56 protein-coding genes (2 of these 56 cut by a window edge) are annotated in these 57671 nt (G+C 41.0%); 35 read left to right on the top strand and 21 right to left on the bottom strand.

Annotated elements, in window-relative coordinates:
• The 6 genes in view from fliP to UNSWCS_RS01335 are tightly spaced (each overlapping or abutting the next) and all read left to right on the top strand, a layout consistent with a single transcriptional unit that may run on beyond the window.
• A protein-coding gene (gene fliP / locus UNSWCS_RS01360; protein WP_196779718.1) for a flagellar type III secretion system pore protein FliP crosses the window boundary here: on the top strand, positions 1–189 show its final stretch. It extends 534 nt beyond the left edge of the window; 189 of the gene's 723 nt are visible here — the last part of the coding sequence; its start codon lies beyond the left edge, outside the window; the stop codon is at positions 187–189.
• Entirely contained in the window at positions 189–1454 is a 1266-nt protein-coding gene (locus UNSWCS_RS01355) for a TolC family protein (RefSeq protein WP_021086947.1), read from the top strand. Before fliP ends, UNSWCS_RS01355 begins: the two co-directional genes overlap by 1 nt.
• A complete protein-coding gene (locus tag UNSWCS_RS01350) occupies positions 1451–2194 on the top strand; it encodes an efflux RND transporter periplasmic adaptor subunit (protein WP_021086975.1) in 744 nt (247 codons plus the stop codon). The genes UNSWCS_RS01355 and UNSWCS_RS01350 overlap by 4 nt, the downstream gene beginning before the upstream one ends.
• Positions 2191–5217 (top strand): efflux RND transporter permease subunit, encoded by a 3027-nt coding sequence (locus UNSWCS_RS01345; RefSeq protein ID WP_021086899.1) that lies wholly within the window; start codon positions 2191–2193, stop codon positions 5215–5217. Before UNSWCS_RS01350 ends, UNSWCS_RS01345 begins: the two co-directional genes overlap by 4 nt.
• Entirely contained in the window at positions 5214–6449 is a 1236-nt protein-coding gene (locus UNSWCS_RS01340; protein WP_021086985.1) for a TolC family protein, read from the top strand. The genes UNSWCS_RS01345 and UNSWCS_RS01340 overlap by 4 nt, the downstream gene beginning before the upstream one ends.
• Entirely contained in the window at positions 6446–7309 is an 864-nt protein-coding gene (locus UNSWCS_RS01335; RefSeq protein ID WP_021086955.1) for an EamA family transporter, read from the top strand. The genes UNSWCS_RS01340 and UNSWCS_RS01335 overlap by 4 nt, the downstream gene beginning before the upstream one ends.
• 29 nt (positions 7310–7338) lie before the next feature.
• Here the strand turns inward: UNSWCS_RS01335 and UNSWCS_RS01330 are convergent, their stop codons facing one another.
• The 8 genes from UNSWCS_RS01330 to UNSWCS_RS01295 all read right to left on the bottom strand — a co-directional run bounded on the left by UNSWCS_RS01330 (position 7339) and on the right by UNSWCS_RS01295 (position 14903).
• A complete protein-coding gene (locus tag UNSWCS_RS01330) occupies positions 7339–7707 on the bottom strand; it encodes a hypothetical protein (protein WP_021086889.1) in 369 nt (122 codons plus the stop codon).
• 52 nt (positions 7708–7759) lie between these two features.
• Positions 7760–9007, bottom strand: coding sequence for a ComEC/Rec2 family competence protein (locus tag UNSWCS_RS01325; RefSeq protein WP_021086940.1), 1248 nt, complete (start codon positions 9005–9007; stop codon positions 7760–7762).
• A gap of 2 nt (positions 9008–9009) precedes the next feature.
• Positions 9010–10422, bottom strand: coding sequence for a replicative DNA helicase (locus UNSWCS_RS01320; RefSeq protein ID WP_021086979.1), 1413 nt, complete (start codon positions 10420–10422; stop codon positions 9010–9012).
• A 4-nt stretch (positions 10423–10426) separates the two neighbouring features.
• A complete protein-coding gene (gene ispG, locus UNSWCS_RS01315; RefSeq protein ID WP_021086965.1) occupies positions 10427–11485 on the bottom strand; it encodes a flavodoxin-dependent (E)-4-hydroxy-3-methylbut-2-enyl-diphosphate synthase in 1059 nt (352 codons plus the stop codon).
• Positions 11486–12152: 667 nt separating this feature from the next.
• On the bottom strand, positions 12153–14003 hold the full coding sequence (locus tag UNSWCS_RS01310) for a primosomal protein N' (RefSeq protein WP_021086948.1): 1851 nt from the start codon (positions 14001–14003) through the stop codon (positions 12153–12155).
• Positions 14003–14413 carry a type II secretion system protein gene (locus tag UNSWCS_RS01305; RefSeq protein ID WP_021086901.1) on the bottom strand — a complete coding sequence of 137 codons (411 nt, stop codon included), beginning with the start codon at positions 14411–14413 and terminating at the stop codon, positions 14003–14005. Before UNSWCS_RS01305 ends, UNSWCS_RS01310 begins: the two co-directional genes overlap by 1 nt.
• On the bottom strand, positions 14410–14646 hold the full coding sequence (locus tag UNSWCS_RS01300; protein ID WP_009293636.1) for a hypothetical protein: 237 nt from the start codon (positions 14644–14646) through the stop codon (positions 14410–14412). The genes UNSWCS_RS01305 and UNSWCS_RS01300 overlap by 4 nt, the downstream gene beginning before the upstream one ends.
• Positions 14647–14669: 23 nt before the next feature.
• The gene (locus UNSWCS_RS01295; RefSeq protein WP_002940382.1) at positions 14670–14903 is read right to left on the bottom strand and encodes a hypothetical protein; all 234 of its coding nucleotides are present in this window, start codon (positions 14901–14903) and stop codon (positions 14670–14672) included.
• Positions 14904–15028: 125 nt separating this feature from the next.
• On the opposite strand from UNSWCS_RS01295, the gene uvrB reads away from it, so the two are divergent.
• Positions 15029–17005, top strand: a complete 1977-nt coding sequence (gene uvrB / locus UNSWCS_RS01290) for an excinuclease ABC subunit UvrB (RefSeq protein ID WP_021086912.1) — start codon at positions 15029–15031, stop codon at positions 17003–17005.
• 486 nt (positions 17006–17491) lie between these two features.
• On the opposite strand, the gene UNSWCS_RS01285 is transcribed toward uvrB, so the two are convergent.
• Positions 17492–18652 (bottom strand): MFS transporter, encoded by a 1161-nt coding sequence (locus UNSWCS_RS01285; protein ID WP_021086911.1) that lies wholly within the window; start codon positions 18650–18652, stop codon positions 17492–17494.
• On the bottom strand, positions 18653–21196 hold the full coding sequence (locus tag UNSWCS_RS01280) for a hypothetical protein (RefSeq protein ID WP_021086978.1): 2544 nt from the start codon (positions 21194–21196) through the stop codon (positions 18653–18655).
• Between the two features lie 168 nt (positions 21197–21364).
• Between UNSWCS_RS01280 and groES the strand changes: the two genes are divergently transcribed.
• The 3 genes from groES to UNSWCS_RS01265 all read left to right on the top strand — a co-directional run bounded on the left by groES (position 21365) and on the right by UNSWCS_RS01265 (position 24775).
• Positions 21365–21625 (top strand): co-chaperone GroES, encoded by a 261-nt coding sequence (gene groES / locus UNSWCS_RS01275; RefSeq protein ID WP_009293641.1) that lies wholly within the window; start codon positions 21365–21367, stop codon positions 21623–21625.
• Between the two features lie 17 nt (positions 21626–21642).
• Complete coding sequence (gene groL / locus UNSWCS_RS01270) at positions 21643–23277, top strand: chaperonin GroEL (RefSeq protein WP_002940160.1); 1635 nt, start codon at positions 21643–21645, stop codon at positions 23275–23277.
• A 130-nt stretch (positions 23278–23407) separates the two neighbouring features.
• Complete coding sequence (locus UNSWCS_RS01265; protein ID WP_021086987.1) at positions 23408–24775, top strand: phosphomannomutase/phosphoglucomutase; 1368 nt, start codon at positions 23408–23410, stop codon at positions 24773–24775.
• Between the two features lie 67 nt (positions 24776–24842).
• Here UNSWCS_RS01265 and UNSWCS_RS01260 read toward each other — a convergent pair whose 3' ends face one another.
• The 5 genes from UNSWCS_RS01260 to UNSWCS_RS01240 form a co-directional block, all read right to left on the bottom strand.
• Positions 24843–25157: a TfoX/Sxy family protein gene (locus UNSWCS_RS01260; protein ID WP_035142669.1), complete on the bottom strand. Its 315-nt coding sequence runs from the start codon at positions 25155–25157 to the stop codon at positions 24843–24845.
• Positions 25158–25177: 20 nt separating this feature from the next.
• Positions 25178–26035 (bottom strand): cysteine ABC transporter substrate-binding protein, encoded by an 858-nt coding sequence (locus tag UNSWCS_RS01255; RefSeq protein ID WP_009293645.1) that lies wholly within the window; start codon positions 26033–26035, stop codon positions 25178–25180.
• A gap of 91 nt (positions 26036–26126) precedes the next feature.
• Positions 26127–26864, bottom strand: coding sequence for an amino acid ABC transporter ATP-binding protein (locus tag UNSWCS_RS01250; protein WP_021086964.1), 738 nt, complete (start codon positions 26862–26864; stop codon positions 26127–26129).
• 1 nt (position 26865) lies between these two features.
• Positions 26866–27534, bottom strand: coding sequence for an amino acid ABC transporter permease (locus tag UNSWCS_RS01245; RefSeq protein ID WP_021086936.1), 669 nt, complete (start codon positions 27532–27534; stop codon positions 26866–26868).
• A complete protein-coding gene (locus UNSWCS_RS01240) occupies positions 27521–28174 on the bottom strand; it encodes an amino acid ABC transporter permease (protein ID WP_021086986.1) in 654 nt (217 codons plus the stop codon). Before UNSWCS_RS01240 ends, UNSWCS_RS01245 begins: the two co-directional genes overlap by 14 nt.
• Before the next feature lie 109 nt (positions 28175–28283).
• On the opposite strand from UNSWCS_RS01240, the gene UNSWCS_RS01235 reads away from it, so the two are divergent.
• The 6 genes from UNSWCS_RS01235 to UNSWCS_RS01210 all read left to right on the top strand — a co-directional run bounded on the left by UNSWCS_RS01235 (position 28284) and on the right by UNSWCS_RS01210 (position 34598).
• Positions 28284–28529 (top strand): CBU_0592 family membrane protein, encoded by a 246-nt coding sequence (locus UNSWCS_RS01235; RefSeq protein WP_002940350.1) that lies wholly within the window; start codon positions 28284–28286, stop codon positions 28527–28529.
• On the top strand, positions 28526–29494 hold the full coding sequence (locus UNSWCS_RS01230; RefSeq protein ID WP_021086927.1) for an agmatine deiminase family protein: 969 nt from the start codon (positions 28526–28528) through the stop codon (positions 29492–29494). The genes UNSWCS_RS01235 and UNSWCS_RS01230 overlap by 4 nt, the downstream gene beginning before the upstream one ends.
• A gap of 2 nt (positions 29495–29496) precedes the next feature.
• Positions 29497–30423, top strand: a complete 927-nt coding sequence (locus UNSWCS_RS01225) for a cation diffusion facilitator family transporter (RefSeq protein WP_021086949.1) — start codon at positions 29497–29499, stop codon at positions 30421–30423.
• Position 30424: 1 nt separating this feature from the next.
• The gene (locus tag UNSWCS_RS01220; RefSeq protein WP_021086956.1) at positions 30425–31297 is read left to right on the top strand and encodes a carbon-nitrogen hydrolase; all 873 of its coding nucleotides are present in this window, start codon (positions 30425–30427) and stop codon (positions 31295–31297) included.
• Positions 31298–31501: 204 nt separating this feature from the next.
• On the top strand, positions 31502–32443 hold the full coding sequence (locus UNSWCS_RS01215) for a TAXI family TRAP transporter solute-binding subunit (protein ID WP_021086898.1): 942 nt from the start codon (positions 31502–31504) through the stop codon (positions 32441–32443).
• Between the two features lie 88 nt (positions 32444–32531).
• A complete protein-coding gene (locus tag UNSWCS_RS01210; protein ID WP_021086929.1) occupies positions 32532–34598 on the top strand; it encodes a TRAP transporter permease in 2067 nt (688 codons plus the stop codon).
• Positions 34599–34696: 98 nt separating this feature from the next.
• Here the strand turns inward: UNSWCS_RS01210 and UNSWCS_RS01205 are convergent, their stop codons facing one another.
• From UNSWCS_RS01205 to UNSWCS_RS01195, 3 genes are all read right to left on the bottom strand, one after another.
• The gene (locus UNSWCS_RS01205; protein ID WP_021086902.1) at positions 34697–35182 is read right to left on the bottom strand and encodes a tetratricopeptide repeat protein; all 486 of its coding nucleotides are present in this window, start codon (positions 35180–35182) and stop codon (positions 34697–34699) included.
• A gap of 70 nt (positions 35183–35252) precedes the next feature.
• A complete protein-coding gene (locus UNSWCS_RS01200; protein ID WP_021086934.1) occupies positions 35253–35915 on the bottom strand; it encodes a M48 family metallopeptidase in 663 nt (220 codons plus the stop codon).
• On the bottom strand, positions 35891–37210 hold the full coding sequence (locus UNSWCS_RS01195; RefSeq protein ID WP_021086938.1) for an MATE family efflux transporter: 1320 nt from the start codon (positions 37208–37210) through the stop codon (positions 35891–35893). Before UNSWCS_RS01195 ends, UNSWCS_RS01200 begins: the two co-directional genes overlap by 25 nt.
• Positions 37211–37306: 96 nt before the next feature.
• Between UNSWCS_RS01195 and abc-f the strand changes: the two genes are divergently transcribed.
• The 5 genes from abc-f (at position 37307) to UNSWCS_RS01170 (ending at position 44774) form a co-directional block, all read left to right on the top strand.
• On the top strand, positions 37307–39238 hold the full coding sequence (abc-f, locus tag UNSWCS_RS01190; RefSeq protein ID WP_021086984.1) for a ribosomal protection-like ABC-F family protein: 1932 nt from the start codon (positions 37307–37309) through the stop codon (positions 39236–39238).
• A 1-nt stretch (position 39239) separates the two neighbouring features.
• A complete protein-coding gene (locus UNSWCS_RS01185; protein WP_021086937.1) occupies positions 39240–39674 on the top strand; it encodes a hypothetical protein in 435 nt (144 codons plus the stop codon).
• 76 nt (positions 39675–39750) lie between these two features.
• Complete coding sequence (locus UNSWCS_RS01180; RefSeq protein ID WP_021086972.1) at positions 39751–41139, top strand: DKNYY domain-containing protein; 1389 nt, start codon at positions 39751–39753, stop codon at positions 41137–41139.
• Between the two features lie 122 nt (positions 41140–41261).
• On the top strand, positions 41262–42707 hold the full coding sequence (locus UNSWCS_RS01175) for a DKNYY domain-containing protein (RefSeq protein WP_021086939.1): 1446 nt from the start codon (positions 41262–41264) through the stop codon (positions 42705–42707).
• A 126-nt stretch (positions 42708–42833) separates the two neighbouring features.
• Positions 42834–44774 (top strand): BCCT family transporter, encoded by a 1941-nt coding sequence (locus tag UNSWCS_RS01170; RefSeq protein ID WP_021086917.1) that lies wholly within the window; start codon positions 42834–42836, stop codon positions 44772–44774.
• 90 nt (positions 44775–44864) lie between these two features.
• Here the strand turns inward: UNSWCS_RS01170 and UNSWCS_RS12610 are convergent, their stop codons facing one another.
• Entirely contained in the window at positions 44865–44999 is a 135-nt protein-coding gene (locus UNSWCS_RS12610) for a hypothetical protein (RefSeq protein WP_021086913.1), read from the bottom strand.
• Between the two features lie 688 nt (positions 45000–45687).
• Here UNSWCS_RS12610 and UNSWCS_RS01165 point away from each other — a divergent pair.
• The 9 genes from UNSWCS_RS01165 to UNSWCS_RS01125 all read left to right on the top strand — a co-directional run bounded on the left by UNSWCS_RS01165 (position 45688) and on the right by UNSWCS_RS01125 (position 52968).
• Complete coding sequence (locus UNSWCS_RS01165) at positions 45688–46140, top strand: hypothetical protein (protein WP_021086962.1); 453 nt, start codon at positions 45688–45690, stop codon at positions 46138–46140.
• A gap of 151 nt (positions 46141–46291) precedes the next feature.
• Positions 46292–47665, top strand: a complete 1374-nt coding sequence (locus UNSWCS_RS01160) for a sodium-dependent transporter (RefSeq protein ID WP_035143324.1) — start codon at positions 46292–46294, stop codon at positions 47663–47665.
• A 3-nt stretch (positions 47666–47668) separates the two neighbouring features.
• Entirely contained in the window at positions 47669–48781 is a 1113-nt protein-coding gene (locus tag UNSWCS_RS01155) for a hypothetical protein (protein WP_021086959.1), read from the top strand.
• Between the two features lie 8 nt (positions 48782–48789).
• Complete coding sequence (locus UNSWCS_RS01150) at positions 48790–49992, top strand: M48 family metallopeptidase (RefSeq protein WP_021086919.1); 1203 nt, start codon at positions 48790–48792, stop codon at positions 49990–49992.
• Positions 49982–50794, top strand: coding sequence for a peptide chain release factor N(5)-glutamine methyltransferase (gene prmC, locus UNSWCS_RS01145; RefSeq protein ID WP_021086933.1), 813 nt, complete (start codon positions 49982–49984; stop codon positions 50792–50794). The genes UNSWCS_RS01150 and prmC overlap by 11 nt, the downstream gene beginning before the upstream one ends.
• Before the next feature lie 10 nt (positions 50795–50804).
• Positions 50805–51284, top strand: a complete 480-nt coding sequence (locus UNSWCS_RS01140) for a DUF4149 domain-containing protein (RefSeq protein WP_021086893.1) — start codon at positions 50805–50807, stop codon at positions 51282–51284.
• Positions 51268–52050: a threonine/serine exporter family protein gene (locus UNSWCS_RS01135; RefSeq protein WP_021086945.1), complete on the top strand. Its 783-nt coding sequence runs from the start codon at positions 51268–51270 to the stop codon at positions 52048–52050. The genes UNSWCS_RS01140 and UNSWCS_RS01135 overlap by 17 nt, the downstream gene beginning before the upstream one ends.
• On the top strand, positions 52043–52558 hold the full coding sequence (locus tag UNSWCS_RS01130; RefSeq protein WP_002940362.1) for a threonine/serine exporter family protein: 516 nt from the start codon (positions 52043–52045) through the stop codon (positions 52556–52558). Before UNSWCS_RS01135 ends, UNSWCS_RS01130 begins: the two co-directional genes overlap by 8 nt.
• A 20-nt stretch (positions 52559–52578) precedes the next feature.
• Positions 52579–52968 (top strand): YbgC/FadM family acyl-CoA thioesterase, encoded by a 390-nt coding sequence (locus UNSWCS_RS01125; protein WP_021086910.1) that lies wholly within the window; start codon positions 52579–52581, stop codon positions 52966–52968.
• Between the two features lie 12 nt (positions 52969–52980).
• Here the strand turns inward: UNSWCS_RS01125 and UNSWCS_RS01120 are convergent, their stop codons facing one another.
• On the bottom strand, positions 52981–54261 hold the full coding sequence (locus UNSWCS_RS01120) for a hypothetical protein (protein ID WP_021086905.1): 1281 nt from the start codon (positions 54259–54261) through the stop codon (positions 52981–52983).
• Positions 54258–54911, bottom strand: a complete 654-nt coding sequence (locus tag UNSWCS_RS01115) for a uracil-DNA glycosylase family protein (protein ID WP_021086976.1) — start codon at positions 54909–54911, stop codon at positions 54258–54260. Before UNSWCS_RS01115 ends, UNSWCS_RS01120 begins: the two co-directional genes overlap by 4 nt.
• Before the next feature lie 123 nt (positions 54912–55034).
• Here UNSWCS_RS01115 and rpmH point away from each other — a divergent pair, with 123 nt between their 5' ends.
• The 5 genes in view from rpmH to UNSWCS_RS01090 are tightly spaced (each overlapping or abutting the next) and all read left to right on the top strand, a layout consistent with a single transcriptional unit that may run on beyond the window.
• Positions 55035–55169, top strand: coding sequence for a 50S ribosomal protein L34 (gene rpmH, locus UNSWCS_RS01110; RefSeq protein ID WP_002940373.1), 135 nt, complete (start codon positions 55035–55037; stop codon positions 55167–55169).
• A complete protein-coding gene (gene rnpA / locus UNSWCS_RS01105; RefSeq protein ID WP_035143323.1) occupies positions 55157–55492 on the top strand; it encodes a ribonuclease P protein component in 336 nt (111 codons plus the stop codon). Before rpmH ends, rnpA begins: the two co-directional genes overlap by 13 nt.
• Positions 55489–55830 (top strand): membrane protein insertion efficiency factor YidD, encoded by a 342-nt coding sequence (gene yidD, locus UNSWCS_RS01100; RefSeq protein WP_021086961.1) that lies wholly within the window; start codon positions 55489–55491, stop codon positions 55828–55830. The genes rnpA and yidD overlap by 4 nt, the downstream gene beginning before the upstream one ends.
• A complete protein-coding gene (gene yidC / locus UNSWCS_RS01095) occupies positions 55831–57387 on the top strand; it encodes a membrane protein insertase YidC (protein WP_021086908.1) in 1557 nt (518 codons plus the stop codon). It abuts the gene before it with no gap.
• Positions 57384–57671: the 5' portion of a Jag N-terminal domain-containing protein gene (locus UNSWCS_RS01090; RefSeq protein ID WP_021086926.1), read on the top strand. Its footprint extends 795 nt past the window's final position; the window shows 288 of its 1083 coding nt (coding positions 1–288); its start codon is at positions 57384–57386; its stop codon lies off the right edge, out of view. The genes yidC and UNSWCS_RS01090 overlap by 4 nt, the downstream gene beginning before the upstream one ends.

Raw genomic sequence — 57671 nt, 5'->3', positions numbered from 1 at the left:
TTTGAGATAGCATTTTTGCTTTACCTGCCATTTTTGGTTATCGACATGGTCGTAAGCTCCGTTTTGATGGCGATGGGTATGATGATGCTCCCTCCTGTCATGATCTCGCTGCCATTTAAGCTACTCATCTTCGTGCTGGTAGACGGCTGGAATTTGCTAATAGGAAATTTAGTAAAGAGCTTTCACTGATGAAAAAAATTTTATTAGCACTTTTGCCTTTGACGCTATTTGGATCAAATTTAAGCGAGATAGCAAACAAGGCCACTCAAAACGAAATTTCAAAGATCAAAGAGCTTGATCTAAAAAGAGCAAATTTAAATGACGAAGCGACATCAAGCGCCTATTTACCAAGCTTTAGCTTAGAGGGCTCATACGGCAAAAACGCAAGCACCTTCCCAAGCATAGTCGCCAAAGAGTCAGCTGGCGTGCTGGCAAGGATTGATTTTTTACTATATGATGGTGGAGCTAGAGAAGCTAGGCTAAAGATGAGCCAGCTTTTAAAAAATAAAGCCGCCATCGCAAGCGATGAAGCCAAAAACTACCTTACATTTAAGGCTGTAAATTTATACTTTAACGCCTGCGCACTTGAAAATATAATAGCCGCCAAAAAGGCTCAGGCAAATTTCTTAAAAGGCGTTTTAGACAAGCTTGAAAAGGCAAATAAAGCAGGTCTTGCCCCAAAAGATGAGCTAGAAAATGTGCGGGCAAAATACCACTTGGCAAACAGCACGCAGCTTGAATACAAAAACAAAATGGAGCAAATTTTAAATGAGATAAATTTGCTAACAGGCGAGCAAATTTCGCCACTTAGCGGGGCAAAAATGGCTGAGATTAGCTCAAATTTAGCTTCAAAAAATGCCGAGCTTGACAGGCTAAATCAAGATATATCTTTAAACGAAGCTAAGCTTAGCGAGACAAGAGCTGGCTTTTTGCCTCAAATAATGCTTTATGACACCTATGGATTTTACAAAAATAACTACGACATCGACCTTGGCAGGTATAGCGCTTACCGCCCATATCTTGATAAATATCTAAAAGAGGATACGCAGGGCAATAAATTTGGCGTTAGCTTTAGGTGGAAAATTTTTGACTTTTTTGCCACTACCAAGATGAGCCAAGCTAGTAAGATCGCGCTTGATGAAGCGAGGCTAAATTTAGAGTATAAAAAGCGTGAAAATGAGACTAAACTTAAAAATTTACAAAACGAGATCGCAACTCTTAGCTCAAAGATCGCTTCGCTAAATGAGTATGTAAAAGCAAGCGATCTTGCGCTTAGAGCGAGCTATGAAAAATATAACTCTGGGCTTTTAGGATATAGCGACCTGCTTGAAGCACTCTCTCAGAAATTTGATGCCATTAGCCTTTTTGAAGGGGCGAAAGACGAGCTAGAGATAAAAAAGGCGGAGTATTTTTTTGAGAGCGGGGAGAGCATTTTAGAGAGGATTAGGGATTGAAAAAGCTGATAATTTTAATGATATTTTGCATCTTTTCATTTGCAGCAGAAGAGATTTTTGCTGATTTTGAAGTCTATGCTAAGCAAAGCTCAAAGCTTGCATTTGAGAGCAGTGGCAAGGTGGATAAAATTTTTGTAGATGTCTCAAGCCACGTTAAAAAGGGCGACACTTTAGCTAGCCTTGATCAAACAAGCCTTGAGATCGCTCTAAAAAAGGCAAAAAACGACCTAGCGCTTGCCAAAAATGCCAAAGAATTTGCTAAAAGCACCTTTAATAAATTTAGCCAAGTAAAGGATGTCACTTCAAAGCAGGAATTTGATGAGGTAAAGTATAAATTTGACGAGGCAGCTCTTAGGGTGCAAGCGGCTGAGATCGCCATTTTAAATGCAGATGATCATCTTAAAAAGGCTGTTTTAAAAGCTCCTTTTGATGGCGTCATAGCTAGTAAAAATGTCGAGCTTGGCGAGAGTGCTTCGCCGCTTCAGCCAGCCTTTGTCTTAAACTCTGAGGAGGTTAAAATTTTAATAGCGATTGACGAAAAATATGCAAATTTAGTAAAAGTTGGCGACATTTTTAAATTTAGGCTTGATGCAACAAACGAGGAAAAAGAGGTAAAAATCGCGCTAATTTACCCAGAAATTAAACGAGAGACCAGGAAATTTTACGCCGAAGCTTACGATATGGGGATGAAGCCAGGCATGTTTGGTCAAGGAAAAGTGATAATCGGCGAAAATAAATGATAAAAACAGCCATCAACCGCCCTATAACTACGCTTATGATATTTTTAAGCCTCGTTGTCTTTGGCATCTACTCGCTAAAGACGATGAATGTAAATTTATACCCGCAAGTAAATATCCCAATCGTTAAGATCACGACCTACGCAAATGGCGATATGAACTACATCAAGACAAAGATCACGCAAAAGATCGAGGACGAGGTCTCAAGCATCGAGGGGATAAAAAAGCTTTACTCAACCAGCTTTGACAACCTAAGCGTGGTAAGCATCGAATTTGAGCTAAACAAAGACCTAGAGAGCGCTACAAACGACGTCCGCGACAAGATGCAAAAGGCAAGGTTAAACGCAAACTACGAGATAGAAAAGCTAAATGGCCTCTCTTCAGCCGTCTTTAGCCTCTTTATTACAAGGCTTGATGGCAACGAAACTAAGCTCATGCAAGAGATAGATGATGTGGCAAAGCCATTTTTAGAGCGCATTAGCGGCGTCTCAAAGGTCAAGACAAATGGCTTTTTAGAGCCAGCGGTGAAAATTTTGCTAGATAGATTTAAGCTTGATAAGACCGCCCTTAGCGCAAACGAAGTGGCAAATTTGATAAAGGTTGAAAATTTAAAAGCACCGCTTGGCAAGATAGAAAATGAAAAAATCCAAATGGCGATCAAGTCAAATTTCAGTGCCAAAAGTATAGATGAGATAAGAAATTTAACGATCAAACAAGGGGTCTTTTTAAAAGATATCGCAAGTGTTGATCTCGCTTACAAAGACGCAAACGAAGCAGCGATAATGGATAAAAAAAGTGGCGTCTTGCTTGGTCTTGAGCTAGCTCCAGACGCAAATGCTCTAACTGTGATCGCTCTAGCTAAGTCAAAGCTAGATCAGTTTAAAAGCCTACTTGGCAGCGAATACGACGTAAAAGTAGCCTATGATAAGAGCGAAGTGATACAAAAGCACATCGATCAAACCGCCTTTGATATGATCCTAGGCGTCTTGCTGACCATCGTGATCGTCTATCTGTTTTTAAGAAATTTCTCGATCACCATCATCTCAGTCGTAGCGATACCAACTAGCATCGTAGCGACATTTTTCATCATAAATGCCCTAGGCTACGACATAAACCGCCTAAGCCTCATAGCGCTCACACTTGGCATCGGAATTTTCATCGACGATGCGATAGTTGTCACTGAAAATATCGCTAGCAAGCTAAAAGATGAGCCAAATGCCCTAAAAGCAAGCTTTGCAGGTATAAAAGAGATAGCATTTAGCGTCTTTGCGATCTCGCTCGTGCTACTTTGCGTCTTTGTGCCTATTGCCTTTATGAGCGGCATCGTTGGCAAATACTTTAACTCCTTTGCGATGAGCGTAGCAGCTGGCATCGTCATCTCGTTTTTCGTGAGCATTTTTCTTGTGCCAACGCTAAGTGCTAGGTTTGTAAATGCCAAAGAAAGCAGCTTTTTTCTAAAGAGTGAGCCCTTTTTTGAGGCGCTTGAAAATGGCTATGAGAAGCTTTTGTCCTTAGCGCTTAAATTTAAGCTCATATTTTTAGCCATAACGCTTGTGGTCGTTGTTTGCTCGTTTGGGCTGGCTAAATTTGTAGGCGGCGACTTCATGCCAAGCGAGGATAACTCGGAGTTTAACATCTACTTTAAGCTTGATCCTTCACTTAGCCTGCAAGCTAGCAAAGAGAGGTTAAAAGATAAAATTTCACTCATAAATGCCGATCCTCAGGTAGCTTACGCTTACTTCATCCTTGGCTACACAGATGCCAAGCAGCCTTATCTTGTAAAAGCTTACGTTAGGCTAAAGGAGCTAAAAGATAGAGCTAATCACGAGCGGCAAAACGCTATCATGCAGAGGTTTCGCGACAAGCTAAAAAGTGATGATATGAGTGTCATCGTAGCTGATCTTCCGGTGGTTGAAGGTGGCGATGTGCAGCCAGTTAAGCTTACTATCACCTCTGAGAATGGCAAAGAGTTAGAGAAATTTGTGCCAAAGATCAGCAAGATGCTAAAAGAGATAAATGACGCAACGGACGTAAATTCGCCTGAAGAAGATCTGCTAAAACGCGTGCAAATTTCTATCGATGAAGATAAGGCAAAAAGGCTAAATTTAGACAAAGCTAGCGTTGCAAGCGCCGTTTATAGCGCATTTAGCCAGAACGAGGTCTCTGTTTTTGAAAATGAAAATGGCAAAGAGTATGAGCTTTACATGCGCCTTGATGATAAATTTAGAAGCGATACAGATGATATCTTAAAGACCAAGATAAGAAGCAATGAGGGCTTTTTTGTCACACTTGGCGATGTGGCGACGATTAGTTTTGAGCAAAAGCCAGCTAGTATTTCAAGGTTTAATAGAGCCGATGAGATCAAATTTCTAGCAAATACCAAAAACAATGCTCCGCTAAATAGCGTGGCAAATGAAATTTCAAAGAAGCTTGATGAAATTTTGCCAGCAAATTTCAAGTATAAATTTCTTGGATTTGTCGAGCTCATGGATGATACAAACGCTTCGTTTATCTTTACGGTGAGTGCGAGCGCGGTGCTTATTTATATGGTGCTAGCCGCACTTTATGAGAGCTTTTTGCTGCCATTTCTCATCATGCTTGCCATGCCACTTGCCTTTTGTGGCGTGGTGATTGGCCTTTTTATAAGCGGCAATCCATTTAGCTTATTTGTCATGGTTGGCGTCATCTTGCTCTTTGGCATGGTAGGTAAAAACGCCATTTTGGTGGTTGATTTTGCAAACCACTTTGCAAATAGCGGCATGGAGGCAAACGAAGCTGTGAAAATGGCTGCTAAAAAGCGACTAAGGGCTGTTTTGATGACCACTTTTGCCATGATATTTGCTATGCTGCCTCTTGCTCTTAGCAGGGGTGCTGGCTATGAGGCCAACTCGCCTATGGCTATAAGTATCATCTTTGGGCTCATTAGCTCGACTTTGCTAAGCTTGCTTGTCGTGCCAGTGCTTTTTGCATGGGTCTATAATCTTGATAAATTTATAAGAAAATTTTATGAAAGGGAGAGAATTTGAAGAAGATTTTGGCTGTTTTGCTCTTTGCTTTGCCTCTTTGGGCTGGAAATTTACTAGAGATCATCGCTCTGGCGCAAAGTGCGAAGCTTGAAAGTTTGAAAGAATTTAATAAAAATGAATATATAAATAAAAATAAGAGTAACAAGCTAAATTTATCCCTTGATGGCAGATATACCTTTGTGCCTGATGAGCTAAAGGGCGGATATATGACAAAGGCTGGATCGATCACGGCAAAGGTCGAGTATCTCATCTTTGACGGGGGTGCTAGCGAGGCTTCGGATAAGATTTTAGACCACAAGGGCGTGGAGAAAATTTACAAGGACGAAGAGCTGATGAATTTAACCGCTTTTCAGGTCGCAAAGGTCTATTTTAACGCTGTTGCACTAAATTCGCTGATAAATTTAGAGACAAAATTTGTAGATAGCTTTGCCAAGGCTGCGGCTGAAAATGAGTTTTGGCTTGAGTATGGCGAGATAGATAAGAGCGAATTTGATGCGATAAATTTCACTCTTAATAAAAAAAGAGCTGAGTTAGACGAGCTTGGACTTAAGCTAGCGGAGCTAAACTCAAGGATAAATTTACTCTCAAACGGCGAGATCGGCTTTAATGCTGGCTCAAAGATAGTGATGCCTGATTTTAGCAAAGATGATCTAAGTGCCAAGCTTGGGGCGATGGAGCAAGAAAAATATATAAAAGAGCAAGAAAATGAGAAGCAAAAGAGCAAATTTGCCCCAAAAATTTACTTAAAAGATACGCAAAGTGTGAATAATAACAGCTTTAAAAAAGGTGAGAGGACGACTTCGCAGATGGCTGAGGCATACGCTGATGCGAACAGGCCTAGAGTGGAGTTTGAGTGGAAGCTGCCAGATAGCCTAAGCCTTAGCAAGCAAAGCCAAACTAAGCGCATAGAGGAGCAAAAGGCCGCGCTTGATCTAAGCGACGAAGAAAATAGGATAATAGCTAGGCTAAAGGATCTAAGAGGCGTGATAGAGGGCCTAGGCGCTAGGCTAAATTTAGACTCACTTAAGCAAGATAGCCTTGATAGCGACTTTAATGACCTGCTAAATGGCTATCTTAGTGGCAAGGTAAAATTTGAGCAGTTTTTGTTTGTGAGCGAGAAAAATTTTAGCGACAGGGCAAATTTCATCCTAAATGGCGATTTGCTCGAGCTAAACAAGCTTGAATACTTTTTTGAATGCGCAAGAAATATAAATGAGGTGGTGATAGAATGAATAAACTGATCTTTGTGACCATTTTGTGGGCGTTTAGCTTTAGTTTGATAGGCGAGTTTTTGGCGGGCAAAGTTGATAGCTACCTAGCTGTTTTTGTTCGTGTGACGCTTGCAAGTTTGGTCTTTTTACCATTTACGAAATTTCGAGGCGTCAGCCCCAAGCTAGCCCTTGGCATAATGGCGATCGGAGCGGTGCAAATAGGGCTAATGTATCTTTGCTACTACAACTCGTTTTTGTATCTAAGCGTGCCAGAAGTCGCGCTTTTTACCATTTTTACGCCGTTTTACGTCACACTCATATATGACGCATTTAGCTTTAAATTTAGGCCGCTTTATCTCTTTAGCGTTGGCGTAGCGGTCTTTGGCGCGCTTATCATCAAGTATGGTGCGATAAACGAAGGCGCGATAAAGGGCTTTTTGCTAGTGCAAGGGGCAAACATCTGCTTTGGAGCAGGGCAGAGTGCGTATAAGGCGCTTTTGGAGAGGTTTGACGTGGATCAAAAAAAGGTCTTTGGCTACTTTCACTTTGGAGCGTTTTTTGTAGCAGTCATCGCTCTCGTAACACTTGGCAATCCAGCTAAATTTCACGTTGATCTAACCCAAACTTTGGTGCTTTTGTGGCTTGGAGCGGTTGCTAGCGGGGTTGGCTATTTTATGTGGAACAAAGGCGCTTGCGAGGTCGATAGCGGCGTGCTTGCCATCATGAACAACGCCCTCATACCAGCTGCTATCATCGTAAATTTAGTCTTTTGGCAAAAGGACACTAATCTAACAAGGCTTATTTTAGGCGCTGTAATAATGTATATCTCGCTGTTAATTCACAATAGAGTGATGAAATTTTACGGCGTAAAGACCGCATGAGGTTAAATTTAGGGTTAAATTTGATCTTGTTAAGCGCCTTGCATCTTTACAAGCTGGGCGTTTAGCTGCATTATCTGAGCAAAGATAGCTCCCTTTTTGCTCTGGAGAGAAGCGACCAGCTCTTTTGCGTACGGATTTTTACTCGCACTTGCTTGCTTTATCTCAGCTTCAATCTCTTTTAGCTGTTTTTGCAGTTTTTCTAACTGTTTTTTTATGACATCGGCGCTACTCTCGCTCTCGTTATTTGTCTCGCTAACTAAATTTGAAGCGTCATGCAAGATAGCGCTTTTGTCGTTTTGCAAATTTTCGCTCTTTGAATTTGCTTCATCAGCCTTTAAATTTAGCCCACTTTTGGGAGTGCTTTTATTTAAATTTATAAAATTTGAGTTTATCTGCATCGCCTTGCCTTTAAATTTAAAAGCATATCGGCAAATTTAAGTAAAACTTTGACTACGAAAAATTTAGCAAAAAGAGCAAAAACGATGCCACGCCAAAGAGTGGTGGCAAAAGTGCTGCTGGCTTAAATTTAACGCATAAAAGCGTGATGGTGTTATAGAGTAAAAAGGTAAATGTGCTTATGTGAAGGCTGTTTGAGCTTAGTCTAAAGGCTAGCATCTTGCTTAAAATTTCATCAAAAATGCCGCCATATCCAAAAAGATGAAGCAAAAAGCTTAGCGGATAAAATATGCCAAATAGGTAGTTGATAGCTAGCACGCTAAGCTGCAAGAGGCTAATGAGCGGGAAAAAGTAAAGCACCGCAACCTCCATAGCAAAAAAGACATATAAATTTAAAAGTAGTGAGTTTGCTAGCAGGCTAAATTTGGGCGCAAAGTAAAAAAGATAGACGAAGATATAAAAGACACCAAGGCATGAAAAATAAAAGCCAACACTAAAAAGAAGCTGCGGAAATAGGGCGACGCTAAATAAAATAACGCCAAAGAGCGTGTAGAAATTTAAGATTTTTATCTTTTTGCAGATCATGTAAAAGCCAGCCACGCTCATCAAAAATGCCCTCAAAAAGCTTGCGATAAAGCCGATCATATAAAAGTAAAAGCAAAGCACCAAAAATATGACGATAGTAAAGTCAAAAATGTATGAGCGGTAAGGCATATATCTTGCGTAAATGGGCTTAAAAACGAGCCTCAAAAGAAAAAAGCAAACCGCGCTTATGACGCCAAGATGATAGCCGCTAATGGCGATGAGGTGCGCCACGCCCCAGTTTGAGACGTCATCTCTTAACTCGCCAAAGACATTTGTGCCAAGAAATAGCGCTGAGAAGAGCTGCGAAATTTTGGCGTCTTCGTGCTGGGCGGAGATGAAATTTATAGCTCTTTGCCTTAGACTATCATCTCTTTTGATAACGGCTCTATCGTAGCTTGGCATGTAAAATGTGCCAGAAAGATAGTTTTTAAAACTAACGTCTATTGGCTGAACGCTAAGTGCCACGACGTCATAAAGGCCGATCTCATCTTTTTTAGAAGCAACGCTGTAAAAGCTAAAATTTGAAGTGTCGATCCTGATGATTTGGCGCTTTTTGCCGTTTTTTTCTTTGGTAAAATTTACGCTTACTTTGCCTAGGACGTCTTGCTCGCCAAGCTCCATAAAAGCGCTATATTCATGAAGTTTAAGCGCTAAATTTAGACAAAAAAGCAAAATGCAAAGCAGGAGAAAATAAAATACACGCCTGCTTTTTGGCAAATTTACTCTTTAAATTCAGTTGATTGCACTGGTGTGGTGGCGATATCGCAAAAGCGCGAGTACTGCTTTTGAAAGAGCACGTCGATGGATCCCACTTCGCCGTTTCTGTTTTTGCCAACGATGATCTCGGCATTTTCTTGAAGCTTGTTAAAAACGTGCTCGCTTTTATACTCTTTACCCTCGGCTGCTGCCTTGCTCTTTTTCTCATTCTCCTCTTGCTCCAGATAGACCTCGTGCCTATAGACAAAAAGGATGATATCAGCGTCTTGCTCGATCGCTCCTGACTCTCTTAGGTCACTTAGCATAGGGCGCTTGTTCGCACGTGCTTCAAGGCCGCGGTTTAGCTGCGAAAGTGCGATGATAGGCATATCCAGCTCGCGCGCTAGAAGCTTTAAGCCACGAGAAATTTCAGCTATTTGTATGTGGCGGTCAGCGTAGTTGTTTGTGCTCATCATAAGGCCGATGTAGTCGATGACGCAGAGTGAAATTTCAGGGTGAGCTGACTTTAGCTTGCGAAGCTGCGTCCTTACTTGGTGGATATTTACGTAGCCGCTGTCGTGCACGAAGAGCTTGGCATGCGAAAAGTCACTGCATGCGTGGCTAAAGTGAGCGAGCTTCTCGTCGTCCAAGGTCGCTGTCATTATCTCTTGAAGTGGGATCGAGGTCTTGTCTGCTAGCATCCTCATCATGATCTGCTCTGCTGGCATCTCAAGTGAGAAAAAGACGACGCCGGCGCCACTTTTTAAAACGTGCCCCATGAAATTTAGACAAAGCGTCGTTTTACCCATGCCAGGGCGCGCTGCGATGATGATGAGATCGCCATTTTTAAAGCCTTTTATCATCTCATTTAGCTTTTTAAAGCCAGTGTTTAGTCCGATGATATCGCGCTCGTTTAGAGCTGCTTGCTTTTGCATGTGCACGATCAAGCTTTTTATGATATCTTCGCTATCTCTGATGCTACCAGTGCCGCTGCCATCGACTAGCGAGTAAAACTCCTGACTTAGCTCATCGACCATATCGCGGCTAGCTTTGTCCTCATTTACCTTGCTTGGGATGTCGTGGGCGATCTTGACTAGACTGCGTTTGATCGACTTCTCTTTTAGCTCGTTTGCGTATCTTTGGATGTCGATGATCGAGTTTGTGGCCAAAATGCTTGCCATGACGTTGTCATCGTAGTTTTCGCCAAGCTTGTTTTTGATAAATGTCGATGCGATAGGCACGTCACCGTTTAGACAATCAACCATCGCTTTGTAAATTTGCGCGTGAGCCTTTAGGTAAAAGTCCCCAGCCTTTATTGTGTCAAAAATTTCGCCCAAAGCGTCGTTGTTTGCGATGATAGAGCTTAGTATGGCTCGCTCCATATCAAGGTCGTAAAGGTTGCTAAATTCTATCTCGTTAAGTCTCTCTTTTGCCACTATTTTATCCTCTGCTCTTTATCTCGTCGTCGATCTCTTGTAAAAATCTATCCACAAGCTCGCTCTCAGGCAGTCTTGCGACCACTTCGCCGTGGCGCATGATCATGCCATTTCCCTTGCCAAATGCTATGGCGACGTCTGCACCCTTTGCCTCGCCGATAGCATTTACCACACAGCCCATAACTGAGACGTTTAGCGACTCTTTTATCCCTTTTGTCTTTTCTTCTACGAGCTTTACTGCAGCCATGAGGTCAGCCTGCAAACGCCCACAAGTTGGGCATGAGATGATGTTTAGCCCCTCTTTTTGACGGCCGCTATCTTTTAAGATCGCCTTTGCGACTTTGATCTCCTCTTCAAGCTCGCCAGTGATGCTAACTCTCATCGTATCGCCGATGCCTTCAAGCAAAAGCCCGCCAAGTGCGATGGCTGATTTTATGGTAGCGTGAAAAGTAGTACCAGCCTCTGTTACGCCTAGATGAAATGGGTAGTTTGTCTTTGGGCGAAGCGCTCTATAAGCTTGCATCGTGCGCTCTACATCGCTTGATTTAAGCGAAATTTTAATGTCTGTAAAGTCAAAATCCTCAAGAAGCTTGATGTTGTATAAAGCACTCTCCACCATCGCCTCCACCGTGCGGCCGTAGCGGTCCTCAAACTGCTTTTCAAGCGAGCCAGAATTTACGCCTATGCGGATGGGTAAATTTCGCTGCTTGCAGGCATCAACGACTGCTTTTATATTCTTAGCTGAGCCTATGTTGCCTGGATTTATGCGGATAGCATCGACAAATTCGCTAACGATGAGCGCGTAGGTGTGGTTAAAATGTATGTCTGCAACGACTGGGATGGGTGAGCCTGCGACGATTTGCTTTAGCGCGCTGGCGTCCTCTTTGTCAAAAACTGCGCAGCGCACGATGTCACAGCCTGCAAAATATAGCCTTTGTATCTGCTCAAGCGTGCCTTTTACGTCTTTTGTCTTTGAAAATGTCATCGACTGCACGGAGATCGGTGCGTCACCGCCTATTAAAACATCGCGAATTTTTATCTGTTTTGTCGGGTATCGTTGCAAAATTTTGCCTTTAAATTTTATTGGGGATTATAAGAAAAAATGGCTTTTAAAAGGCTTGAAAAATTAGTAAAGTTTTTAAATGCAGGCAGTTTGCAATTTAAGCTCCTGCATCGTAAATACAAATTTTAAAATTTCATTTACTCGCCTTAGCAGCTTACTAAATTTAGGGTTCATGGTCATTCGCCACTAAATTTAAAAGAGTGATATGCCAACTCTAATTTTAAAATTTGCTCGAGTTTCTAACCGCATGCAGTGCCCAGCACAATTGCATGCACCTCTAACGTGCGAGAGGTTTTACTCGGGCTTCGTCTCGTAACTGCGAGCAGACGAGGGATTTAAAAAAGGGGATAAGGGGACGGCTTCGTCATTCAAGTCCCCTTGTCTCTCTTTTGGATAAAAGAGTTTTTAAATTTAAGGTCTATATTTTTAAAAAAATTTACTATTTTTACAAATTTTAAAATTCCACTCACTCGCAAGAATTGACTACTAAAATTTGGCTTTGCTTATCGCTTAGCTCAAATTTTAGAGCCGAAATTACTCGTTCATGAAATTTTAAAATTTACTTGGCGCTCACCTGATTTAACAAAACAAATTTGCAAATTTTAAAATTTTCTCTCTCGCCTTAGCAACTTGCTAAATTTAAAATTTGCTTTATTAAATTCTTCTTCTAGCTAAAATTTACCGGATCTATATCGATATCGCTAAGTTCGCTTTTGCAGAGGTTTGCGGCTTTTAAAAGCATGGTGTGCGAGTTTGAGCGAAGCAAAATTTCATATCTAAATTTACCCACAAGATACTCAGCCTGACACTTGCCGTATCCAACGATCTCTAGCTCATCGCTTTTTAGTGGCTCTAGTCGTTGCACAAATTCGTTCATTGCGCCCTTTGCTGTGCTCTCATCTTTGTGCGAAACGACCACGCGAAGCAGCCTAGTAAATGGCGGATACAGCCCCTCTCGGTAGCTGATCTCCTCCTTTAAAAACGCGTCGTAGTCGCTGATGAAGCCTTCAAAAAACTCCCTTTGCTTGCTTTGTATGATAACCCTGCCAGCTCCGTTTCTGCCGGCTCTGCCAGCTACTTGCATGGCAAGGGCAAGCGTCCGCTCTCTGGCTCTATAATCAGGAAAATTTAAAAGCTCGTCAAAGCCCATGATGACGGCTAGCTCGACGTTGTGATAGTCATGCCCCTTGCTTAGCATCTGCGTGCCAAGCAAGATGTCTATCTTGCCGTCGTTAAATTCTTTCAAAGCCTTTACAAGCTTATTTTGCGTCGTGATCTCGTCTCTGTCAAATTTAGCGATCCTAGCGTTTGCAAACTCAGCTTGCAGCCTCTCAAGAAGCTCACTCGTGCCGATCTTTTTAGCCTCTATCATCTCACTGCCGCACTGGTGGCAGGTCTTTGGCACGGCCATTTTATGCTCGCAGTATTGGCACTTTAGCACGTTTTGCTTTTTATAGTAGCTCATGCCGATGCTACAAAATGGACACTTCACCGTCTCGCCGCAGTTTTTGCAGACAAGATATTTGAAATTTGCCCTTGTTGGTAGGCAGATGACGGCTTGTTTTTTGTTTTCGAGCGTTTTTGCGATCTGCTCTTTTAAAATTTCACTTATGCCAGTCTCGCTCTCGTCAAATATATAGCTCTTTTGCGACGCAAAATATGTCCCCTTTAGGCGAAAAGATTCTTGCTTGTAAAAGCTAGTGAGGCTTGGCGTGGCACTACCCAGAACTACTTGCAGGTCAAATTTGCTAGTTAAAAAGAGGGCTAGGTCTCTTGCGTTGTAGTGGGGTTTTGAGCCTGTGTTTTTGTAGCTGTCGTCGTGCTCTTCGTCTATGATGATGAGTTTTAGCCTCTCAAGTGGCAAAAATAGGGCAGATCTAGCTCCAGCTATAAGCCTTGCTTTGCCGCTTTTGATGTCTTTTAAAATTTGCTCTTTTTTCTTTGGTGTGATCTTTGAGTGCCACACAGCCACAGCCTCGCCAAAGAAGCTCTCTAAGCGCTTTTGCATCTGTGGTGTTAGTGAAATTTCAGGCATCAAAAATAGTGCTTGGCCGTCTGCGTTTAAAATTTCTCTAATTTTAGCGATGTAAATTTCACTTTTACCACTTCCAGTGTCGCCAAAGATGAGCGAGCTTTTTCGCTCATTTATAAAATTTAGCGCTTCAAGCTGTTTTGGGCTTAAATTTGGCGATTTAAAGTCAGTTTCGCCACTATAAATTTCATCATCAGTAAGGCTTTGTGGTTCAAATAAATTTATAGCAACGCCAAGCTCGCAGGTGTAGTAGTAGGTGATAAATTTAGCTAATGTTGCTTGGATATCGTTTAGTTTAATGGGTAAAATTTCATCAATGAGGCTTGTTTTAAAGCTTGGCTCGCCCACTTCGCGCAGGATGAAGCCAGTTAGGCTCTTGCCTCTAAGTTTTGCAGTGACGGCGCGAAATGGCGCAATATCTAGCTCGCTTTTATATGTGAGCGCAGCTAAATTTACTCCGCTAAATACGACCTCGTAGTATCTCATCACTCAAGGGCGCTGCAAAGTCCGTCGCTGCTCTGGCAGTCAAATTCGCCAGTGGTTTTGTTATAAGTGAAATTTGCTGTTTGTCCGTCTAGTTTGAAGGTATAAGTGGTTGCTCCAGTTTTATGCCAGCCGTTTTTTGTGCCGCTGTCTGCGATATTTACGCTTATTACTTTGTTGAAAAGTTTGTTCCCATCATCAAGCGCGTCTGGATATGCTGGAGTGCCTTTTAGGACGCTATCATTGTATTTTAGCGAGATGCCACTTTTTATGGCGGCTATTTGTGTTCTTGCGTTTGCGACTATGGCATCGCCTCTAGTAAAGAAAAGCTTTGGTATGGCGACCGCGCTTAAAATGCCAAGTATGACGATGACAAATATAATTTCTATTAGGGTAAAAGCTCTTTTTTTCATTTATTTTCCGGTTTTAGTATCTCTTCTATCTCTTTTGTGACGTCCTTTACGACGCGTAAATTTGTGTAGCTCTCGTAGCTCTTTTCGACAAAGGCGTTTATAAGCTCACGAGGCTCTATAAATTTCTTTCCCCCCATAAATTTCTGCCAGTCACGCTCAAAAACTTCAGCAAAATCATCATCAAGCGTTATCGTGTAGTCGCGAGATGATACGGTGAGCGTGATCTGTTTCATCTTTTATGCCAAAAATGCCTAGCTTATCTACCAAGGACGGCTTCGATCTTTTTCATTACATCATCGGCTTCGCTATTTTTCTTGTCAAGGTCTTCTTCTAGGCGCATGATCTGGTTGGTTTTTGCCTCATTTTGCGCTTTTAATGTTACGATCTCATTACGTAGCTCTTCATTTACTCTGCAAACTTCATCGTATTTTGTGATGAGGTCATTTACTTTATCGCTTAGTGTGGTTAAGATCGCATTATCTTCAAACATAAAGGTTCCTTTAAAATAATAATTAATGCCGTATTCTAACACGCAGAGGCTAAATTCTTTTTAAAATTCTCATTTGACAAAGCACTATCTTTGCTATAAAATTCGCCCAAATTTAAAGGTAGTTAATGAGTAAATTTGAAATTTCATCTAAATTTAGCCCAAGCAGTGACCAAGTAAGAGCGATAAAAGAGATAGTAAAAAGTATAAAATCAGGCAATAAATACCAAACTCTTCTAGGCGTGACAGGGTCTGGCAAGACCTTTACCATGGCAAACGTCATACGCGAGCTAAATATGCCAACGCTTATAATGACGCATAATAAATCCTTAGCCGCTCAGCTTTATAGCGAATTTAAGGGCTTTTTCCCAAAAAACCATGTCGAGTACTTCATAAGCTACTACGACTACTACCAGCCAGAGGCCTACATCCCAAGAAGCGACCTATATATAGAAAAGGATAGCTCTGTAAATGAGGAGCTTGAGCGCCTGCGCCTCTCTGCGACGGCTAGCTTGCTAAGCTTTGACGACGTCATCTGTGTCGCTTCAGTCTCTGCAAACTACGGCCTTGGTAATCCAAGCGAGTATAAGGGGATGGTGGCATATCTTAGCGTGGGTGAGAAGATAAGCCAAAGAAAGCTTTTAGAGCAGCTTGTGGATATGGGCTATAAGCGCAATGACAACTACTTTGATAGGGGTGACTTTCGCGTAAATGGCGATGTGGTGGATATTTATCCAGCTTATTACAACGACGAAGCCCTGAGAATCGAGTTTTTTGGCGATGAGATCGATGCGATGTATCATTTTGATGTGCTTGATAACAAGAGGCTAAAGGATATCTCTAAATTTACGCTTTATGCGACCAGCCAGTTCATCGTGGGCGCTGATAGGCTAAAGATCGCTATGAAAGAGATCGAAGAAGAGCTTGATGCGCGTTTGAAAGAGTTTAACGAGCAGGGCAAGCTAGTCGAGGCGCAGAGGCTAAAGCAAAGGGTGGAGTTTGACCTTGAGATGATGGCAAGCACTGGCATGTGCAAAGGCATCGAAAACTACGCGCGCCACCTAACTGGACAAAAGCCCGGAGAGACGCCGTACTCGATGTTTGACTACTTTGAGATAAGCGGCAAAGACTATCTGGTCATCGTCGATGAGAGTCACGTGAGTTTGCCACAGTTTAGGGGCATGTATGCAGGTGACAGGAGCCGTAAAGAGGTGCTTGTGGAGTATGGATTTCGTTTGCCATCAGCGCTTGATAACAGGCCGCTTAAATTTGATGAGTTTATAAGCAAAAAGGCGAAATTTCTCTTCGTCTCAGCCACGCCAAACGAATATGAGCTTGGTATCAGTCAGGGGCACGTCTATGAGCAAATTTTGCGTCCTACTGGCTTGCTTGATCCGCTTATCGAGATAAAAGATAGCGATAACCAAGTCGAGGCGCTATTTGACGAGGCAAAGGCGGTGATCGCAAGAGGTGAGCGCGTGCTAGTTACGGTGCTAACTAAAAAGATGGCCGAGGAGCTAAGCCGCTACTACATCGAGCTTGGCATAAAGGTCAAGTATATGCACTCAGACATCGACGCGATCGAGCGAAATGAGATCATTAGAGGGCTTAGAAGCGGCGAATTTGACATGCTAATAGGCATAAATTTACTCCGTGAGGGGCTTGATCTGCCTGAAGTGAGCCTGATAGCCATAATGGATGCTGATAAAGAGGGCTTTTTGCGCTCTACCACGAGCCTTATACAGACGATGGGGCGTGCGGCTAGAAACGTAAATGGCAAGGTGCTAATGTTTGCCAAAAAGATCACGCACTCGATGAAAGAGGCGATCGATACGACGACTGCTAGGCGTAAATTTCAAGATGAATACAACAAAGCTCACGGCATCACACCGCACTCTGCCAGCAGAAATATCGAAGAGAGCCTGCATGTCGAGGATGATGGCGAAATTTATAAACGTGGCAAGAATTTAGAAAAAATGCCAGCTAGCGAGCGAGCTGCGATCGTAAAAGAGCTAAGAAAACAGATGCTTGAAGCGGCGGCGCAGCTGGAGTTTGAGAAGGCGGCGGCGCTACGTGATGAGATAGCAAAGATGAGAAAGTTATAAAAGACAAGCCCTTTTTGTTTTATACTGCGTTGGATATCGCTTCAAACTTCGGTCACGTATGATATATACGCTCCCTTGTTTTTGCTCATCCGCCTTGTCTGAAACAAAAATTTTCTTGTCTTAATTGCTTAAATTTATTTGTTCTATCTTCGGTCGAAAATTTCTTCATAGCATTTAAAATCATCGCAAGATACTTTGCCTTGATGTTTTGTAACTAAAATTTAAATTTATATTTGTCTAGTCTGCGCAAATTTTAAACCGCGCAACATTTAAATCTATCACAAAATACTGCCGTTATATAAATTCAAATTTTTCTATGCTTTTAAATTTAATAAACCATGTTTTGTTGCTTGTTTTTGCTCATCCGCCTTGCTTCCTCGTAGCGAAGTCTCGTTGCGAGTATGGTAAAACAAGTAGGAATTTAAAATTTACTCGCAAATTTCATTACTTAATTTTTTGTATAAAAATGAAGCAGGGGATATAAATTTAAGTTCTACTGACCGGCTTTAAAAAATAGCTAGAAATGGCGCAGATGAGCGAAACTGCGGCGATAAAGTAAAATGAGTGTGTTAGGCTAAAGATGTCAGCGATCTTGCCAATGACTGTTGCGAATATACCGCCGATTGTTATACTAAGTCCAAGCGTTACGCCTGAGGCTAGGCCGATTTGATTTGGTAGATAAAGCTGTGCAAGGGCGATAGAGGGGCTAAAAGATAGGCTGATGCAGGCACTCACACACATGGAGGCCACGAGAAATAGCGCGTAGCTGTCGATAAAGAGCATTAGCACGACTAGCGGCGCGGCGATACTTAGGCTTATTTTGATGAGCCTAACTAGTCCGTATCTATCAGCTAGAGCTCCACCAAATAGCGTAGAGATCGCACCTGCAGCAAAAAAGAGGCTTAAATTTACATTTGCAGCTTCTTTGCTAAGGCCAAAAATTTTGATGAGATAGATGCTAAAAAATGCCGAAAAGCCAAATGCGACGATAGAGCGTGAAAATATACAGACACAAAGCCTTAAAAACGCGCCCAGATCGTCTTTTAGAGCGCTTGTTTTTTGTGAAATTTGCTTTTTGTGATTGCCTTCGAGCGCTTTTATAAATTTGCCCTTTTTAAGGTATAAAAGTGTTAGTAAAATTTGAGGGATTATAAAGACTAGCGTCCCTTTTAGGCCAAAATTTCCCACAAAAACAGCGACTAAAATGGGCCCAACTGCAAAGCCTGCGTTTCCGCCAAATGAAAATATGCTTATACTTTTGGCTCTATTTTTGGCGTTTGAGGCGTAGTTTACGATCCTTGCAGCGCTTGGGTGAAAGAGCGCGGCGCCGATACCACTTATCATCACGCAGAGTAAGATGAAGTAGTAGTTTGTGATAAAGCCAGTGAGGCTCATGCCCCCACCTGCAAGTAGCAGTCCAAGCGGGATGATGTAGGGCAGCTCTTTTTTGTCGCTTAAGCGGCCGATCAGCGGTTGGATGAGCGAGCTTGCTAAATTTGTGGCGGTCACGAGCGAGGCGGCTGTGGCGTAGTCGTAGTGGTAGCTCGCGATGAAAAAGGGCAGCATCGCACCAAGCGCACTTTGGTTTATGTCGCTACAAAAGTGCCCAAGCCCCATTAGATACTTTAAATTTTCCGCCTTTTTCATCTAAAATAGCCCTTTTAAAAGCCCCTTTAAATTTTGCTTGTCACTGCTAGAGTCGCTATCTTTGCCGCCTAGTTTTTTATCTAAAAATCTACCTATCTCTTTTTTGACCTTATTTTCAAGATACTGCGATCTGACGTCGTATTTTAGATTATCTGTTGTGCCTGAAATTTGCACGTTTAGGTCAGTCTTTTCTAGCCTGCAAACAAGCGGCGCATTAAGCATTTTTGTCGCGGTATTGTAAGTGCCGCCTGTAACCTTTATATCGCTCTTTGGCGAGCTTAAATTTACGTTAAAAATGACGTTGTCGCCCTTTATATCGCCGTAAATTTTGCCGTCTTTGTAAATTTCTTTTGTGATGTCCTTGCCGGTGAAAGTTTTTATGTTGTTTGTGAGATTTGTGCTGGCTAGGTGACCCTCTTTTAGCAAGATGTCAAATTTACCGAGCTTTTGCTTTGTCTCGTAGTCAAATTTAGCATCGCCATTGCCATCATAAAGATGCTCTAGCCCCAAAGTCTGCGTTAGCCCCTTGACCTCAAAGTTTTTTAGCACCGCATCAAGCGCGCCGCCTTTGTAGTTTGCCTCGAGTTTGCCCTTGAATAGATCATCTGAAGTGGCTTTTACGCTTAGATCATCCACTTTGCCATTTGCTGTTACTAGGGCTGCAAATTTACCGTGAAGCTCGCGGCCAGCTAAAAACGCAAGCTTGTTTAGCTCTGAAACTACCGCTTGAAGCTTTAAGCTTAGCGTGCTTTTGCCCACGTCAAAGCTACCATCTATGCCCTTTATATCAGCTAGCGAGCTAAGAAAGTCGCCACTAAATTTTACTATGTCGCCTTTATAGTCTAGGCTCAAATTTGAGCTAAATTTCTCATTTTCGGGGAATTTTTTATCAAGCATTTTGCTAAGTGCTGCGGCGTTAAATTTGCCATCATTTAAAGCGATCGTTGCGGCGACGCTTGGACTTTTGCTAAAGATATTTTGCCCCTTTGCTTGGACATTTGTCTTAGCATTTGCCAGCCTGTCGTTGCCGCTAAGTGCTAAAATTTCTCCTAGCTGTGCCTCTTTTAGACTAAGATCAAGATTTTCATTTTTTATGGTGGCGTTTAGCTTGCCAGCAAAGGCATCGCCGCCTAAATTTAGCTCATCTATCTTGCTTGCTTTAACTTTCACATCGCCCGCAAGCGCCATCTTTGAGCCCACCTCAAAGCCACTAACTGCCTTAAATTTCTCAGGGTCGCTAATAAGCAGGGCAAATTTGCTAAAAATTTGGCTGTTTTTTAGGTCAAAAACGCCCTTTACATCCTTTAGTTCGCCAAGGTCGCTAAGCACGTTTGCGTCAAAATTTACAAGCTCACCTTTTGCTGTGGCACCGCCTTTTAGCTCAAATTTCGCCGCTTTTTTAAGTTTTGCAAGACCATTATCTATAAGGCCATTTTTTATCTCAAATTTAGCCTCGCCTGCAAGCTTTTTTAGCTCGTCAAAGCCACTAAAATTTGCGTTTAAATTTATCTGTCCGTCTGCGTAGCTAGGCTGCAAGGCAAGCGCTAGAAGCTCTTTTAACTTGATGCTAGTTGCATTTAGGGCTAAGTTTTTGCTATCAAAATTTGCATTTATCTTGCCACCAAGCCCGTTTATCTCAGCTTTTAGGTTTTTAAGGGCATTTTCTTGCATTGTAATTTCGCCGTTTGCATCCACAGCGCCGCTTAGTTGCTCGCCTAAGAGCTTGCCAAAAAGGGCAAGATCAGGCACATTTAGCAAAAAGTCGCTCTTTAAATTTTTGCTAGCTAGATCATAAGTCGTCTCGTTTGCTTTTAAAGTGGCTTCAGGTGCGATGATAAGGGTTTTTGCGCTCACTTTTTCATTTGCAAATTTAGCATTTACACCGCCTTTAAAGTTTATATCTTTTGCTAAATTTAGCCCAAATTCATTTTTAAGAATTTCTTTGTTTATCGCTGCATCGCTTGCTAAAATTTGAGCGTTTATGATGGGCTCATTTTTCTCATCAACTCCTTGCATATTGCTCGTTAGATCAAGCTTGCCGCTAGCTAAATTTGGCTTTTTAGCCAGAGCTGAGATCTCAGAAAGTTCGATATTTTTAGCGTCAAGATTTAGAGCTTTTGGCAGGTAGTCTTTTAAATTTGCGTTTAAATTTATGTTTGAACCAAGCGCCGTGCCAGTTGCTGTTAGCTTGAAGTCGCTAAATTTGCCAGCCACATTTGCTTTAAGAGCGACATCCTTTTTTAGCCCAAGCTCGCTAGCCTTTGCATTGTTGGCATTTATATCTATATTTAAGTTCATACTTTGAGCAAGCAAGGATAGATCGCCATTTACCTTTAAATTTATGGCGTTCATCACGGTCGCTTCTAAATTTAGGGTGCTAAGCCCAAGATTAAAGTCTTTAAATTTGACATCGAAACCACGAGCTAGCGCCTCTTTTTCTATTTTGCTGGCTATAAATTTGTTGCCAAAAGAGCTAAAGATAAAGCCAAAAATGCAAGCTACTATGAGCACAAGCGCGCCAACTATGTAAGCTACTTTTTTCATAAAATTCCTTTATATTAGTTTTATATATCATAAAACTTTAGTCACTTAGACTAAAGTTTTTAATAAAAATCACTATAAATTATTGACTTTTTCAGAAAAAAATGCTAGCATTTCATCACTCAAAAATAAAGAGTGCTAAAAAAGACAATTAAACTAAAAGGATGAACAATGAACTTTCAACCATTAGGCAAGCGTGTCCTAGTCGAACGCGTAGAAGAGACAAAGACGACAGCTTCGGGCATCATTATACCTGATAACGCAAAAGAAAAACCTTTAAGCGGCGAGGTAAAAGCAGTTGGTGCTGAAGCTGAGGGCGTAAAAGTTGGCGAAAAAGTAGTATTTGCTAAATACGCTGGCACTGAGGTGAATTTAGATGATAAGACATATCTTGTTTTAAACATCGACGACATTTTAGGTGTGATTAAATAATTTAAAAAGGAAAAACAATGGCAAAAGAAATTTTTTACTCTGATGATGCAAGAAATCGCCTATACGAGGGCGTAAAAAAACTAAATGACGCTGTAAAAGTGACAATGGGACCAAGAGGCAGAAATGTCCTTATCCAAAAGAGCTTTGGTGCTCCAAACATCACAAAAGACGGCGTTAGTGTGGCTAAAGAAGTTGAGCTAAAAGATACTATCGAAAACATGGGTGCAAGCCTAGTTAGAGAAGTAGCAAGCAAGACAAATGACCAAGCAGGTGACGGCACTACAACAGCAACTGTGCTAGCTCACGCGATATTTAAAGAGGGTCTTAGAAACGTAACTGCTGGCGCAAATCCTATCGAAGTAAAACGTGGTATGGATAAAGAAGTAGCAGCTCTTATAGATGCACTAAAAAACATCTCTAAAAAAGTTTCTGGCTCAAAAGAGATCGCTCAGATCGCTACTATCTCTGCTAACTCAGATGAGAGCATCGGTAAGCTTATCGCTGATGCGATGGAGAAAGTCGGTAAAGATGGCGTCATAACAGTAGAAGAGGCAAAGTCTATCCAAGATGAGCTAAGTGTTGTTGAGGGTATGCAGTTTGACCGCGGATATCTAAGCCCATACTTCATCACAAACCCTGAAAAGATGCAAGTTGAGCTAAGCAATCCATTTATATTGCTATTTGACAAGAAGATCACAAATTTAAAAGACTTGCTTCCAGTGCTTGAACAAGTACAAAAGAGTGGCAAACCACTTCTAATCATCGCTGAAGATATCGAGGGTGAGGCACTTGCAACGCTTGTTGTAAATAAACTTCGTGGCGTGCTAAACATCTCAGCTGTAAAAGCTCCTGGCTTTGGTGATAGAAGAAAAGCAATGCTTGAAGATATCGCTATCTTAACAGGTGGTGAAGTCATCAGTGAAGAGCTAGGCAGAACACTAGAGAGCGCTACTATAAACGATCTTGGACAAGCTTCAAGCGTAGTTATCGACAAAGACAACACTACTATCGTAAATGGTGCAGGCGAGAAGTCAGCGATCGACGCTAGAATAACTCAAATAAAAGCACAAATCGCTGAGACTACAAGCGACTATGACAAAGAAAAACTTCAAGAGCGCCTTGCAAAACTAAGTGGCGGCGTGGCAGTTATCAAAGTAGGTGCTGCGACTGAGACTGAGATGAAAGAGAAAAAAGACCGCGTAGATGATGCTCTAAGCGCTACTCGTGCAGCTGTTGAAGAGGGCATCGTAGTAGGTGGCGGTTCAGCTCTTATCCTCGCTTCAAAGAGTGTAAATTTAAATTTACAAGGCGATGAGGCAATCGGTGCTGAGATCGTTAGAAGAGCGCTTCGTGCTCCACTTCGCCAAATCGCTGAGAACGCTGGCTTTGACGCTGGCGTAGTAGCAAACGCAGTTGAGACAAGCAAAGATGCAAATTTTGGCTTTAATGCCGCAACTGGCGAATATGTAAATATGTTTGAAGCTGGCATCATCGATCCAGTTAAAGTTGAGAGAGTTGCGCTACAAAACGCTGTTAGCGTGGCTAGCTTGCTACTAACGACTGAGGCAACTATCAGTGAGATAAAAGAAGAAAAAGCAATGCCTGCAATGCCTGACATGGGCGGAATGGGTGGCATGGGCGGCATGATGTAGCAGCCCCTTTCGAGCTAGAGCCTTTTCTAGCTCGAATTTAAATTTTAACCTCACTAAATTTATAAAATTATTTACTCCTTTTTAAATTTATTCTTGTATCATTTTTGCATTCTTTTAGGGAGAATTTACAATGAAATATGATGAAATTTTTAGAGAATACGACATCCGCGGCATTTTTGAAAAAGACTTGACAGAGGACAGCGTCAAGGCTATAGGACTTGCTTTGGGTAAGAAATTTAACGAATTTGGCGTGAAAACTTTAAGCGTTGGCTTTGACGCAAGGCTTAGTGCTAGCACACTTTTTAGGTATCTGTTAAGTGGCCTAAACAAGGCTGGTGGCTTTAAAATTTATAGCATCGGCTTGCTTCCAACTCCTGTTGGCTACTTTAGCGTTTATGCTGATTATTTTGACGCAAACATCATGATCACGGGCTCTCACAATCCAAAAGATTATAACGGCTTTAAGATCACGATCAAAAAAGATAGTTTTTTTGGCAAAGATCTGCAAATTTTAAAAGACAAGGTAAACGAGATAATCGCCTCAAATTTAGAGATCGCAGACGATGAGAGCTGTGAGAAATTTAACATCTTAGAAAAATATGTCGAGTTTTTTGTAAAAGAATTTAGTGAGCTTAAAAATTTCAAAAAGCCTTTTGTCATCGACTGCGCAAATGGTGCTGTTGGCGTGAGCTTGGTGCCTATCGTCAAGGCGCTTGGGTTAAATGCAAAAATTTTATATGAAGATCCAGACGGAAATTTCCCAAATCACCACCCAGACCCAAGTGAAAAAGAGAATTTAAAAGAGATATTTTCGCTCATCGAAAAGAAGGAATTTGACCTTGGATTTGGCTTTGACGGAGATGGCGACAGGATCGCAGTTATAACGCCAAAAAGAGATATAAAAGGCGATGAACTAGCCTATCTTTATGCGCTAAATATGGATCATCCAAAGGTGCTTGGCGAGGTAAAATGCTCACAAAATATGTACGATGAGATCGCCAAGATCGGCGAAGTTTTTATGGGAAAAACTGGACATAGCAATATAAAAAAGATGATGAAAGAGCTAAACGTAGATCTTGCGGCTGAAGTGAGCGGTCATATCTTCTTTAAAGAGCGCTATTTTGGCTTTGATGATGCGCTTTATGCGATGATGAGGGTGCTTGAGCTAGTTCATAAGGGCTTTGACCTTGACGGCGAGCTTGATAAGATGCCGCTTGTCTTTAGCACCGATGAGATCAAGATAAAGACGACTGACGAGGCTAAATTTAAGATAGTTGCCAAGCTAAAAGAGTGCGTGAAAAACGATGGTTGTGACCTGCCAAAGATAAAAAATATCATTGACATTGATGGTATTAGGATTCAGTTTGAAAATGGCTGGGCGCTGGTGCGTGCGTCAAATACAACGCCAGTTATCGTCACTAGATTTGAAGCTAAAAGTAAGGAATTTCTAGAAGAGATCGAGCAAAAAGTGACAAATTTACTAAAGAGCTTGATGTAGCCAATAAAAGCATTTTGGGTTAAATTTACTCCAAAATGCTTTTTAAAATTTTATTTAAACATTCAACTTATCTGGCTTTTGCTGGTTTCTTTTCGGGCAGTTCCGCATACATGCCGCGCAACAATTCTCCAATCAAATTCGCATCCTCAAATTTCTCGAATACATGCATTAACGTCTTTGAGCCATTATAAGGATAACGTAGTTCTGAGTCTGCAAGAAGTCTGTCCGATGTCGGCGTTCTCTTTAAAAACAGTTCATTATTACAAATGTCACCTATCAGTTTACCGTTAAAATATACAAGGTATCCACCCATCATGGATTTTATGACAATATCGCCGAATTCAGAAAATCTATCGCGAACATATTCATTAAATTCATTCACTATGATCACTCACTTTGAATTTAGAGTTTGCCGCCTTCGACGACTAGAGATTCAGGATTTACGCTGTCGCCATAGATCGGTTTTAGTGTTGCGTCATAGTCCTTGTGGAAGAAATTTTCTTTTCCAAGCTCTATGATCTCGTTATTTAGCCACTCAAGCAAGGCTTTGTTACCCTTTTTGACAGCTGGAGCTATCACATCCACATCGCCAAGCGCCTCAACGCCAACGACAAAGCCAGGAGTCTCTTTCGCCCAGGCAAAAAGTAGGGCGTTATCATGCGCTAGAGCTGCACCCCTTTTATCAACCAAAGCTGCGAAAGTTTCGGTGTTTTGATCATACTTTAAAAGCTTGATATCAGGATAATTTTTTGTAAAAAATGCGTCCGCTGTTGTGCCTTTATTGACGATTAAAGTTTTATCTTTTAGCTCATCAACACTCTTTATCACAGCGCCCTCAGGGCTAACGATGCCAAGTGAAACTTTCATATATGGAAGCGCAAAATCAACAACTTGTGCGCGCTCAGGCGTCTTTGTGAAATTTGCAAGCGTGATATCGACCTTGTCAGCTGTAAGCACTTCGACCCTGCCAGCAGCCTCGACTAGCTCAAATTTAACCTTGCTCTCATCGCCAAGCAAGTCTTTTGCGATGCGTTTTGCAAAGTAGATGTCATAGCCTTGGTTTTTGCCATCTTTATCGACGTAGCCAAATGGCGGTTTGTCGCTAAAAACGCCTATCCTTATATATCCACGCTCTTTGATCTTTGCGATCGTATCAGCTTGGTTTGAGGCGGCTGCTTTGTCCGCACCTTTGTCATCACCACAACCCGTTAGAAAGACGGTAGCGACTAATGCTAATAAGAAAAATTTAAATTTTCTCACTCTTTCTCCTTTAGAAAATTTAGTAAATAAGAGCGGTCAAATCTCGCTCTAAACGCATTTTGAAAAAACGGCAAATTATCTCTTATTTTTTCTAAAATGAGAATAAATTTAGAAATTTCTTTGCGCGATCGCTCTTTGGATTAGTAAAAAACTCCTCTGGCTCGCTGATCTCCACGATCGCTCCAGCGTCCATAAATACGATCTTATTTGCAACCGCTCTTGCAAAGCTCATCTCGTGGGTGACTATTAGCATCGTCATGCCATCTTTGGCTAAATTTAGTATCACATCAAGCACTTCTCTAACGATCTCTGGATCAAGCGCAGCCGTAACCTCGTCAAATAGCATGATCTCAGGGTTTAAACAAAGGCTTCTAACGATTGCTATGCGCTGCTTTTGACCGCCGCTTAGCTCCTTTGGATAGGCAAATTTCTTATCAAGTAGTCCAACCTTGCTTAGCCACATATCAGCCGTCTTTTCAGCCTCAGCTCTATCTCTTTTTTGCACCTTCAAAGGCCCAAGAAGGACGTTGTCTATAACGTTCATGTGATCAAAGAGCTCGTAGCTTTGAAAGACCATGCCGACCTTTTGGCGGATCCTTTGCCACTCATTAAATTTAGCATCTATCACTTCGCCGTCTATGACGATCTCGCCGCTTGCTATGCTCTCAAGGCCGTTTATGCACCTAAGAGTTGTACTCTTGCCACAGCCTGATGGCCCAAGAAGCACGACCACCTCGCCACTTTTTACCTCTAAGCTTATATCTTTTAAGGCGTGAAGCTCTCCATAAAATTTGTTTATTTTTTTAAGTTCTAAGATATTTTCGCTCATTTTAGCTCCATTTTTCTTCTAGTTTTTTCGATAGTTTTGAGACTGGATAGCAGATCGCAAAATATAAAAAGAATATGAGCGTGTATATCCAAAATGGCGCCATAGGATTTGTAAATACATTTCGCTCGATGATCTGCTGGCCGACCTTGACCACCTCTACAACACCGATTAGCACGACGATAGAGGTCGTTTTTATCATACGGCTTAGTAAATTTACAGCTCCAGGCACCAGCCTTCTTGTAGCAAGTGGGATGATGACATAAAAGTAAATTTGAAATTTGCTAAGTCCAAGTGAGGCGGCTGACTCAAACTGGTGCTTTGGTATCGAGGTGATAGCACCGCGCACGATATCCATCATCTCAAAAACGCCCCAAAGGCTAAAGACGATGAGCGAGGCGGTAAATGCTGAGATATGGATATCAAAAGCCTTGCTAACGCCAAAATAAAATAAAAATAGCCAGACGATCTGAGGCATGATGCGCACGATCTCGAGGCAAATTTTTAAAACAAAATAGATAAATTTGTTTTTCATGCTCATCAAAACGCCAAGTATGAGGCCACCGATAACGGAGATGATAATCGAGATAAACGAAATTTCAGTGCTTACAACAAGACCTTCAAGCAGTCTTAGTAAATTTTGCGTGTCAAATAATATACTAACTCCTTGCATTTCTAACCCTTTTTTCGATGTAGCTAAGCGCCAGCGAGACTGGCAAGATGATGACAAGATAGCTAATAACCAGCATAAAAAGCGCCTCATCTGTCTTGTAGTAAAGCCCGATGAGATCCTTTGCGACGTAGACTAGATCAGCAAGGGCTACGATACTAACGATACTTGTCTCTTTTAGTAAAAATATGACGTTTGCGCTGATACTTGGAAGTGCCACGCTAAAGGCTTGTGGCAAGATGACATATCTTAAGAGTTGGTTTTTACTGAGTGCGATGCTAAGTCCTGCTTCTATCTGCGACTTTCTCACCGCCTCAAAGCCAAGTCTAAAGCTCTCGCTCATATAGCTGCCACCAAGAAAGCTAAGTCCCGCGACCGCACAGGTAAAGCCACTCATCGACACTCCAAGCTTTGGCAAGCCGTAGTATAAAAAGAATAGCTGGATAAGAAGCGGTGTGTTTCTTGAAAGCTCAACGTAGCAATCAACAAGCTTTGAGAGAAATTTTAGCTTGTAAAATTTCACAGCCATGCAAAAAATGCCTATCAAAATAGAAAAAACTATCCCCAAAAAGGCGATCTGGCAGGTGAGAATCCCAGCCTTTACAAAAAGGGGGTAAAATTTCTCAATAAACTCAAAATCCATAAACTTTAATCCAATCTGAAAAATGGAGTTATTTTATCCCATAATCATAAATTTAAAACTAATTAGATATGATCACGCTTTAAATTTAAGCTTACAAAAAGGATAAAATTTGATCGATCTTTTTCAGATCATCGGTTTTTTAGGGATGATTTGCATCGTGATGGGCTACTTTTTACTTCAGATCGGCCGCCTAAATAGCCACGATCTAGCCTATCAGATAATAAATTTAGCAGGTGCGGTACTACTTATAATCTCGCTTTTTGTGCACTTTAACCTCGGCTCGTTTTTGATAGAGGTCTTTTGGATAATCATTACGATTTATGGAATTTATAAAATTTATAAGGAGAGAGCGTGAGAGCGTATGCAGAGTGGGAGGAGCAGGAGCTTTTGTTTTTATCGCTGCCACATAGTAAGAGCGACTGGGAGCCTTATTTAGAGGAGATTTTGGCGAGCTATGAGGAGCTTGTGGCTGCTGTTACGCCCTATGAAAAGGTGGTGCTTATCTGCCCTGATGAGGCAAATTTTACTAGGTTTAAGAAATTTAAAAATGTAGAGTTTGTAAAGCTTGAGACTGATGATACTTGGATCAGAGACTACGGCATGATCGACGTTTGCACCAAGGACGGCGTAAAGAGCTACGACTTTAAATTTAACGCTTGGGGCGGTAAATTTAAGAGTTCAAAAGATGATGCGATAAATTTAGAGCTAGCTAAAATTTATAAGACCAAGCTTGAGCCAGTTGATATGATACTAGAGGGCGGAAGTATTGAATTTAACGGAGATGGCGTGCTTTTAACCACCTCAAAATGCCTGCTAAATGAAAATAGAAACAAAGCATTTAGCAAAGAGCAGATCGAAGAAAAACTAAAAAATTTATTTGGCTTAAAGCGTATCATCTGGCTTGAAAATGGCTTTATAAGGGGTGATGACACAGATAGTCACATCGATACTTTAGCGCGCTTTATCACGCCTGATACGATAGCTTACGCAGCTTGCGAAGATGGGAGCGATGAACACTTTGATGAGCTAAAAAAAATGGAGGATGAGCTTAAAAAAACTGGCTTTAGGCTGCTTGCCTTGCCACTACCTAAGCCTAAATTTTATGATGGCAAAAGGCTTGGCTGCACCTATGCAAACTTTATCTTTATAAATGGTGCGCTAATCGTGCCAATATATAATGACGAAAACGATGAAAAGGTGTTAAATTTACTAGCCAAGGCGCTGCCAGATAGAAAGATCATCGGTGTAAATTCGCTAGTTTTTGTCCGTCAAAATGGCTCGCTTCACTGCTCAAGCCAAAATAGATACAAAAGGTCTTAACCTTGTCAAGTCCGTTTGATTATGAGTTTAACAGCATAAATAAGCAGGAGTGCACGCAGGGCGAAAATAAGGCCGTTATTGCAGCTGGAGCTTGCGCCTTTTTGCTTGCACTTGTGAAATTTACAGCTGGACTTTTTAGCGGCTCAGTCGCTGTGCTTGGCTCGGCGATTGATTCGATGCTTGATTTTATCGTTTCGCTTTTAAATTTATTTGCGCTTAGAAAGTCAAGAAAGCAAGCCGATGAGAGATTTAACTTTGGCTACACAAAGCTAGAGGCCTTGGCAGCGCTATTTGAGTGCGTTATCATCGTGCTGGCTGCTGGATATATATTTTATGAGAGCATTAAGAAATTTAGCGAGCCAAATTTAGAGATAGACCTTGGCTTGAGCCTTGGCGTGATGGTATTTTCGGTCATAGTGACGCTATGTTTGGTGCTATTTTTAAACCAAATTTCTAAAAAAAGTGGCAACCTTATCATCAAAGCAGACGCACTGCACTACAAGATCGACCTTTTTAGCAACCTTGCAGTCATCATCTCGCTACTTATCATTAAATTTAGCGGATTTGTGATGATAGATGCGATCTTTGGTATCGTGATAAGTGGCTACATCGCTCAAAGCGCTATAAGCCTTGGCAAAGACGCCTTTGGTGTCTTACTAGATCACGCAGCAAGCCCTGAGGTCATAGATGGGATCATCAAGATGATAAAGGCAAAGCAGAGGATTTCAGACTTTCACTACCTAAACACAAGACAGAGTGCAAATACCATATTTTTAACGCTGCATTTAGTTTTTGACAAAGATATCTCGCTTTACGACGCGCACGAGGTGGCTGACTCGCTTGAAGCTGAGATAAGAGAGAAATTTAAGGAATTTTCGTGGCAGATAACCACGCATTTAGACCCATACAACGACAAAGAAGGGAGATGAGATGAAAGTAGCACTACTTCAACAAGAATTTAAGGGGACAAAAGAGGCGACCATCGCAAAGACGCTTGGGCTAATCGCCGAGGCAAAAAAAGGTGGCGCTGATCTAGTCGTCTGCCAAGAGCTGCACCAGACGCAGTATTTTTGCCAAAGCGAGGATACAAATTTCTTTGATCACGCAAATGATTGGCAAGAGGACGTCGCTTTTTGGGGCAGGGTGGCAAAAGAAAATGGCGTAGTTTTAGTCACTTCGCTCTTTGAAAAGAGGGCTGACGGACTTTATCACAACACCGCTTTTGTCTTCGAGCGTGACGGCAGCGTGGCTGGCAAATACAGAAAAATGCACATCCCTGATGACCCTGGATTTTACGAGAAATTTTACTTCACGCCTGGCGACATTGGCTTTGAGCCAGTTGAGACTAGCCTTGGCAAGCTTGGCGTTTTGGTTTGTTGGGATCAGTGGTATCCAGAGGCAGCAAGGCTGATGGCGCTAAAAGGGGCGAAAATTCTCATCTATCCAACGGCTATTGGCTGGTTTGAGGGAGATAGCGAGGATGAAAAGTCAAGACAGCTTGAAGCGTGGGTGGCAGTGCAAAGAGGTCACAGCGTGGCAAACGGCCTGCCAGTTGTTGCAGTAAATCGTGTGGGCTTTGAAAAAGACGATAGTGGCGTGATGGATGGGATTAAGTTTTGGGGAAATAGCTTTGTTTTTGGGCCACAAGGCGAGCAGCTTTTCCGCGCAAATAGCACAGATGAGCTATGCAAGATCGTTGAGATAGATATGAAAAGAAGCGAAGAAGTGCGCAGAATTTGGCCATTTTTAAGAGACCGCAGGATCGACGCCTACGCAAATATCACAAAGAGATTTATCGACTAAATTTAGAGCTAGAGTTTCTAGCTCTTAAAATTTAGAATGCTTGTAAAAGAAATATAAATTTATTCTTAAGAAAATATTTTTTTAAGCCTTGATTGTGTAGAATAGTTGCAACTTTACCAAAATGGCATAAAAATATCATATCAAAAAGATACAAAGCTAAATTTATAGAATAAAATAGCCTTAAATTTTTTGAAAGGATTTTAGATGAAAACTACTTCTTTGGCACTTGCTGGATTGCTTTTGGCAACAACACTTTCAGCAAAAGAATTTATCAGTATCGGCACTGGCGGCATGACAGGTACATACTATCCGATAGGTGGAGCGATCTGCCGTTTGGCAAATAAAAATACAGATGTAAAATGCTCTGTTCAATCAACTGGCGGCTCAGTTTACAACGTAAATAACGTCCTTAAAAAAGAGCTTACATTTGGTTTTGTTCAAAGTGACGTCGTCTATGATAAATATAACGGCACTGGCAAATTTGACGGAGCAAAAGATGAAAATTTACGCTCAGTAGTTGCGATCTATCCAGAGCTTCTTGCATTTGTTGTAGCAAAAGATAGCGGTCTTACAAGCGATCTCTCTTCATTTGCTGGTAAAAAATACAACGTCGGAAACCCAGGCAGCGGCAACGAAGTGAGCACACTTGAAGTCTTTAAGGCAAAAGGCTTTGACGTTTCAAAACTAGGATACCGCGGCGTTTTAACAGTTGGCGAATGCCCACACGCACTAAAAGATAAAAAGATAGACGGATATAGCTTTGTTGTCGGTCACCCAACTGCAAACATCACTGATGCAGCGACATCTTTGCCTATTGATATCCTAAACATCGAAGGCAGCGAGATCGATAATCTTCTTAAAGAAAAACCATACTTTGCAAAAGGTGTGATCCCAAAAGGCTCATATGATGGCGTCGATCACGATGTAAATACTATCGGCGTAAAAGCTGTTTTAGTAACTAGTAAAGATACAAAAGATGAGGCTGTAAAAGCTGTGATAAAAGCTATTTTAGATAACTTTGATGAGTATAAAACTCTTCACCCAGCGCTAAAATCAGTAAATAAAGAAGATCTCGTCCAAGGTCTTTCAGCTCCGCTTCATCCGGCTGCAGAGGCTGCATTTAAAGAGGCTGGTATCTTAAAATAACTCAAATTTCCAGGGGCTTTTGCCTCTGGATAAAATTTAAATATGTAAATTCTTTTAAATTTTTATATTTAAATTTTAAAGGAGAGAGATGAACGAAGTTAATGACAACGAAGAACAATTTGTCGAAGTAAAGACAAGAGAGATAAATAGCAATTTTTACAACTATTTCATCGCATTTGCGTGTTTCTCTTGGTCGGTTTTTCAGCTTTATATAGCGTATTTCCCACTAAATACTAACATTTCACGCTCTATTCACCTAGCTTTTGCGGTTGGGCTTGTATTTTTGCTCTATCCAGTCACTTTTCATAAAAAGGCTCACTCAAGTTTGCCACTTTACGACCTAGTTTTTTGCGTGGTAGGCGTTGTTGCCGTGCTTTATCCAGCGGTTTATTTTTATGAGCTAGCTGATAGGACAGGGGATTATATCACTAAAGATATCGTTATATCGTTTTTGGCGATCATCGTCTTACTTGAGGCTGGCAGGCGTGTCATGGGACCAGCACTTCCTATCATTTGTATATTATTTTTGATATACGATCACTTTGGTCCTTATATGCCAGACATCATCGCTCATCAAGGCGCTAGCTTTGAAAAGATCGCAGGGCACATGTTTTTGACGACTGAGGGCGTCTTTGGCGTGCCTATTGGCGTTAGTGTTAGCTTTATCTACCTTTTTGTTCTTTTTGGCTCATTACTTGAGCGAGCAGGTGCTGGACAATACTTCATAAATTTAGCCTTTTCTCTTCTTGGTAAATATAGAGGTGGCCCAGCTAAGGCTTCAGTCATCGCAAGTGGCCTAACTGGCATGGTTTCAGGCAGCTCAACAGCAAACGTCGTCACCGTTGGTACATTTACCATACCACTTATGAAAAAGGCTGGCCTTTCACGCACAAAAGCTGGAGCTATCGAGGTTGCAGCTGGCGTAAATGGACAGCTCATGCCTCCTATCATGGGTGCTGCTGCTTTTATCATAGCTGAGTTTTTAGGCATGACATATACAAACGTGATGATGGCGGCGGTTATCCCAGCATTTGCTTGTTATTTGTCGCTATTTTTCATCGTGCATTTAGAGAGCGTCAAACTTGGACTAAAGGGCATAAATCAGAGCGAATTTCACTCAAGATTTAAAATTTTCGTTAGCGGTCTTCACTATATAACGCCGATCTTGATTTTACTTTATACTCTTTTAATCGCAAAAGAGTCAGCCATAGCCGCAGCTTTTAATGCGATAGGATTTTTATTTTTGATAATGATCTTTCAAGAGCCAACTAAAAAGCTAGCTTCAGGCGAAAAGGTAGGGCTAAACGATGTGCTTCTTGGCTTTGAGGATATATTTTGGGCGATGGTCGCAGCTGCAAAGAGTATGACCACAATCGCCATCGCAACCGCGCTTGCAGGCATCATCGTGGGCTCTATCTCGCTAACTGGCCTTGGTCAAGTACTTTCTGATCTGGTCGAGCTTCTAGCGGGCGATAACATCATGATGATCCTACTTTTAACGGCTCTTATGTCGCTCATCCTTGGCATGGGGCTTCCAACAACGGCAAACTACATCGTCGTCTCAAGTCTTGTTGCGCCAGTTATCTTGTTTTTGGCGCATAAAAATGGCTTCTTGATCCCAGCCATCGCCGTGCATCTTTTTGTATTTTACTTTGGAATTTTAGCCGATGATACGCCACCAGTTGGTATCGCAGCCTACGCAGCAGCGGGCATTGCCAAGGCAAATCCAATAACCGTTGGCGTGCAAGGATTTTTTTACGATCTAAGAACAGCGATTTTGCCATTTGCCTTTTTCTTTAACAACAAACTTATGCTTATTGAGAACATAAACACGAGCGATCCGCTTGACTCAAAAGGGATAGTCTGGATGAGCAATCCGCTTGAAATTTTACTCGTCTTTGGCATGGCGATCGTGGGAATGTTTGCCTTTTCTAGCTTGCTTCAAGGATACTACGTCACAAAGCTTAGGATTTGGGAGAGAGTGCTACTTATCCCTGTCGTGCCTCTAGCACTTGTGCCAAACATCTGCGTGAAATTTGGTCTGATGCCAAACGAATACACAGCCTACATTGTAGCAGCGGCTCTTTATGGCTTTGTATTTATGACTCAGTGGGGCATAAAAGATAAACCGCTTGATCAAATAAGAGCGATTTAACACTAGGCAAGAGCTCTCTTGCCTAAACCTTTAAATTTATTTATAAATTTCCATTGATTTTGTAAAAAGTGAGAATTTAGGCTTTAAAAACCTAGAGATCAAAGTTGTTTTGAGCGTTTCAGATCGCCGGCAAACTCGCAAGCGAGCTTATCACCTAGCTTGCAACCTTTTTCTAAAACCGCGTAGGCCTCTTTAAATTTATGATCATCTATTAGTATTGATCCCATCATCGCGCAAGAGTAGCCGTCATTTAGCTCGCATGCTTTGTTAAAAAGCTCTCTTGCCTTTTGTGGATCGTTATCTAGATAAATTCCACCGGCTGCTGAGCAACCCTCTTTTTCACCGCCTTGGCAAGCTTTATTGTAAAACTCTAGCGCTTTGTTGCTATCTGGCACGTCAGTTTTGCCAACCTGGTATATCGCACCTGCTATTACGCATGATCTTGCGTCATTTGCCGCGCAACCTGCTTCAAATTTAGACAAAGCCTCAGTGAAATTTGAGTCAGCATAAGCCTTCAAGCCATCTTCAAAGTCGCCTGCTAGAGCGCAAGCTGCAAGAAGCGAGATAAAAATCATTTTTTTCATAAAATTTTCCTTTTGTAAAGTAATGTGTAATTTTAACATATTAAATTTACACTTACTTGATGAAAAATAATTATGATTTTAAAATTTGCTCTTGCTCTTTGTAATCAGGCATGATGGCTTCTATAAATTTATAAAAGCTGCTTTGATGATGCGGATAGAGCAGGTGAGTAAGCTCGTGAAGTATGACGTAGCGCACGGCTGAGAGCGGCTTTTCGATGAGCCTTAGGCTTAAGTTTATATAGCCTTTTTTGTGGTTGCAGCTCCCCCAGCGAGTTTTGCTATCTCTTATGACGATGCGACTAACTGGCTTATTGATATGAGGCTGATAGTAGCTTACAAGCTCTAAAAATAGCTCTTTTGCTCTTGCTTTTTTAAAGCGCTCAAGTGCCTTTAAATTTGGCGTTATGATAAATTTATCTTCAAAAAATGGCATCTTTACGCTCTCATCAAATTTGATCTTATAAATTTGCCCAAGAAATTTCATCTCATCATCTTTTGGCAAATTTAAAAGGGCTTTTTTATATGAGTTTTCAAGCCAAATTTTATGTGTCTCAAGAAAGCTAAGAGCCATCTTTTGCGTGCTGTAAAATGGCATAGAAAGCGTGATCTTAGCGTCCTTGCCAACTCTTAATCGCATAGCCTTTACATTTGTTTTAAAATGTATTAAAACGCTTAAGCCATAAAAGTCTAAATTTAGGCTCTTTTGCCTTAAACTAGGCGTTTTTCTTGCCACTTTTTGCTTCTCCAGCGCCAGGTATTTGCAAGGCCTCTTAGCCACTCATCAGCGCAAAATCCTATCCAAACGCCAACGATGCCCCAGCCAAGGTGTATGCCTAAGAAATATCCAAGCGGCAGCGAAAGCCCCCACATAAAGATAAGCCCAGTTGCTAGTGGAAATTTCGCGTCGCCACTTGCACGAAGGGCATTTACGATGACGATGTTAAAGGTTCTGCCAGCCTCTAGCACGATCGAGAGGGTAAAGAGCGGTAGCATTATCTTGCGCAAGCTCTCATCTAAATTTAGCGCGTCCATGATCTTATACTTTAAGGCATAGGCGATCAAAACAACGACTAAGGTTATAAAAATGCCAAGCCACAAGGCTTTAAAGGTTCTTGTATAGGCCTGGTTAAACTCGCTTGCTCCAACCAAATGCCCCACGATGACCTCGTTTGCCACACTGATACTCGCTCCACAAAGCAAGATAAGAAGCGTGATCTGAAAGTAGATAGTCTGCACGCTAAGAGTTGCCTCGCCCATGCTCGCAATAAAGCCAAATGCGACCATGTATTGCGCCATCCAGAGTAAATTTTCGCCAGCGCTTGGCAAGCCAACTGAGAGTATTTTCTTTAAAATTCCAAACGGCACGACAAGCAGTTTGCTAAGATAAATTCTAACTTTTGCCACGCGAGTTAGCATGTAAAGTAGGACAAAAACGCCTATTAGTCTGCCCACAAATGTCGAGATAGCAACACCTTGCAGGCCTAAATTTGGCAGATCAAACCAGCCAAAAAGAGCGATGGCGTTGCCAAAGATGGTGATGATGTTCATCAAAACTGAAGTTAGCATCACAGCAGTTGCTAGGTTATAGACGCGAAGCACCGCAGCTAGCACCATGCCGATGCCATCAAATAGCAGGGCAAAGCCAAGGATGTGAAGGTATGAGAAGCTATCGTTTATGAGATCGTTTGGTACATTTAGTAAATTTAAGATGTTGTAGCCAAAGACGTAGATGATGATGGCTGAGAAGATACCAAAGATAGTATTTGACGTGATGCTTGCGTGTATGACGCTTGAAGCTAACTCGTTTTGCTTTGCGCCAAGAGCTTGTGCGACGACGACTGAGCAGCCCATGCTTAAAAAGTTAAAAATGGTCATAAAAAGATCCATCACTTGATTGCCCGCACCCATGGCGCCAACTAGATGCACGCTCACTTTTGTCACCATGTAGGTGTTTATGATGAGCGTTATAAAGTGCAAAAACATATCTAAAAATATAGGGACGACCAGTTTTTTCATAGAAAGATTCATAAATTTCTCCCTTTTTAAATTTTGGGGCGATTATAGCCAAATTAGGTTTTAGCTCCCTTTTGATATAATCCAAAAAATTTAAAATTTGAGAGAAAAATGGCATTAATCGACCTGATAGACGTTAGTAAAAAATTTGGCGCAAATGAAATTTTAAACAGCGTAAGCCTTAGCGTAAATGAAAATGAAAAGATAGCGATCATCGGCAAAAACGGCAGCGGCAAGAGCACGCTTATGAAGATCATCTCTGGCGAGGAGGCAGCAGATAGTGGCAGACGCATAGTGCAGAGCTTGATAAGCGTCGAGATGCTAGCGCAAAATCCAAATTTTAACGCCACTTTTAGCGTAAGAGATGCGCTAAATAACGAGCTAAAAGAGATATTTGACGCGATAAGCGAGTATGAAAAGAGTGGCGTTTTGCTAGCAAATGACCCAGAAAACAAGGAAATTTTAAAAGAGCAAGAGAAGCTTTTGAAATTTATAGAGGCAAAGGACGGCTGGAATATCGAGCATAAGATCGAGCGAATTTTGCAAGAATTTAAGCTAAAAGAGTATGAAAACAGGCCGATTTGCTCGCTAAGTGGTGGCGAGATCAGGCGTGTGGCATTGGGCGCTCTCATCCTTAAAAAGCCAGATGTGCTGCTGCTTGATGAGCCTACAAACCACCTTGATGTCTATATGGTCAAATTTCTTGAAGATATGCTTAAAAGCTCAATTCAAAGCATAGTTTTTATTAGCCACGATAGGTATTTTATTGATGCGCTCGCTACTAGGTGCGTTGAGGTCGAGGATGCAAGCTTAAAAAATTTCGAGGGCGGATATGCAAACTATCTAACCAAAAAAGAGGAAATTTTAGCAAGTCTTGCAAAGTCGCATGAGACACTGCTAAAACAGCTAAAGGCTGAAGAGGAGTGGCTAAGGCGCGGCGTAAAAGCTAGGCTAAAGCGAAACGAGGGCAGAAAAGAGCGGGTGCTCGCCATGCGCGAGGAGGCCAAGAAAAACCCAGGCGTGATAAGACGCGTGAGGCTTGAGCTAGAGCGTGCGAGTAAAAATTTCAATCAAACGCAGAGCCAAAACCGCAAAAAAATGCTATTTGAGTTTAAAAATTTAAGCAAAAGTATAGACGGCAAGATGCTTTTTGAAAAATTTGACGCAAGAATCTTGCAGGGCGAGAGGATAGCCATAGTTGGGCGAAACGGCAGTGGAAAGAGCACTTTGCTTAAAATTTTGCTAGGGCTTGAAAAACAAAGTAGCGGCGAGATAAAAAGGGGCGAGGTGAGTATCGGCTACTTTGATCAAGCTAGAAATGTCCTTGATGATGATAAGAGCCTTATAGAGACCTTTTGCCCAAATGGCGGCGACCACGTGCTAGTTCGTGGGCGAAATATGCATGTTTATGGCTATCTTAAAAATTTCCTCTTTCCAAAGGAATTTCTGGATAAAAAGATAGGCGTTTTAAGTGGCGGCGAGAAAAACCGCGTGGCACTTGCGATGCTTTTTACTAAAACATACGATGTGCTGGTGCTTGACGAGCCGACAAACGACCTTGATATCGCAACTATCAACATCTTAGAAGACTACTTGCAAAGCTTTGAGGGGGCTATCTTGCTAGTTAGCCACGATAGATATTTTGTCGATAAGATGGCAAATAAGCTCTGGGCGTTTGAGGGCACGAAGATAAATGTCTTGCACGAGGAGTATAGCGTCTATTTGGAGCTTGAAGATGAGATGAAAGAGCTTGATAAATTTGAAAAAGAGCTCTCAAATAGCCAAAATGAAGCCAAGCAAAAGAGTAAATCTGGCGCAAAACTAAGCTACAAACAAACGCAAATTTTAAACACATATCCAGATAAAATTTCAGCCCTTGAAGCAAGGGTAGCTGAGCTAAATGATGGGCTTAGTGATCCTAAAATTTATCAAGAAGTGGGTCTTGCTAAGCTTTATGAAGAGCTAGAAAAGGCAAAAGCTGAGCTTGAAAGCCTAGAAAATGAGTATTTTGAAGTTTTGGAGATAGCTGAGGAGCTAGAGTAGCTTGAAAAAGATCGGTAGGATAAGTGCGCTAAATAGAAGAGTTGTTAGGCAAAATTTAGCCACAAGTATGAGCCTTTTGATAGGTAAAGAGAGATTTAGCGGGGTGTTTTCACCAGAGATAGAAAAATATGAAGTGGGTGATCTAATCGAGATAAAATATAAGAGGGTTGGATTTTTAAATAAGATAGATATTATTAGGCTAATCGCAACAAATAGAGAAAATTCGGACTTATATGAAAGGTTGAAAAATTTATTTTATATGATTATGTTTTTTTATTTTTCTCTTTTTTTATTGATGGTGATTTATTATGGGGTTTTAAAGAATTTTAGTATTATTGGAGCTATTTTAGCGTTATGTGCTGTTTGGCTATTAAATACAGTAGTTAGAGTAGTATATTATCAGTTTTTAATTTTTAGATATTTTATATTTGGATAGGTACTTTAAAATTTAAATTTATGAAAGGTTTTTGCGCCATGATGAGGTCGCTAAATTTGTTTGAAACGAGGCTAAAATGCTAAAAAAACATCCGCTAATCTCTGTAATAATCGCCATTGTTGTGATATTTTTTGCTGTCTATTTTTTTATCTTTGGGTTAGCTACTATTTTAGATGACGACATTGGCGATAGTAAAGAGCTAAATAATAGCTATTTTTACGTCAAAGATGACAAGGTCTATGCCATGGTGCCAAGTGGGGGTAAATTTGAGCTAATAGGCGTGAGGGCCAGTAAATTTAGATACATTGACACCGGCAAATACGACAACAGAAACGTTGGCGCTAGCGATAAGGCGGTATATTGCGGTAACCTCGTGATGAGTGGGCTTGATCCAAATGGCGTTAGGGCACTTGGTAATGGCTACTTTGGTGACGGCAAGATCACATATTTTTGCGATAGCGAAAGCGAGACAAACCTCGAAATATCCGCACTTAAAGAGTTTTGGGATATCTTCTCACATAAAATGTTTAAAACCCCTAAAGCGCAAACTCATATCTATAAATTTAGGCAGGTTGATAACGTAAATTTAGCAGCTATCTTGGGCTTTGGCTACGCAAGCGACGGAGTAAAAGTCTATCATGAGGGCAAAGAGCTAGATGGCGCAAATGCTAGCAAGATGCGTTATATCGAGCAGGTATCTGGTAGAAAGAGCATACATTTTACGACTGATGGAGAAAATGTCTATTATGACAGCATAAAATTAGGGATCAAATTTAGCCCACAAATGCGTGATATCGGAGAGATATGGCGCATTCACTATCTTTATGAGCCAAATTCTGGCATGGTCTATGCAAACGATCATGAATTTGACCCCAAATTTGCCCCATACGAGCCACTTTTTAACCTAGAAGACAGGCACACCTATCATGCGCTCTTTCGCGGCAAAGGCGGGATCTATCACTGGGAGCGAAAGTGGCAGTGGTATAACAGCATAGATGAGGGCGAGTTTGTAAGAGATGGCGACGATCCTTTTAAAGGCGAGATAACGCCGCTATATGGCGACGTGGTGATAAGTGATGGCAAGACATATTTTCTAAAAACCTATGAAATTTGGCACAACACAAAAAATAACCACAGCCTAAGCTCACGCCACACGTGTATTGTAAGGCTTGATACAAAAGAGCAGTGGCGAAAGATAGGACTTGTAAGAAACGATGGCTACGGAGCGGTCTATGCAAACGGAGATAAGACATATTATTTTGATAACGTCGGCTACGGCTGGCGTTTTAACAGCAGTGTTTATGATATAAACGACCTTGGCGTAGTTGAAATTCTCACTCGTCCTTATGGTCCAAATGTTAAGAATTTAAAACTTGATGAGATAGTAAAAATGGTAGATCAAGGCGCTATGACGCCAGCTGAGGGCGAGGTGGTGATCGATGCGATAAGCGACTTTGATGATTAATCGCAAAAATATGCCTACTGGATATTTTTAGCCATTGCATTTATAGTCTCGGTGGTTGGCGCTATTTTTAAAAACAAAAAGCAAAAAAGCGAGCTTAAAAAAAGGGTGGATGACTATAGATAATGAGAAAAATTGCGACTAAGATACTTTGTCTTTTTGTCATTTTGACGCTATTTTTTGTTTTGGCGATGCTTTATCTATGGCATGAGGGCGAGTATCAAAGAAGCTTTGCAAACATTGATAATAGCGAGTTTTACCGCTCGCCTGAGGGTAAAATTTACGTTCAAATTTCAGGCAGTGGCAAGTATGAGCTAAAAGGCGTCGATGAGGCTAGTTTTAGGGTCTTAAAGCTAAAACACGCGTATGATTACTCAAATGTGGCGGCTGATAAAAACAGTGTCTATTGCGCTAGAGAAATTTTGCCAGGACTTGATCCAAAAAGTGCCAAAGTGCTTGGTAATGGCTATATAAGTGATGGCAAGATAAGCTATTATTGCGCTACTAGAAGCGAGAAAGAGCCAGGATTTAGCGAATTTGGCGCCATTATGAAAAACCTTGTTCACACCTTTATAAAAAGCTACGATGATAGCCCTTATTTTTACAGGACAAAAAGGGTCGAAAGCACAAATTTAGAGCCTATATTTGACGCTGGTTTTGCAAGAGACGGCGGCACGCTTTACTACAAGGGCGAAAAGATAGACGCAGATCCTAGCGAGCTAAGATATATCACGGCAGAAAATGGCGCTGCTAGCGGATATTACACAGATGGCAAAAGCTTGTTTATGGGCTTTTATAGGCTTGATACAAGCTACTCGGATGAGACGCGCCGGATATGCTATGACCCAAAGCATGATATAGAATATCTTTTTGAGCCAAAAAGTGGGGCGGTGTTTGCAAATGAGCGTAAATTTAGCACCCAAAATATGCCTTATAGCGCCATTTATAGCGTGGATAACGTGCACTCGTTTTGGCCTCTTTTTGCCAGCAAAGATGGAATTTACTTTTGGGATGGCAGTAAAAACGAGCAGGCTAAAATTTCAGACTACCAGCTAAAAGGTGAGCTAAAAAGGCTCTATGCTGACGTTTTTGTAGATGAGAGCTCAGCGTATTTCTTACAGCAAGGTGAAGAGTGGCGGCGCTCAAAGCATGGCAGGCACTTAGAGGCGCAAACAGTCTCTTTATATAAATTTGCCCCAAGTAGCTCTTGGCGCGAAGTAGGGCTGGTAAAAGATGGCGAGTATGGCGCAGTCTATGCAAACGGCGATAAGCACTATTTTTTTAGCAGCATAAAGCCATTTTATGGCATAAAGCATAGCGTTTATGAGGTGGCGGGTCCTAGCGTCATAGAAATTTTAACAAGAGCATCTAAAGAGCTTAGCGCAAAAGATATCAGCGATATGATAAAGCGCGGCGAGCTAGTGGAGGCAAGCGGCGAAGAAGTCGCAAGGTCGAGGATAGAGTATGACTCGCCAAAGATCATTTTGTATATCACATTTGGCATCGCTTTTGTCGTCATAGTGCTAACAACTCTTGCAAAACCAAAGAGAGATAAAAGCGACTTGAGATAAATTTCAAAGTGGCTATTTTTGGCGGCTGAAGCTTAAAATTTCATAAAAAATTTAAAGAGAAAATTTGACCTATTTACTCTTTTTTGTTATTTTAAAGCGAGACTGAAATTTATAAAAAGGAGAAAAATGTTTAAATTTCAAAGGTCAAAATTTAACAACTCAGTATTTATCCCATCGCTTATTGTCATATTTTTAATAGCGGCATTTGCAGCGATATTTCCAAATTTCTCAAATGAGTTTTTTAAGGGTATGCAAAACTATATCGCGGCCAAATTTGGCTGGTTTTATATCCTAGTCGTTGCCGTCATACTGCTAAGCGTCATAATTCTTGGCTTTAGTAAGCTTGGCGAGATCAAGCTAGGAGCTGATCACGTAAAGCCAGAGCACAAAAATATCTCGTGGTTTTCTATGCTTTTTGCCGCTGGCATGGGCATAGGTCTAGTGTTTTTTGGTGTGGCCGAGCCGCTCATGCACTATCTAAACCCACCAGTTGGCGACGCACAAACTATCGCAGCGCAAAAGCTTGCGTTGAATATCACATTTTTTCACTGGGGCATGGGCGCATGGTCGGTCTATGCTATCGTGGCGCTTATTCTAGCCTTTTTCTCATATAGGCACGGCTTACCACTCACGCTTAGATCGGCATTTTATCCGATCATTGGAGATAAAATTTATGGCAAGATAGGTAGTGCCATCGATACATTTGCCGTCGTGGCGACCCTTTTTGGCGTGGCGACGTCGCTAGGATACGGCGTGCTTCAGGTAAATGCTGGCCTTACGCACGTTTTTGGCCTGCCGACTATGCATATCACGCTTCTAATAGTGCTTTGTTTTGCAGCTACCATCTCAGCGGCAAGCGGCGTGGATAAGGGCATTAAAATCTTATCAAACGCAAATATCGCGCTAGCTATATGTTTTATGTTTTTGATACTATTTTTGGGCGATACGACGCAGCTTCTAAAGTCGTTTGTGCAAAACAGCGGCGACTACGTCTCTACGCTCATTTCAAATACCTTTAACCTCTACGCCTACGAGAGGCAAAACGAGAGCTGGCTTGGCGGTTGGACGCTGCTATACTGGGCTTGGTGGCTATCTTGGTCGCCGTTTGTGGGGCTTTTTATAGCTAAAATTTCAAAGGGCAGAACGATCAGAGAATTTGTGATCGGCGTGCTTCTAGTGCCAACTGGCTTTACATTTGCCTGGATGAGCTTCTTTGGCAACTCGGCGATCGCTTTGGTGCAAAGTGGCTTTAGCGAGCTAGCGACCACGGTAAATTCTGACTCAGCCTCAGCACTCTTTATGTTTTTAGAGAAATTTAGCTTCTCAGGCGTGCTAAGCGTGATCGCAGTCTTTATGATCGTTATATTTTTTGTAACTTCTGCCGACTCTGCGGCGATCGTGATGAATATGCTTTGCTCAAACGGCAAGGATGATACACCAGTTTGGCAAAAGGTCTTTTGGGGCGTTACGGTGGGCATCGTGGCGGCATTTTTGATGCTAGCTGGCGGACTTGCCTCACTTCAAGCGCTTACTATTACCACAGCACTGCCATTTGCGATCGTGCTACTTGGCGCTATTTACGGGCTATTTAAGGCTTTGCGCGTGGATCTAACCAAAAAAGAGACAAATAACTTTAGTAATATGCCACTTAGCGATCTTTCAAAGCCGTGGCAAGAGCGCCTAAGTGCGATCATCACGCTTCCAGGCAAGAAAGATGGCAAGAAATTTTTAAACGAAGTCGTGCTAAAAGCCTTTAACGAGCTAAAAGAGGAATTTGCTAAAAATGGGCTTGAAGCAAAGGTCACAAATGGCGAAAATTTTGTAAATTTAAACGTCGGTCTTGGCGATGAGATGGACTTTAGATATGGCGTTTATCTCACCAAAAGCCAGAGCCCAGACTACACCAGAGAGCTTGATGGCGACGATCTTTACTATAGAGCCGAGGTCTATCTAAAAGAGGGCGGTCAGGACTACGACGTGCTTGGCTGGAGCGAAGCTACGCTGATAAATGACGTCATCGAACAATACCGCAAACATATGCAGTTTTTACATGTCGTGAGAAGGTAAAATTGAGTAAAATTTGCCTAGAGTTTTAAAATTCTGGGCAAATTTGCAAATTTAATCTAGCTATTTTGCAAATTTTAAAATCTTACTCACTCACCTTAGCAGACTACTAAATTTAGGCCGCACTTCGTTTAGCACTAAATTTAGAGCCGTGATATGCTCGCTCATAAATTTTAAAATTTGCTCAAATTTAATAAAACCGCATGCGGTGCGCCAGCACCATTGCATGCCACCTCTAACGTGCGAGGGGTTTAGGGGATTTAAAAAGGAGGATAAGGGGACGGCTTTGCTTCGCAAGCTCGCAACTGCAAGCAGACCGTAATTCAAGCCTCTTCCCCCTTAACAGAGAAACAAAAATCTAAATTTATACTTGTAAATTTTAAAATTCCACTCACTCGCAAGAATTGACTATTAAAATTTGGCTTCACTTACAGCTTAGCTCAAATTTTAGAGCCGAAATTACTCGTTCATGAAATTTTAAAATTTGTCAGAATTTTCTAAACAAAACGCATGCAGTGCGAAGCACTATCGCATGCACCTCTAACGTGCGAGAGGATTGTGGGATTTAAAGGGAGATAAGGGGACGGCTTTGCTTCGCGAGCTCGCAACTGCAAGCAGAGTGTAATTCAAGTCCCCTTGTCTCCCTTTTGAATAAAAGAACCTAAAAAATAAAGTCTGTATTTTAAAGAATAGAAATTTACTATTGCACAAATTTTAAAATTCCATTCACCCCTAAGAATTGACTACTAAAATTTGGCTTCGCTTACAGCTTAGCTCAAATTTTAGAGCCGAAATTACTCGCCCATGAAATTTTAAAATTTGCTCATTAACTACCACTAAAAAATTATAAAACCACCATAAATTTTATATAATCCCTCTCTTACAAAGGTGTAGCGACTTTACAAAAAGGAGACAAATGAGCGAGATAAATTCAGTTTCAAATTTTACACCAGCTGATGATGAGGTGCTTGCTTTTTTGTCAAATTTGGGTCAAAAATGGCGCAAAAGCGATGATGTAGCAAATTTTATAGAGCGAAATTTTACCTTTGTCGGCTCAAAACCGCTTTTGCAAAATTTAAAAGATTACAAAACGGCTGATTGTAAAAATTTTGCTGATATTAAAAATTTTATAAGCTCACACACTGACATTCAAAGCAAAATTTTAAGCAGCGAAATAGGCTACGTCGGTGATGGTCTAACTAGCCTAGAGCTTAAATTTGCGCCTGAATGCTTTTATGATTTTTTAAAATTTATGGTTGAAAATATTGCGCAACATCACTATTTTTACAGCCCAAAAGAGGGCTGGATATTACTCATTGCGATGGAGGGATACGTAGAATTTGGCGTTTTAGATAAACAAACTTTTTGAATAAATTTACCCACAAAAATAAAAATAAATTCCGTCCATAAAAGTCCTAAAATTTAGCAAAAAGTCAAATTTGCACGCAATCATCGCCTTTTGCTAGCAAAATTTAATCATTTTTTTTATATAATCCAAATTTTTCACAAAGGTAGATAATATGGATAGAAAATCGTGGAGTTCAAGACTTACATACATTTTAGCTGTTGCAGGGGCTACGGTCGGCTTTGGCGCGACGTGGCGGTTTCCTTACTTGGTCGGTCAAAACGGCGGTGGGGCCTATGTTTTGGTATTTTGCATAGCGATGATAGTCATTGGTATTCCTATGATTTTGGTTGAAAACGCCATCGGCAGGCGCCTAAAATGTAACGCTGTCGATGCATTTGGTGGCACAGTAAATGGCAAAAAGATCAGCAAAAAATGGCAGATAGTGGGCTGGATGGGGCTTGTTGGCGCATTTGGCATCATGGCTTATTATATGGTTATCGGAGGCTGGGTCTTAAACTATATCGCTCAAATTTCATTTGGCCTGCTTGATCTCTCGCAGATCGTGAGCTTTGAGCAAACTAGCGCATTTTACGAGCAAAATATCGTTAGCAACCCACTAGCCATCAGCTTTGCGACCCTTGTTTTTGTTCTGGTTAATTACGCTATCTTGGTGCAAGGCGCAGTTGGCGGCATCGAGCGCTCAGCAAAATACCTAATGCCGCTTCTTTTTATCTTGATGCTCGTCATGATCGCTAAAAACATCACGCTTGGGGGTGCGATGGAGGGTGTGAAATTTTACTTAACGCCTGATTTTTCAAAGATAAGCTTAAAGCTTTTTGTCGAGGTTTTGGGGCAGGTTTTCTTTGCGCTTTCGCTTGGATTTGGCGTGATGATAACGCTCTCAAGCTTTGTTAAAAAAGACGAAGGCTTAGTTAAAATTTCTATCATCACAGGCATCTTAAACACCGTCATAGCCGTGCTTGCTGGCTTTATGATATTTCCGTCGCTCTTTAGCTACGGCGTCTCACCAGATAGCGGCCCGAGCCTAGTTTTTAAGTCGCTTCCGATCGTCTTTTCACACATGCCTTTTGGCGGATTTTTTGCGGTTGCGTTTTTCGCGCTTCTTATGATCGCTGCGCTTACGACGTCACTGCCGATATATGAAGTGATCATTACAACGCTGCAAGAGAAATTTAAGATAAAACGCAAAAAAGCGATATTTTTAGTGCTTAGCGTCATCTTTGTGCTTGGGAATTTGCCCTCACTTATGGCTACAAATTTACTAAGTCATGTGAGCATTTTTGGTAAAAATATCTTTGACGCATACGACGCGATAAGTGCAACGATATTTTTCGTGCTGACCTCACTTGGATGTGCTATATTTGTGGGCTGGGTGCTAAAAGATGAAGCAAAAAAAGAGATCTTGCAAGGTAGCGAAAAGTACGCAAAGCTTATAAATATTTGGTTTTTCTATATCAAATTTATCGTGCCTTTTGTCATTTTGGTGCTATTTATCAGTAGTTTTTACGACAACTTTTTGAAGTGAAATATGCGTGAGCTTGTAAATTTTAGTAGCGGTGAGCGCCTAAGACTTAGCGTAGAGGATAAAGCCTTAGTGAGCGTGAGCCAAAAAGGCGCTAAAACAAAGCAGAGTAAAAAAGAATTTGCAAGCAGTGATGAGGCTAAAAAAGCCTGCGTCAAAAAAGAGTGGGAGAGCCTAAAAAAGGGCTTTATTCTGCAAGATAGTGAGGCAAAAGCCGGTGAAGCGAGCCTGCACGTTTATATCGGCGGTGGATACACTGGAGCGCTCTCGTTTGCCAGCTTAAGAGATGAAATTTATGTTTATAAAAGTGGCGGTCAAAAAGATGGCGGCAAGCCTAGCGATATTTTGGTGAGGCTTGATCGAAGCGGCACTATAAAAGAGCAGATCGCCTTGCCAAAGCCGCTTGCGTGGCATGCCGAGCATGTAAGCGAAAATTTACTTTTAGACCTTGATCATGAAATTTACATTTTTGAGCCAAATGGGGCTAAATTTCGTGAAATTTTAGCTGAGCAAAATGTCAAGAAAAGTAGCGAGATAGCAAGCTTTATCTGCTCTGCAAATAATGCGGCAGTTTTTGGCATGTTTGGTCAAATTTTTACCTTTTGTGAGGATAAAATTTCAAAGCTTGGCGAGTATAAATGCAGCACAAAAAACTACGTGCCGATACTTTGCGCGGCTCTTAGTGCGGATGCTAGCATGCTTGCACTTTGCACCAAAGAAAATGAGCTACAAATTTTAAATGCAAAAAATGGTGAAATTTTAAGCGAGCTAAGAGCAGAATTTGGCGTGCTTGATAAAATTTGCTTTTTAGACGAAAACACGCTTTTGCTTAGGCAATATCTTGAAAACAAGATATTTTGCCTTGATATAAAGAGCGCAAAGGTGACAAAGCAGCCTTGGATAAAGGATGAGTATCTAAGAGCGAGCGAGTTTTGCGCGGAGGCTGGCAAACTTGTGGTGATAGATCAAAGCAGGGCCTACGCTATCAATCTAAAAAGTGGCAATGCGATGGCAGAATTTACGCTAGATCACGTCGTAAAGAGCTGCGAGGCTAAATTTATAGATGGCAAACTTGCAGTTAGAACGGACTATGGCTGCTTTAGTCTTTATGAAATTTAAGGGAGAATATGTTTTATACACTTTTATTTATCTATATTTTTTATGTGCTTTTTAAGCTTTTTTTGGCGAATTTGCAGATCGACTTTGTAAGAGCTGAGGCCAAAAAAGAGCCAGTCGTGCTTGAAGCGAGCGAATACAAAAACGCCGCAGTTGCCGCCGTGACAAACCTAAAATTTGAAATTTTTAGCCTCATCTATCACACCGTTATCTTCTTTGCGTGGATAAGCTTTGGGCTAAAAATGCTCTCAAACGCTTGCCTAAAAGATGGCACTACGTTTGAAAATATCCTCTTTGTGATGAGCTTTTTGCTGATCTCGTCGCTGCTTGATCTGCCGCTAAATATCTACGAGAGCTTTGTAAAAGACAAAAAGCTTGGCTTTTCAAATATGAGCGCAAAGATATTTTTGATTGATACTATAAAGTCGCTAGCGCTAATGCTCATTTTTGGCTCGGCCTTCGTTTGGCTCGTGCTTCTTTGCATAAATTTTCTTGGGGATTTTTGGTGGTTTTGGGCGTTTTTGCTAAGTTTTGGCGTCGCTTTAATTATAAATTTGATATATCCAACGCTCATTGCGCCTATCTTTAACAAGATGTCGCCGCTTGAAGATGGCGAGCTAAAGGGCAAGATAGAGGGTTTGCTTAAAAAATGCGGCTTTAAAAGTAGCGGCGTTTTTACGATAGATGCTAGCAAGCGCGACAACCGCTTAAACGCCTATTTTGGCGGGCTTGGAGCGACAAAGCGAGTGGTGCTTTTTGACACGCTGATAAAAAAGCTAAGCACCGCGGAGATAGTGGCGGTTTTGGGGCATGAGCTTGGGCACTTTAAGCATAAAGACATCATAAAAATGATAGCTCTAAGTGCCATTATGCTATTTTGTCTATTTTTTATCTTTGGAAACGTTGGCGCAAGCGCATACGAGGCGATAGGACTAGGGCAAAATGGCGCTAGTATCATCATCTTTTTGGTGCTTTTCTCGCCTATTTTTAGCTTTCTTTTCTCGCCGATCATCTCGCATTTTAGCCGTAAAAATGAATTTGGCGCAGATAGATTTTCAAAAGAAATTTCAAACAAAACTGACATGATAAACGCCCTAACCAAGCTTGGCAGCGAAAACAAAGCATTTCCAAAGTCGCACTGGCTTTACTCATTTGTCTATCACTCGCACCCAAGCCTTTTTGAGCGGATAAATGAGCTAGAAAATGAGAGTTGAAGAGGCTCTAAAAGAGGCAAATTTAAGGCTAAAGCCGCTTTGTGAAAACCCAAGCAGGGTGGCTAAAATTTTGCTCATGAGCTACCTTGATGTGAGCGTTGAGTGGATATTTTTAAACCAAAAGAGCGAATTTAATGAGAGCGGCTACTTTGACCTTGTAAAGCGCTTTGAAGACTACGAGCCGCTTGAGTACATTACCGGCAAGGCTGGCTTTTATGGGCTGGAGTTTGAGGTAGAAAGTGGGGTTTTGATACCGCGTCCTGAGACTGAAATTTTAGTCGATAAAGTGCTAGAGATAGCAAGCGGCTACAAAGCGCCAAAGATCGCTGAGATCGGCACTGGCAGCGGGATAATAAGCGTCATGCTTGCCCTTAAAACAAACGCTAAAATAGTTGCCACCGATATAAACGAAAAGGCTCTAAAACTAGCTAAAAAAAATGCGCTTAAATTTAATGTAAGTGAGAAGATCGACTTTGTAAAGTGCTCATATATCGATGAAATTTCAGGTGGTATCGACATCTTGGTCTCAAACCCACCATATATCGCGCGAGACTATAAACTTGATAAATTTGTGATAAACGAGCCGCATGAGGCGCTATTTGGTGGCGAGGTCGGAGATGAAATTTTAAAAAACATCATCCTTATCGCTAGAAATCGCTGCATAAAAAATATCGCCTGCGAGATGGGCTATGATCAAAGAGCGAGCATGGAGATGGCGCTAAAATTTAATGGCTTTAAAAGCGCTTTTTACAAGGACTTGGCGGGCTTTGACAGGGGCTTTTGCGCGAGATTAAAACTATAAAGGAGAGAGATTGAGAAGTATCTATTTTTTACTATTAGCAGCGGTGATCGGCACTGAGCTAACGCTTGGAATTTTGGTCGCACCAGTCATATTTTTCCCACAAAATATCATAGGCGAGGGGGTGCTCACGCATTTTATGAGCGGACAGATGATGACAAAGATATTTTTAAAATTTAACTATGTTTTGCTATTTGTAAGCGCATTTGTGGCAGTTAGCGAGCTATTTGATTTAAGAAAAAAGCTTGCATTTTCACTAAAATTTAGCACGTTTATGCTCTCGTTTTTAAACTTAGCCCTAGCGCTTAGCTTTGTCTTTATCTTTACGCCTTTTATCGTGCAGGCTCAAAGCCTAGGTGCTGATGCGACGCAGACAGCGGAGTTTGCCAAGATGCATAGCGCAAGCGAATATGTGATGAAAGTGATACTTGTTTTGCAGCTCATTTTATTTTTTGTGAAATTTAAGATCAGTCAAGATGAACGCCAAGCCTGATATCCAAATTTTAACGAATTTTTTAGCCGAATACACGACAGCGATGGTGAGTGCTGGCACATACACTGCGCGCGTAGAAAAGTGCGTCGACCGCATAGCTAATCACTACGGCTATGACGTTAGTGTGACCATTTTTGTGAAGTATTTTACCATTAGCGTGATGGACTCACAGGATAACTCATTGCGCCGAACTTATGTGAGAAAGATCCCTCTAGGGCAGGTTAGCTTTAACAGAATTTCTGAGCTATCATCGCTTAGCTGGCAAATTTTAGATGAGGGTTTGAGCTTAGATGAAGCTAAAGAGAGCTTTGAGGGCGTGATGAGTGTCAGTGCAAATAAATTTGCTAGCTCGCTTATCTTGATAAGCCTTGCAAATGCGGCATTTTGCAGACTTTTTGGAGGCGATGCTGGCTCAGTTGTTTGCATATTTTTTGCAACGCTTTTTGGATACACTCTTAAATTTGCCCTTGCAAAAATGGGCGTAAATTTAAAGGTTCAATACGTCCTGACATCCTTTGTCGTCTCATTTATCGCCTATCTTGGCGTATCTTACGGACTTACGCACACAAGCGACGTGGCGATAGGCTCGTCTGTGCTCTTTATGATGCCGGGCGTTTTTCTTATAAATTCAGTCTTTGACATCCTAAATGACAACACCCTTGTTGGCATCAGTAGAGCCATAAGCACGGGCATCCTCATACTTTGCATGGCTGTTGGCGTCTATATCACGCTAACGCTTAGCAGCGCGGAGATATTAAATGTTTGAGCTTTTTAGTGAAACGCTTGTAGATGCTGGCTTTGCTGCGGTGGCTGGGCTGGGCTTTGCCTATGCTAGCTCGCCTCCAAAAAGAACTCTCATCTTTTGCGCTTTGCTCGCTGCATTTGCGCATGCTAGCCGCTTTTGGATCATGCAGATGGGATTTTTTAACATCAGTGTCGCAACGCTCATCGTCTCTTTTATGAGCGGAATTTTAGGCATGCTCTTTGCCAAACGGCTAAAGGTGCCAGCTGAGATCATCGCATTTCCAGCGCTTTTGCCGATGGTGCCAGGAGTTTTTGCGTATAAAGGCATTTTGGCACTTTTTTCATTTTTAAATGAGACAAGCATCGCTAAGAAAAATGAGTATTTGATCATATTTTTTGATAATGCCATCACGACTACGACGGTTTCACTAGCGCTTGGTGTGGGTGTTTCGGTGGTGCTTATCTTGTTTTATGATCAGTCGCTTACGATAACTAGAGGCGCTAAAGGCAAGCCTAGTAAGAGCAAATGAAAATTTAAAGGAGCTTTGCTGTGAAGATAAGAATTTATTACGAAGATACTGACGCGGGCGGCATCGTCTATCATACAAACTATATTAAATTTTGCGAGCGAGCCAGAAGTGAGGCATTTTTTGAGGCTGGGCTAAATTTCACAAAAGAGGGCGGATACTTTGTAGTTTCAGCTCTTGAGGCTAAATTTCTCGCTTCAGCCGTGCTTGGCGATGAGGTTTTTGTGAGAACAAAGCTTATAGAGCTTAAAAAGGCAAGCCTTGTTTTAGAGCAAGAAATTTATAAATTTGAAGAAAAAGATGCCGAAAAAGTGCTCTTTAAAGCGACTATCACGCTAGCTTTTATGAAAGAGGGCAGGCTAGCAAAGATAGATGAGAGCATGAAAGCTTTTATAAATGGGGTTAAATTTTAGCAAGCAAAACTGCTAAATTCCGCTTGTGCTGTTTTGCTCCTGCGAATTTACCTCATTAAAGTGATCGCTTTTTGTATCATAAATTTTTACATCATATAAAACTTGCGAGCCCTCAACCCTCTGAGCAAAAATTTTACTGGCACTTTTGTTTATGAAATTTGTATAGATATACTCCACTCCCAAGGCACTTGAGTAGCCGATCTGTGAGTATCTAAAATCAACTCCAAAAAGATCTCCAAGACCTAAAAAACTCTCATCAAGCGAGTTTAGCGAATTTGCCACAAAGAGGTTTTGTCTATCTCTTTGCGTGATGGCACTAAAGATATTTGGCAAGAAATTTATCTGCGTGCTTAAAAGCGCGTAAGGCTTTATCTCAAAGCCTCTCATCTGCGTTGCCACAAGAGAAGCTTTAACTATGGGGATGTTTAAAAAGACGCTTGCATTATCAAATTTAGACTTTTTGCTCAAAGTATCGTTTAAATTTATATCTTTGCCAGTGATCGAGCTCTCGTAGTAGTCATTGCTTTGCATGCGTACATACTCATTTAGCTTTTGTGCTAGCGCGCTGCCATCGTCAAAGGCGACTATCTTTTCGTTGGCAAAAGCTAGTAGGGCTGAAATTTGCGCTTTGTAATCAACTCCGCCAAAGATCAAATTTGGCTTTGGAGCTGTCACGAAAGAGCTATGAACACTTGGGATGTAGATGAGTTCGTTTGGCAAGATGAGAGAATTTACCATGTTTGCGCCATTTTGAGTAAGGGCCGCTATGAAGTAGATAAAACCCTCGTTTCTAGCGTTTTGAAGCGCGTTTTGAAGGCTAGGCAAACTCTCGTCGCTACTATTTATAAATTTCACTTCTACATTTGCATCTTGCTTTAAGATATAGCTTAGAATCGCGTTTGATACGACATTTGCGTATGATTTTATAACCTTTTGAGGGATGATGACTGCTATCTTATCGCTTGCAGCTAGTTTTAAAACCATCTCTCCGCCAAGCGAAGCGTAAAGGTCTAAAAGTGCCTTATCATCTATCTTTGCTGGCTCAAATCTAGCCATAAAGCTAGCTAACATATCGCTCTTAATAAGCTCATTTAAGCAAGAGCTATCACAAAATTCTGGCTCTAAATTTATGTAAGTGATCTTTGCTGGTGGTATGCTTGAGAGGCTTTGATTTTTAATGATGTTGCTTTCAAATTTTGCCTCAGTGATCTCGTCTTGCATCTCGCTTAAGACTTCATTTTGCGCTGCAAAAAGACTTACAAATATAACTAAAAAAAGAAAAATTCTTTTCATATCACTCCCTTGATTTTTTTCAAATCATCTATAAAATTTTCTTCAAAACTTGGATTTTTACTGATCCACTCTGGTGAAAAAGTTGGCATTATAAACCTATCATCATCTTTTAAAATGCTCCCTCTTATGCTTGAAAATCCGCCCTTTGAGAGCAAATTTGGATAAAGATGCATGAAAGCTTCCTCTCCTAAAGTGATGATAATTTTTGGTTTAATAAGCCTTATCTCTTCTAAAAGATATGGCCTACAAAGCTCAAACGAGCTCTTTAACGCTGGATTTTTCGCGTCACTATTTGAAATTTCACAGCGCAAAAGCAAGCTTATATAGAGACTATCTTTTTCTAAATTTAAGCCATTGTTTATAGCATTTTCTAAAATTTTGCCACTTGCGCCTTCAAAATAATCATCTTTTTTGCAAAGCGATACGAACATTATCTTGCTGTTTTTATCGCCAAAGCCAGTAAAAACGCACTTTGAGCTATTTCTTAAAAAGCAAAGAGAGCACTTTTTTATCTCACTATTTAGCTCGTCTATGCTGTTATAATCTTGATATTTGCTTAAATTAAGAAAATTTTCATCTATAAAATTGTAACCGATCGCTTTTAAAAAAAGTAATTTTTCTAAGAGATCTTTATTTTTATGAAATTTCATTTTTGGATTATAACTTGATTTACTTAAAGTTTAAATTATAGTTTTTTCGGGCTGATTTATTCAAAGGAATTTAAGTATTGCTTTGATAAAATCCCACTTTTTATATTAACTTTAAGGATAGAAATGAAAAGGACTTATCAACCTCATAAAACCCCTAAAAAACGCACTCACGGCTTTCGTTTAAGAATGAAAACTAAAAATGGCCGTAAGGTTATCAACGCTAGACGTGCTAAAGGTAGAAAAAGATTGGCTGCTTAGCTGGTTTTGAGTCACTAAGTGACTCGAGAGAATTTTCTCAGGTTTATAAAGAGGCCAGCAAATGGCACTGCGACGCTTGCGTAGTTTTTTATAAGCCTACAATTGAAAAAAAATTAGCAGTTGTTGCTAGCAAAAAAGTGGGAAAAGCAGTAGTTAGAAATAGAGCAAAGAGGCTTTTAAGAGCTGCTTTTTTTTCTATTTCTAATGAGCTAAAAGATGGCACTTACATTATGGTCGCAAAAAATGGAATTGTAGAAATTTCATTTGACAAAATTTGTAAAAATTTGAGCTGGTCTATAAAAAAAATGGGATGTCTAAAATGAAAAAATTTGCGATTAGATTTATCGCTTTTTATCAAAAATATATTTCCATACTTCTGCCAAAAAGCTGTCGCTACTATCCGACTTGCTCACAATACGCCATTTGGGAATTTCAAACAAACAGCTTTTTCTCTGCTTTTTTTGCAACATTCATGCGAATTTTAAGATGCAATCAACTTTTCAAAGGCGGTATCAACTACCCAATCATCCGCAAAAAATTTAACTCATGTTTTATATTTCAAAAAAGCGATACCAAAAATGTAAATTTCTGGTTTATCCCTTGCCAAAATAGTAAATTTTATGTCGTAAAAGTATTAGATAAATTAAAGGAAAAAAATTAAATGGAACAGATGTCTATGCAAAAAAGGTTGCTTCTTGCAGCACTTTTGTCAATCGTATTTTTCATAGTATATGACTTTTTTATGCCAAAAAGAGCTCCACTAGAGCAAAACCAAACAACGATCTCTCAAACAATGGATCAAAGCAAAGCTCCAGCCTCTACTAACGATACTCCAAAATCAAATGAAAATTTAGCTTCAAACGAAATAATCGCTACCATCAAAGGTCAAAGCTACGAAGCAAAGATAGATAAGCTAGGTAGGATTGCAAAGTTTTATCTCACCGAAGATAAGTATAAAACAGAAGATGGCAACAAAATCGAGCTTGTTTCACAAAATCCACTGCCGCTTGAGCTTAGATTTAACGATAGCACTTTAAATACTGATGCTTTTAAGGTTGCATATAGCAGTGACGCTAGCGAGGTAGATGCTAGTAGCGAGCCTAAAACTATAAAACTCACTCAAAATTTAGATGGTGTTACAGTCACAAAAAATATCAAATTTTACCCAAATGGTCGTTACGAGGTTGAAGTAAATTTAAGTAAAAGTGTTGATTATTTCATCACTCCTGGCTTTAGACCAAATATCGCGATAGATAGCTACACAGTTCATGGTGTCATGCTTAGAAATACAGACGATAGCCTAAATATCATAGAAGATGGCGATGCAAAAGAGGTTAAAAACTATGCAAACACAACTATAGCAGCTGCATCTGATAGATACTACACAGCGCTATTTTACTCATTTAACAAGCCATTTGAAGCTGTTGTGGATAAAGATGCAAATAACAATCCTATCGTCTTTGTAAAGGCAAACGATAGTCTAAAACTAGGCGCTTACATCGGACCAAAAGAGCATAAAATTTTAAGCTCGATGGATGAGAGACTAAACGACGTTATCGAGTATGGTTGGTTTACGTTTATAGCAAAGCCGATGTTTGCATTCTTAAATTTCTTGCATAACTACATCGGCAACTGGGGTTGGGCGATAGTTGTGCTAACGCTTGTTATAAGGATAGTTTTGTTTCCGCTTACATATAAGGGCATGCTATCGATGAATAAGCTAAAAGAGCTTGCTCCAAAAGTAAAAGAGATCCAAACAAAATATAAAGATGATAAGCAAAAGATGCAAGTCCATATGATGGAGCTATACAAAAAACATGGTGCAAACCCGATGGGTGGCTGCTTGCCGATCTTGCTTCAAATTCCGGTATTTTTTGCGATCTACCGCGTTTTACTAAATGCGATCGAGCTAAAAGGTGCTCCTTGGATACTTTGGATACACGATCTTTCAGTGATGGATCCATACTTTGTGCTACCTATCTTGATGGGTCTAACGATGTTTTTACAACAAAAACTTACACCAACGACATTTGCTGATCCTATGCAAGAAAAGGTTATGAAATTCTTACCTTTGATCTTCACATTTTTCTTTGTGACATTCCCAGCAGGTCTTACGCTTTACTGGTTCGTAAATAACGTTTGTTCAGTCGTTCAACAAGTCTTTGTAAATAAACTTTTTGAAAAACATAAAAAAGCTGCGGAGGTAAAAGCTCAATGAAGATAGAAGCAAATACCCTCCAAGAGGCATTTCAAAAGGCAGCCGAGCAGCTTAACTGCTCAGTCACAGAGCTTGATATAAAGGTCTTGCAGCATCCAAGTGGTGGAATTTTTGGATTTTTTAAAAAGACAGCGATCATTGAGGCAAATTTAGAAAATCAGCCAAAACCACAGCAAAAACCAAAAAATGATAGAAATTTTGCTAAAAAAAGTGATGAAAACGAACCTGTAAAAGAAGAGAAAAAGCAGGGCAAAAAACACGATCAGTCTGATAGAAAGAGAAAT

Source organism: Campylobacter concisus UNSWCS (assembly GCF_000466685.1).
GTDB classification, from domain to species: domain Bacteria; phylum Campylobacterota; class Campylobacteria; order Campylobacterales; family Campylobacteraceae; genus Campylobacter_A; species Campylobacter_A concisus_A.
This window is presented reverse-complemented; position numbering and strand designations above follow the sequence as displayed.

Excerpts from the sequence above, each read along its gene's own strand:
- UNSWCS_RS01210 (WP_021086929.1), top strand. The coding sequence starts at position 32,532 with ATGAACGAAGTTAATGACAACGAAGAACAATTTGTCGAAGTAAAGACA.
- UNSWCS_RS01135 (WP_021086945.1), top strand. The coding sequence starts at position 51,268 with ATGAACGCCAAGCCTGATATCCAAATTTTAACGAATTTTTTAGCCGAA.
- UNSWCS_RS01115 (WP_021086976.1), bottom strand. The coding sequence starts at position 54,911 with ATGAAATTTCATAAAAATAAAGATCTCTTAGAAAAATTACTTTTTTTA.
- UNSWCS_RS01250 (WP_021086964.1), bottom strand. The coding sequence starts at position 26,864 with ATGAGCGAAAATATCTTAGAACTTAAAAAAATAAACAAATTTTATGGA.
- groES (WP_009293641.1), top strand. The coding sequence starts at position 21,365 with ATGAACTTTCAACCATTAGGCAAGCGTGTCCTAGTCGAACGCGTAGAA.
- UNSWCS_RS01330 (WP_021086889.1), bottom strand. The coding sequence starts at position 7,707 with ATGCAGATAAACTCAAATTTTATAAATTTAAATAAAAGCACTCCCAAA.
- UNSWCS_RS01195 (WP_021086938.1), bottom strand. The coding sequence starts at position 37,210 with ATGAATCTTTCTATGAAAAAACTGGTCGTCCCTATATTTTTAGATATG.
- abc-f (WP_021086984.1), top strand. The coding sequence starts at position 37,307 with ATGGCATTAATCGACCTGATAGACGTTAGTAAAAAATTTGGCGCAAAT.
- yidC (WP_021086908.1), top strand. The coding sequence starts at position 55,831 with ATGGAACAGATGTCTATGCAAAAAAGGTTGCTTCTTGCAGCACTTTTG.
- UNSWCS_RS01310 (WP_021086948.1), bottom strand. The coding sequence starts at position 14,003 with ATGAGATACTACGAGGTCGTATTTAGCGGAGTAAATTTAGCTGCGCTC.
- UNSWCS_RS01155 (WP_021086959.1), top strand. The coding sequence starts at position 47,669 with ATGCGTGAGCTTGTAAATTTTAGTAGCGGTGAGCGCCTAAGACTTAGC.
- UNSWCS_RS01295 (WP_002940382.1), bottom strand. The coding sequence starts at position 14,903 with ATGTTTGAAGATAATGCGATCTTAACCACACTAAGCGATAAAGTAAAT.
- UNSWCS_RS01240 (WP_021086986.1), bottom strand. The coding sequence starts at position 28,174 with ATGGATTTTGAGTTTATTGAGAAATTTTACCCCCTTTTTGTAAAGGCT.
- UNSWCS_RS01245 (WP_021086936.1), bottom strand. The coding sequence starts at position 27,534 with ATGCAAGGAGTTAGTATATTATTTGACACGCAAAATTTACTAAGACTG.
- UNSWCS_RS01265 (WP_021086987.1), top strand. The coding sequence starts at position 23,408 with ATGAAATATGATGAAATTTTTAGAGAATACGACATCCGCGGCATTTTT.
- UNSWCS_RS01220 (WP_021086956.1), top strand. The coding sequence starts at position 30,425 with ATGAAAGTAGCACTACTTCAACAAGAATTTAAGGGGACAAAAGAGGCG.
- yidD (WP_021086961.1), top strand. The coding sequence starts at position 55,489 with ATGAAAAAATTTGCGATTAGATTTATCGCTTTTTATCAAAAATATATT.
- UNSWCS_RS12610 (WP_021086913.1), bottom strand. The coding sequence starts at position 44,999 with ATGCAATGGTGCTGGCGCACCGCATGCGGTTTTATTAAATTTGAGCAA.
- UNSWCS_RS01170 (WP_021086917.1), top strand. The coding sequence starts at position 42,834 with ATGTTTAAATTTCAAAGGTCAAAATTTAACAACTCAGTATTTATCCCA.
- rpmH (WP_002940373.1), top strand. The coding sequence starts at position 55,035 with ATGAAAAGGACTTATCAACCTCATAAAACCCCTAAAAAACGCACTCAC.
- UNSWCS_RS01150 (WP_021086919.1), top strand. The coding sequence starts at position 48,790 with ATGTTTTATACACTTTTATTTATCTATATTTTTTATGTGCTTTTTAAG.
- UNSWCS_RS01120 (WP_021086905.1), bottom strand. The coding sequence starts at position 54,261 with ATGAAAAGAATTTTTCTTTTTTTAGTTATATTTGTAAGTCTTTTTGCA.
- UNSWCS_RS01300 (WP_009293636.1), bottom strand. The coding sequence starts at position 14,646 with ATGAAACAGATCACGCTCACCGTATCATCTCGCGACTACACGATAACG.
- UNSWCS_RS01215 (WP_021086898.1), top strand. The coding sequence starts at position 31,502 with ATGAAAACTACTTCTTTGGCACTTGCTGGATTGCTTTTGGCAACAACA.
- UNSWCS_RS01345 (WP_021086899.1), top strand. The coding sequence starts at position 2,191 with ATGATAAAAACAGCCATCAACCGCCCTATAACTACGCTTATGATATTT.
- UNSWCS_RS01165 (WP_021086962.1), top strand. The coding sequence starts at position 45,688 with ATGAGCGAGATAAATTCAGTTTCAAATTTTACACCAGCTGATGATGAG.
- UNSWCS_RS01285 (WP_021086911.1), bottom strand. The coding sequence starts at position 18,652 with ATGAAAAAGGCGGAAAATTTAAAGTATCTAATGGGGCTTGGGCACTTT.
- UNSWCS_RS01160 (WP_035143324.1), top strand. The coding sequence starts at position 46,292 with ATGGATAGAAAATCGTGGAGTTCAAGACTTACATACATTTTAGCTGTT.
- groL (WP_002940160.1), top strand. The coding sequence starts at position 21,643 with ATGGCAAAAGAAATTTTTTACTCTGATGATGCAAGAAATCGCCTATAC.
- UNSWCS_RS01305 (WP_021086901.1), bottom strand. The coding sequence starts at position 14,413 with ATGAAAAAAAGAGCTTTTACCCTAATAGAAATTATATTTGTCATCGTC.
- prmC (WP_021086933.1), top strand. The coding sequence starts at position 49,982 with ATGAGAGTTGAAGAGGCTCTAAAAGAGGCAAATTTAAGGCTAAAGCCG.
- UNSWCS_RS01355 (WP_021086947.1), top strand. The coding sequence starts at position 189 with ATGAAAAAAATTTTATTAGCACTTTTGCCTTTGACGCTATTTGGATCA.
- UNSWCS_RS01205 (WP_021086902.1), bottom strand. The coding sequence starts at position 35,182 with ATGAAAAAAATGATTTTTATCTCGCTTCTTGCAGCTTGCGCTCTAGCA.
- UNSWCS_RS01180 (WP_021086972.1), top strand. The coding sequence starts at position 39,751 with ATGCTAAAAAAACATCCGCTAATCTCTGTAATAATCGCCATTGTTGTG.
- UNSWCS_RS01335 (WP_021086955.1), top strand. The coding sequence starts at position 6,446 with ATGAATAAACTGATCTTTGTGACCATTTTGTGGGCGTTTAGCTTTAGT.
- UNSWCS_RS01175 (WP_021086939.1), top strand. The coding sequence starts at position 41,262 with ATGAGAAAAATTGCGACTAAGATACTTTGTCTTTTTGTCATTTTGACG.
- uvrB (WP_021086912.1), top strand. The coding sequence starts at position 15,029 with ATGAGTAAATTTGAAATTTCATCTAAATTTAGCCCAAGCAGTGACCAA.
- UNSWCS_RS01280 (WP_021086978.1), bottom strand. The coding sequence starts at position 21,196 with ATGAAAAAAGTAGCTTACATAGTTGGCGCGCTTGTGCTCATAGTAGCT.
- UNSWCS_RS01130 (WP_002940362.1), top strand. The coding sequence starts at position 52,043 with ATGTTTGAGCTTTTTAGTGAAACGCTTGTAGATGCTGGCTTTGCTGCG.